Origin of the sequence: Micropruina sp. (assembly GCF_047607385.1) — a bacterium.
Classification (GTDB): Bacteria; Actinomycetota; Actinomycetes; order Propionibacteriales; family Propionibacteriaceae; genus Micropruina.
In genome coordinates this window covers 1-53,444 of record NZ_JASGDE010000123.1, presented here as the reverse complement: position 1 = coordinate 53,444, position 53,444 = coordinate 1, and the positions used below count along the sequence as shown (strand labels likewise).

Genomic DNA, 53,444 nt, shown 5'->3' with positions numbered 1-53,444 from the left:
GCGGGAGACCCGGCGCGGCTGGCTGCCCCGCCGGACCCCGCGCGACGGCCGGCCCCGGGCCCACGGCGGTGCATCGCAGCGCGAACGCGGTCCGCTGGCCCAGGGCCGGCCGTCGCGCGGGGTCCGGCGGGGCAGCCAGCCGCGCCGGGTCTCCCGCTCGGGCGGGGTCAGCGAGGGCGAGACCAGTCGCAGCCGCCCGCGGTCGCTCACGAACACCGACAGCGGGCGGTCGTGGTCGTCCAGCACCACGGCGGCGATCTGGGTGCCGTCGCGGAGCAGCCAGCCGATCACCGCCTGCTCCGGCCCGGTCGCGGGCATCCGGGCGAACTGCCGCTCGCCGGCCCGGTCGGTGATCGGCCAGACCAGTTCCTGGTTCACCTCGTCGAGTTCGGGTTCGCCGACCCCCCGCAGCCGCCGGGGCAGCACCACCCGCAGCTGCGCGACCGACGGCAGGAAGCCGATCGCGGCGGCGTCCCGGGCCGAACCGTGGACGGCTGTGGCCAGTTCCCCGAGATCGACGGGGGCGTCGGCGAAACTCGCCTGCGGCGCGACCCGGGTCCTGGTAGTGGGGCTGAGCGTGCCGTCGTCGCGGCGTTCCGCACCGGTCAGGGTGAACCGGCCGCCGGCCAGGGTGCTGGCCGACACGCCCCACAGCAGCGGGCCGTCCCAGGAGCGGACGAAGGACGGGTCGGCGCCGGCGGCGCGTCCGGTGCTGACCGTCTCCAGCCGCCGGTGGGTGAGGTCCCACAGCAGGGCGGTCAGCCCGCGGGCGCCGGACGGCGCCGTCCACCAGCGCAGCGCCAGCGGCAGCAGCACACCGGTTTCCGCCTCCTCGCCGGCGCCGCGGCCGCCGAGCAGCTGGGACGGCAGCGGCGGCGGGCAACCGTGCAAGGCGACCGCCAACGCCCAGGCTCCGGCCAGGGCGTCCAGCAGTTGCCGTTCGGAGGTGTCGTCGGCGCGTCCGGCGATCGCGGCGGCGCGTCCCCCGGCCTGGGTGAGCAGGATGGCGAGCAGCGGCAGCGCCGCCAGCCGGGCCCGCTGCGCCGCCGCGGTGAGCCGCTGGACGCCGTCGGTGCCGACCCGGGCCAGCCCGACCCGCAGCAGCGCCTCGATCGTCTCGCGGGCCTGGGTCATCGCCTCCCGCTGCCCGGGGTGCACGACGTCCGGAGAATGCACCCGGTCGGGCCAGGTCCACCCGCGTCCGTGCAGGGCGAACAGCCGGACCAGCGCCTCCAGCCGCCAGGCCCGCTCCACCGGGTCGCTGTGCCGGCCGGCCACCAGCATGCCGGCGAACCCGCCGCCGGGCACCGCGACGATCTCGGGCGCCCCGGGCCAGGCGATGCGCAGCGAGCCGCCGCGGTTCTCGATGGTGGTGGGGGTCGGTTCGATGCCGGCGGCGACCGTGCGGACGGCGGCGATGCCGGCAGAACGGTTCACCGCGGTGGGGTCCAGGGCGAGCAGTTCGGCCGCGACATCCGGCTGGGTCGCGACAAGCTCGACCGACGGCGGGTGGGTCTCGACCGGCGACGTACCAGAGGTCTCGACAAGCTCGACCGGCGAGGTCTCTCGTACCCAGACACAGGCGGCGACGATGTGCACGCAGACCCCGGCCACCGGGCAGCCGCAGGTCGCCTGCCGCGGCCCGCCGGGCAGCAGCCGGACCCGCGCCGGCGGCGCACCGGTGTAGCGCAGCTCGACGGCGGCGTCGGCGGCCGAGTCCAGCTCGATCCGCGCCACTTCTTTGGCCGCACGCCGGACCAGCCCGCGGTTGGCCAGCACCGCCAGCGCGTCGTCGTCCAGCCGGTAGCCGGCGAGCCAGCCGGGCAGGCCGGTCATCGGAGCGCCCCCGTCATGCCATCACCTCGGCCAGCCAGGTCGCGAACCGGTCCGGGGTCATCGCCGCCACCGGCATCCCGGCGGCGGCCAGGCGTCCGGCGGTGGTGTGGTCGTACCAGGGCTCGCCCTCGTCGGACAGCGCCGCCAGCCCGAGCAGCCGGACGCCGCCGGCGGCCAGCCGGCGCACGCTGGCCACCAGCGCCGACACCGACCCGCCCTCCTCGAAGTCGCTGATCAGTGCGATCACCGTCCGGGAGGGTTGGCCGACCAGGGTTTCGGCGTGCTTCATCGCCTGGGCGATGTTGGTGCCGCCACCCAGCTGCGCGGTGAGCAGCACCTCGACCGGATCGTGCGCCAGATGGGACAGGTCGACCAGGCTGGTGTCGAACAGGATCAGCCGGACGCTCACCCCGGGCAGCCCGGCCAGGATGGACGCCGACACGGCGGCGTGCAGCAGCGAATCGGCCATCGACCCGGACTGGTCGACCAGCACGATCACGTCCCAGTGCAGGTTGCTGCGCCGCTTCCGGGCGGCGAACCGGATGTCGTCGATCATCATCCGGCCGGTGGCCGGGTCGACGTTGGCCAGGTTGGCGGCGATGGTCCGCCGCCAGTCGAAGTTGGCCAGCGAGGCGTGCATGCTGCGCCGGGAGCGGTCGCGGGTACCGGTCAACGCCGTAGTGAACCGTGGTTTGAGCCGTTCGACGATCTCGGCGACCACCCGGGCGATCAGGGTGCGCAGGCCGTCGGCGGCGGCCGGGTTCAGCCTGCCCTTGACGCGCAGCAGCGCGGACGCCAGGTCCTTGTTCGGCTGCAGCGCCTCGACGGTGCCCGGGTCGGCGAGCAGGTCGTCCAGGCCGTAGCGGGTGACCGCGTCGGTCTGCAGCCGTTCCAGGGTCGACGCCGGGAACAGCCCCCGGGCGTTGCCGAGCCAGTTGATCGCCTGCACAGCGGACGGGTCGAGCGAACCGCCGCCGCCCTTGGCGTGCCGGTGCCCGCGGGCGGTGTACTCCCGGTCGTACAGGTAGCCCAGCGCCCGGTCGAGGCCGGCGTCCCCGTCGTCGCGGGGCAGGTTCGGCTCGGCGTAGCGGCCCAGCACCAGTCGCCAGCGCCGGGCCTGCTCGGCGGTCACGACGCCACCCACTCGGTCAGCCCGTCGCGGCGCAGCGAGGCGACCAGGTCACGCTCGATCGTCGCGGCCCGTTCGGCCAGCACCGGGTCGACCGCGAGGACGGCGTCCAGGTCGGTGACCGCGGCGCCGGTGAGCCGGGCCAGCGTCGCCGCCAGGGCATGGGTCTCGGCCGGCTTCAGCCAGGTGAAGGCGCGGCGCAGGTCGGGCAGCACGGCCAGGAAGGCCTCCGGCTCCATCGCACCCAGTGCGGCGTTCAGCGCATCGACCAGTTCGGGGTTGTGCAGCAGCAGATCGGGGGCCGCCTGCAGCAGGCCGAGCAGGAACTCCGCCACCCGGTCGGCGTCCGCGCCGGGCGCCAGGTGCGCGGCGGACGCCCCGGCCAGCTCGTCGGCGTCCAGGTCCGCGTCGCAGAAGCCCAGCCCGAGCAGGCAGCCGTGCAGCCGGGCCGGGGTCCGCGGGTCGCGGCGCAGCAACCGGAGCTCGCGGCGGAGGGCATGGTCGCTGGTTGAGCTTGTCGAAACCGAGAGGGTCTCGACAAGCTCGACCAGCGATGGTGGGGCCTCGACCGGTGACGGTGGGGCCTCGACCGGCGATGACTCCAGCCGGAGCAGCAGGGAGCGCAGCGCGATCAGGTCGTCGCAAGCCCGCGGTTGGTCCTCGGGCCGCAGCCCGGCCAGCGGAGCGATCAGGTGGGCGGCGCAGGCCAGCCCGGTGCCGATCAGGTCGGCGATCACTCCGGACTGCGCGCCCAGCGGCAGCCGGCCCTGTTCGGCCAGCAGCCCGGCCAGGGCGTGCAGGCTGTTCACCACCGAGCCGAGATGCACCTCGTCGTCGTAGCAGCGGCGCAACACCTTCAGCGCCGGCCGCAGCGCCTCGGGCTCGCCCATCACCAGCAGCTCGGTGATCAGCCCGGCCACCCCGGCGGCACCGAGATTCTCCTCGGCGAGCCGTTCGGCGACACCGGCCCGGACCAGTTCGGCGATGGTCGCCCCGCGCGTCGACGCGGCGATCAGGGACGCCTCGACCAGCGGTGTCCAGGCGTACTCCCAGTCCTCGAAGAGCAGCCCGGCGCCGGTGCCCTGGACCAGGTCGGCGCCGCCGAGCTGCCGGGCGAACCCGGAGCCGATGAACCGCATCCGGGCCAGGAACTCGCGCCGTTTCACGTGTGACGGCTTGCGCTGGGTGTCCAGGCTGACCTGCCGCGGGGTGGCGTCGTCGATCAGGAAGCGCAGCCCGGACGCGGCACGCCGGGCCTCGGCGACCAGCGGCGGCGCGGCCAGACCGTCCGGGATCGCACCCAGCTCCGGCCCCCCGAACACCGCCCGCAGCGCCTCGCCGATCGCACCGGACAGCCCACTGTCGTCCTTGACGAAGCAGCTCAGCAGCGCGTCGGTCAGGTCGGTGCGGCCCGGCCAGCCGCGTCCGCGCAGCTCGGCCAGCCGGAGCGCCTGGGCCACGGCGTCCATCGCCGTCGCCGCGCCGGCCGGCTCATCGGCGTCCCGGAGCCGTCCGGCCACCTCGAGCACGATCGCGGTGGCGAACCGACACGGGTCGACGCCGGCGCTGCGGGCCTGCCAGGCCCGCTGCCAGAACCCGGGTGCCGGCATGCCGGCACCGTAGCCGCGCAGCCCGTCCAGCCGGTCGAAGTCGTAGCGGATCAGCCAGGCCTCCCGCTCCGGGTCGAGCGCGGCGCCGGCCTTGGCCCGCACCCAGTCCGCCTCCGGCGCACCCTCCAGGACGTCGAGCAGAGCCAGGGTGTGGAAGGCGCCGGTGACCACCACCACACCGCCCGGGGCGTCCCGGTAGCGGTCCAGGATGGCGGCCATCACCGCTTCCCGGGCGTGGGTGCCGTCGGCGTCCAACAGGTCCCGTTCGGCGTCCAGCCTGGCCAGCGCCCCCCAGGCCAGGGTATCGGCGAAGAAGCGGCGCCAGTCGGCCAGCTCCTGCGGAGAGCGCACCTCGAACAGCTGCTCCCAGGTCTCGTCGTGGTCGCGGCAGCCGAGCCGGGCACCGACCGCGGCGATCAGTTCGCTGCGGGCCAGGTGGTGCTCGGCCTGCAGGGTGCGAACCTCGACCCCCTCGGGCTCGCCGATGTCGGCGTAGCTGGCGTCGATGAACTCCACGGTGGCGCCGTGTCCGCTGCCCCAGCGCAGCGCCACCCACTCCGGGGAGAAGTCGGCCAGCGGGTAGAAGCCACTGCTGCGATCACCCACCGACAGGATCGCCACCGGCGGCTTGGTGCGTTCGTCGGCCAGCGCCGGCAGCAGCGCGCCGTACTCGCGCGGGCCCTCGATCAGCACCACCGCCGGACGCACCTCGTCCAGCAGCGCGGCCAGTGCCGCCGCGCAGCCCGGCGAGTGGTGCCGGACGCCGACCAGGTGGACGCCGGCGTCGCGCCAGCGGGCGTGGGCGTCCAGGGCGCGGGCCAGCCGCGTCGGGATCTCGACAGGCTCGACCATCGTCGGGTCAGCCCCACAGCCCCTCGGCTGCGTCGAAGAACTCCCGCCAGTGCGGGTTGCCCCGAGCCCGCTGCCGGACCACGTTGTCGACGTAGTGCCGCACCAGCCGGGCGTCCTCCTCCTCGCCCTTCTGCGCCACCCCGACGATCTGCCGGGCGATGTCGCCGGAACGCACCGTGCCGTCGCCCAAGTAGGCAGCGGCCATCGACGCCGCGATCGCCACGTTCACCGCCTCAGCGGTCGACATCACCGCGTCCGGACGCTTCACCGGGGCACCCGCGTCGGTGCGTCCGGTGCGCAGGTCGGCGAACGCGGTGACCAGCACCTCCATCACCGGCGGGGTCAGTATCGGACGCCGCGGGCCGAGCTCGGCGTCCAGGGCACGTCCGATCAACTCGGCCTCGAAGGCCCGGTCGCTGATCGGCCGGACGGTCTCGAAGTTGAACCGCCGCTTCAGCGCCGACGACATCTCGTGGACGCCGCGGTCGCGCAGGTTGGCGGTGGCGATCACGTTGAAGCCGGGACGGGCGGCCAGCCGGGCCTCGTCGCCGAACTCGGGGATCATGATCTGCTTCTCGCTCAGGATCGACACCAGGGTGTCCTGGATCTCGGCCGGGCAGCGGGTGATCTCTTCGAAGCGAACGATCGCGCCGCGCGTCATCGCCTGGTAGACCGGGGACGGCACCAGCGCTCGCTGGGTCGGCCCCTCGGCGATCAGCAGGGCGTAGTTCCAGGAGTAACGGACGTGGTCTTCGGTGGTGCCTGCGGAGCCCTGGATGGTCAGGTTCGAGGTGCCCGAGATGGCGGCGGCCAGCAGCTCGGACAGCATCGACTTCGCGGTGCCTGGCTCGCCGACCAGCATCAGCCCTTGCCGGCCCAGCAACGACACGATGGCTCGGTCGACCAGCGGGTCGTCGCCGTAGAACTTGCGAGTCACCCCCAGCGACGGCTCGCCGAGCACGAACGCCCGCACCGCGCGGGCGCTGAGCCGCCAGCCGGGCGGGATCGGCACCCCGGACGCCGCGTCGGCCCGGGCCAGGGCGTCCAGTTCGGCCGCGTAGCGGGTCTCGGCCGGCGGCCGCAGCTCGGGGCCTCCGGTGTTGATCGGCCCGGTGTTGATCGGCCCGGTGTTCATCGGCCCGGTCATGGTCGGTTCGGTCATATCCCCGCCTTCTTCTCCCACTGCGGATCGAACGGTCCCAGCGCGGCCAGCGCCGCATAGTCGGCGTAGCACTCGGCGAGCAGGACGTCGGGCACCGCGCTCAGCCGGACGTTGCCGCGGCGTCCGGCCCGGAAGCCGAGGCCGACGGTGGCGCAGGCGAAATTCTCCTCCGGCACGTAGCTGCCGGTGAACTCCAGCACCGCGGTCAGCCCGACCGAGGAGAACTGCTTGGTGTACTCGTCGAACCAGGCGCCGTCCTCGGCCGGTCCGCGCTGGTAGCCGCGCTTGGTCGCCACCCCGCGGAAGCTGAAGGTGTCGGTCAGATGGCCCTGCAGGTCGCGGGTCTGGGTCGCGTTGCGGTCGATGTCGGGGACGGCGTTGTCGAACTGGGCGAACAGCGGCGTCACCTCGTAGTCGGCCAGGTGCGCCTTCCAGGCCCCGGCGGCGTCGTCGCCGATCCGCACCCGGTGCGCCAGCGCGACCCGGGCGTCCGGTGCGAGTTCGACGGTGTCGTCGTCGGCGTCGATCAGGCTGCCGTCCTCGGTGGGCCGGAAGGCGCGCTGCGCCGGGCCGGGGTTCTCCAGCCAGACCAGCCGGCTGACCAGTTGCCCGACCAGCGGATGCTCCAGCAGGAACTCGCGCCAGTCGGCGGCCGCCCAGGCACGCTCGGCGCACATCGCCTCGTAGAGCCGGGCGGTCTGCTGGGTGAGCACCGCCTTGAGCTCCTTGCGGGACGTGGTCAGCTGCTTCTTGGCCTCTTTGACCAGTTCGGCGTCGTCGTCGGCACGGGCGGCCGGCAGCGATTTGATCGGCTTGCCGTCCGCCGTGCTCAGCGCGATGGTGCCGGACGGGGTGGCGCGGCCCAGGAACGTCCGGGAGCCGAAGTCGAGCCGGAGCAGGGCGTCGGCGTCGAACCCGGCCGCCGGGATGGTCCGGTCGGCGAGCTCGTCGGCCGTCCAACCGCGCTTGTCGGCCAGGCTTTCGACCAGTTTCGCCGCGGTGGCCTGGACGCTGGCCTGCTTGAATCGCCGGGCGATCGACAGCAGCAGCTGCACGGCGGCGGGTTGGCCGTTGGCGTACAGCGGGTACATCAGCGCGTCGACCTGGGCTCGCCGGGCGCCGTGGTTGCGAATGTAGGACTGGACGGCGTTCGCCAGTTCGATGCCGGGCATCCGGGTGGTCAGCGCCAGCAGGCCCCGGTTCGCGGACGCCGAGCCGAAGTAGGTGCCCTGGTGCAGGGTGTAGGCGGCGCGGACGTGCTGTTCCAGCGGCACCGCCGCCGCCTGCCGCGCCCAGTCGGCGTGCGGCGGATTCGGGGTGCTCTGCACCCGTTTCAGGTTGTTCTGGGCCCAGGCGTAGCGACGCTGCCCCTCCGCCTGAGCATGGACGCGGCTCTCCTCTTCGGTGGGATGCCGGGTGTCCTGAGCGATCCAACTGGTCAGCACGAACCGGCCCAGCGCCTCGCCGGAGGCCGGGTCGAGCTGCCCCAGGTAGAGGTCGAGCAGGCCCGAGCCGTCCGGGTCCTTCGCCTTATTGGCCAGCACCACCCACCAGGTCGGGATCATCGGGTCGACCTCCGTCCCGTCGGCGCCGGTTCCGTCCGCCCAGCGCAGCGCCGGCAGCCGGTCGAAGTCGAACCAGTCCAGGGTGGCCGGCAGCTTGGCCCGCAGCCCCTTCTTCGCCTCGGCGAGCAGCTTCTCGGGCGCCAGGTCGGCGGAGATGTCGTCGCCGAGGTCGCGCAGGGCGTTCAGCATCGCCGCCCGCGGCACCTCGCGCTTCTCCTTGGCCAGCGCCGTGCGCAGCGCCGGAACGGACCCGGTCTCACCGGCCTTGGCCAGCCAGGACGCCGACACGGCCCGGATCTCGCCGCGCCCGTCGGTCAGCCCCTGCTCGGCCAGCTCGCGGGCCAGCCCGTGTTTGGCCAGCACCGCCTGGGCCGGCGGACGGTTCCGCCGGGAGTCGCCGACCGCCACTGCCGCGATGCTGGGCAGCAGCGCCGCCGGCAGCGCCGGGAAGGCGTCCAGGATCGCCAGGGCGTCGCCGGTGTCCGCGGCCGACGCGGTCAGCCAGTTCTGCAGCACGTCGAGGCGTCCGGCGAACCAGGGCCAGGCGGCCTCGGGCTCGACCGTCAGCCACCACGACTGGCGGGCCAGCTGCGGCACGTACTCCACGGCCTCGCGGGTGTTCCAGGTGCGGCGCACGGCGTCCTCGACCTGGCGCAGGTCGGTGACCTCGTCGGCGCGCAGCTGCAACGCCCAGTCCAGCCGGACGTGCCGGGTCGGCTGCTGCAGCCGGAGCAGATGCACCACGTTGAAGCAGCGGACGCCCTGGGCCAGCGCCGGGTAGGAGAACCGCTCGATGATCGCCGGGGGCCGCTGCCGCCCTGCGGCGGCCGCCACGATCTGCCGCAGGTCGGCCTCGGAGATCTGCTGCAGTTCCTTGAGCCGCCTGTTGTTCCAGGCGTGGTCGGTGCCCTCGACCCGGGCGATCAGCGTGGCCAGCAGCCGGCGCAGTTCGTCGAGCGCGCGCGGCTCGTCCACTTCGTCGGGAAAGGGGATGAAGCTCGGCAACACCAGTTGTCGCTCCTGGGCGGCGGCCGCCTGCACCACCTCGCGACGGGCGTTCGCCTTCTGCGCCGCCGCGCCCAGCTTGGCGCCGGCGGCGACCGCCTCGTCGAGCAGCGCCCCACCGGCGGAGGTGCGGGACAGGTACTCGATCAGTTCCCTGGCCGCCGACTCGGACGCGCTCAGCAGCACCGGCCGCAGCACGGCGGCCTGCACATCGCCCGGCAGCCGCGGCAGTGCGGCCACCGCCGCCACCCGCACCCCTTTGGCCTTGTCGACGGTCAGTTGGGCGATCAACGGAGCCAGCGCGACGGCCACCTGCGGATTCTGCTCGACCCGCTGCGGCAACGCCGTCCGGGCGTCCGCGGTGAGCCGGGCGATCGCGGACGGCACGATGAGGTGCCCGAAGCCCAGCAGGTAGTTGTCGATGCCGGGCAGGTCGTGCGGCCGCAACTGGACCGAGCCCCAGGTCTTCTCCTGCTGCCACATGGCCAGGAACACCGTGGTCGGAATGTCCGCTTCGGGGTGGCCGTCGTGCCGGAGCAGGTCGGCGAATCGCTCCGGCGGCCACTGCAGGTGCGGCAGGGTCTCACGTCCGGTGACCGACGCCAGGTCGTTGAGCAGCGCGGTCAGCCAGGCCGGGACGCCGTCCACCCGGCGGTTGGGCCCGGTGCCGAGAGCGGCCAGCAGGTAGCCGAAGCGCAGGAACTGCAGCTGCGTGACGGCGTTGGTGCGATACAGCTGGGCCCGGGCGTTGGTCAGCGTGACCCGCGGCTCGCCGCGAACGCCGATCTGCTTCAGCCGCTGCTTCAACGGGTCGGGAATGCCGGGACGCCCGGCCATCACCATGGCGGGCCGTGCCATCAAGCCGTCGAGATCGGGCTGGTGCGCGGCGTCCAGTTCCAGCAGCACGTCCGGCCCGCTGCCGTCGTACACGTAGGCCACGGCGCGATCGAACAGCTGGTCGGAGACCGCCCGGAACGGCGCCAGTGCCTCTCTCAGTTGTGGATGCGGCCCGGCAGGCTGGCCGGTCAAAGCGGACTTCAGACGTTCGAACACGAATCGCTCCCCTTACGCACCCTTACGGAAAGTCGGTGTGTCGAGGGTATCCGCCGCCGGGGACAGTCCTGCGGGCGCGTGGTCAGTCGTCGAGTCGGTGCAGCCAATAGCCGGGCTCACGGCGCTCGTGCGCGTAGGCGAGGATCACGATCACGTCCGGTTCCACCGCGTAGATGACCCGGTACGGGTACCCATGAACAGCCTTGCTGCGGATCACAGTTCCATCCTGGGCGGTGGCGAACAGCGGGGCGGCGTTCGGCCAGTCTCCGATGTCTCGTCGGGCTTGCCGCGCACGCTCAATAAGCGCAAGGCCGACCCCTGCTTCCTGCTCCTCGTACCAGTGCACGGCGGCGTCGAACTCGGCGACTGCTTCGGGATGCTCCCGCTGGGCCAGGGTCATGAGGTGAGCGAGGCACGCAAACGGGCGTAGTGCTCGTCAGCGTCCACCAACTCGACTGCGCCAGCGCGTGCCTCGGCGAGTCGCCGGGCGGCTTCAGCCCGCCAAGCCGCATCGACGTCACCCGCGTCACCAGCCTCATGGAGGCTCTCGAGCAGGGCATTCACGACGACCGCACGCTGATCGGCATCAAGCGCGAGAGCGTCGCGGATCAAGGTCGCGGTGTCGGGTGCCATGCCCTCGAGTGTATGCCGAGCAAGCCTTGGAACCCCACCCTGGTGGCGGACTCACCAGCCCCAGTGCCGCCGCTGGGCACTGACCGCCCACGCCGAGATCGCCGCGACGTCGGCACCGACCGGGAGCGGGCAGCGTCCCTCGGCGAGCAGCGTCCGCACCGCCGCCTCCAGGCGTCCGATCTCGGCGGACACCTCATCGCGCGGCACCTCGCCGCGCTTCACCGCCAGCACCCGCTCACGCTCGGCCTCCGGCATCGGCAGGGTGAGCGTCCCGGTGCTGGCGATCTCATAGCCCTGATGAGCCAGCCGCAGGGCATGACTGCCGTACTTCACGTCCCAGCCGTGCTTCGCGATCAGCTCCGGACGGTTGGGCACGTTCCGCTTCGACCGGCCGAGCATCCGCTCGTGCTGGGATTGCATGTAGCCGAGGAAGCGCTCCACCGCCTGTTGGGACAGGAAGCTCCACCGCAAGGCCCGCAGTTCCTCGCCCAGCGGCGTCACCTTGACCAGCGACTCGGCGGGCGCGAACAGCGGCAGCATCACGGTCGGGTTGCCCTTGATCGCCAGCCGCAAGTATTTGGCCAGCGAGTACAGCACCAGATCGGTGTCGCCGTGACCGCTGCGGACGCCCTCGGGCTGGGTGCGCCAGATGTAGTCGTCACGGTGCCTGCCCACACCGAGCACGTACTCGGGCGGCTCGATGTAGACACCCATCTCGTCGTGGTCGTCGGTGCCGGCGATGGCGATGCCGTGCACGCCGCTGCCGACCACCGAGCGGAGAATCTCATTGGGCAGGGCTACATCGGGATCGCCGTACTCGACATTGGGTGCGGTGCTCATAGGACGACCGTAGCGGCGTCACCAACCGCCGCCGCCACCGCCACCGAAGCCGCCGCCACCGCTGAACCCGGAGCCTCCGCTGGAGGCGGTGGTGGCGCTCTGCATCGACGACGACATGGTCGACGCCAGTCGATCCATCGACGACGCGAAGTCGCCGCTCAGCAGCGAGCCGTAACCGTAGCCGTAGCCGACGTACCAGGAGTCGTCGGGGGTGTAGCGGCCCTCGGCGGCCAACTGCTGGAAGATCTTCGCCCAACGCTCGGCCACGCCGAACACGATCGCGTAGGGCAGGTAGCGGGAGAACACGTCGATGCCCTCCTCGAATTTGATCTGGTCGGCCTCCGCCGTGGTCAGGTACAGCTCGAAGCCCTTGGCCTGGGCGAGCACCGCGGAGCCCTCCGCCGTCCGGACGCCGAACCGGTTGCTGAGCGCCAGCATCACCAGGCCGCAGATCACCCCGGCCAGGCCGACCAGGCCGAAGCCGACGAAGCCCAGCCCGAAGCCGACCAGGGCGCCGGCGCCGATCACGGCGAGGCCGCCGACGACCGCCACCATCCGGACCTGGCTGGGATTGCGGCGGAACCAGCGCAACTCATCGGTGACCCGCTGGTAGAGCCGTTCCCGGGTGCCCTCCATGATGCCCGCGTAGCCCTTCTCCTTCAGATCGTCGGTGGTCACCGAGGAGCCCTTGCGGAAGAACTTCTTGATCACGTAGGACTCGTAGCCGACCAGCTGGTCCCGGCCCTGCGTCCGGATGAAGGTCCAGTCCTTCTTGCCCTGCTGCTCGATCCGCAGATGCCCGCGCACGGCGAGGTCGAGGATGGTCGCGGTGATGTCGACGTTGTCGGCGGTCGAGTCGACCAGCACGCCGACCTCGCCCGGACGCGCCCCGCGCGGCGGGGTGAACGCGACCGCCACCGGCGCCTTGGCCGCACCGTGACCGACCGCGACCTGCTGCCCGGCCGCCGGCGTCACGCCGGGGGTGAGCCCCAGGTAGACCTCGTCGCGGCTGCCGCGCCGGGTGCGGCGCAGCAACGGGACCAGGCCGATCACGGTGAGCGCCGCGGTGACACCGCCGGTCACCGGAGTGATCGGGAACATGTTGCCGACCCAGTACCGCTTCTCCAGCTTGGCTTCAGCACCCACGAAGGTGCCGGCCGGGAAGCCGGCGACCACCTGCATCGGGGTGCCCTCGCCCAGCGCCGACTGGGTGAAGGTCGCCGACCGTCCGTTGGTCTCCACCCGACAGGGCCGGTTCACGTCGAAGGCGACGAAGCAGGCCGTCCGGGTCATCGCGACCGGGCCGGTGATCGTGGCCTCGATGTCGCGGATCGGCACCTCCCAGCCGGTGCCGATGACGTTCCAGTTGAACTCGTCCAGCCCGGACTGCGCCTGGTCGGGCGCGATCAGGCCGCGGATCGTGTAGTTGACCACGTACTTCTGGGTGCCGCGCCAGGTCTTGTTCTCGTCGCCGACCCGGATCAGCAGGTTGCCGTCCTTGGTCTCGGTCTGGACGTTGGCGCTGGCGCCGGACGGGCTGGACACCTGGCCGAGAGTGACCTCCAGCATCCGCCAATGATCGGGATCGTTGGCGATCTCCTGACGCAACGGCAGGGTGATGTAGGGGCCGTGACCGTCGTCGGAGCCGAAGTTGAAGTCGAAGGCGATCCGGACCGACGTGGTGCCGTCCTTCGCGACGTCCGCAGTCACGTGATAGCTGTCGATGCGGTCGTCGTCGGAATCGGCGGCGGCGCGTGGCGCCGGCACCAGGCCGAGCAGGAACACTCCGAGACCGGCGAGCAGCAGAACCAAGCGGCGCATGCACCAACGGTAACAACCCGGGTGGCGATCAGACCCCGGCTTCCCCGGTCATTGCTTGCCGGTCATTGCTTGCCGGTGCCGGCGATCACCGCCCGCAGTCCCAGGTGGTCGGTGCCCGGCACGTCGAAAGTGCTCAGCGAGGTCGCGGTCAGCCGATCGTCGACCAGCACGTGGTCGATGGCGATCAGCGGCGGGAACCGGCGATCCGCCGGCCAGGTCCGGACGAATCCGGCGCCGGCCAGATCGGCGGCGCTGCGGAAGCCGTCGGCGTAGAGCGCCTGCATGGTGGGGTGGTCGTCCACCGAGTTGAAGTCACCGGCCACCACGGTCGGAACGGAGGCGTCCCGGGCGGCCAGCCAGCTGCGCAGCCGTTGCGCCTCCCGGCTCCACAGTCCAGGACGGCAGTACGGGTTGCAGGGATGGGCGGCGACCACCCGCAGCGGGCCCAGTTGCGGCGTCCGGATCAGCGCCGTCCACTGCTGGAAACTGCTCGGCGGCATCGGCTCGGAGCTGATGATCGGATGCTTGGAGAAGATCACCGCGTCGGCGTTGGCCCGGTCGCTGGCCTTCGCGTCCACCGGCGCCCGGTAGCGGAACGCGGCACGGAAGCTGTCCGGCAGCGTGCTCACCCACTTCACGTGCGCCTCGACGAAGACCACCACGTCGGCGTCCGCCACGGCCCGGGCCGCGACGGCCGGATCGGCCTCGCCGGCCACGTTCAGGCTGGCCACGGTGAGCGGGGCGGTGTCCACCGGACGGGAGTCGGAGAAGAAGACCGGCGCCTGCCACACCGCAGTCGCCGCCAGGCCGGCAGCGCACAGGGCACTCAGCACACTGACCGGCCAGCGGCCGGGCGTCCGGCCTCGCCAGGCCCGCAGCGTGGCGACCCCGACCAGGATCGTCGCCGGCAGCCAGAACACCAGCCCGTACGGGATGAACGAGGCGACCTTGGCGAGCTGATCGGAACTGGGGGCCAGGACGCGCAGACCGGTGGCGGCCACCGCCGGCACCGCCAGCAGCAGCCCGAAGACGACCAGCCAGGCCTGGCCACGCACCCGGCGCCGCGCCGGTGGGGCGAGTGGGGACGGGGCGGCTGCGGACGGGGGCGGCGAAGTCACGGGGTCAAGAGTGCCGGATCGGGCCAACCGATACACGGCGCCCGCATCACAGCAGTTCGAAGGCGGAACCGTCCCGGGCGCTCAACTGCCGCACCGCCGCCAGGCCGCGTCCGTTCAGCATTGCCGCGTCGCAGATGATGTGCAGCGTCCGGGCCACCGCGGCCGGCGGCAGCCGCGGCTCGCGTCCCACCGCCAGCGCGATGTCCGAGGTGTGCACGACCAGCTCGACGGTGCGGGTCTCCAGGTAGTCGGAGAACCGCATCGCACCGAGCAGCGTCATGATCACCGGATCTCGCCGAATGCCCGCGATGGCCACCCGGAGGCGTCCGATCATCGTCTCGATCACCTCCGCCGGCTCGTCGCCCAGATCGTGCCCGGCCGCGACGCCCCGCTCCGCCACCGCATCGTGCAAGGAGCGGTCCACCAGGTAGCCGGCCGCCAGATAGTCGGCCGCGGATCGCAGCTCGATCGCGTCGGCGGGCTTGTTCAGGTAGTCCCGGGCCGTGGTGATGGCTCGCGCGGTGTGCCCGACCAGCGATCGGACGTCCCAGACTCCCAGCGCCGGGCGATCCCAGGCGTCGTGGGGGATCTCACTGACCAGGGCGACGAAGGCCTCGGCCGCGTCCAGCATCGTCTCCGCAGTGTCCATGTTTGACCCTACAAGCACCGCTGCCCGCGACACGCGGGGACGCCTTAAACTGCCCGGCACCGATAGCGCTGTGCCCGATAGCGTTGGGCCATGGCTACCGCACTGATCACCGGCGGAACCTCCGGCATCGGCGCCGCCTTCGCCCGGGAACTCGCCGGACGCGGCCACGACCTGGTCCTGGTCGCCCGCGATCCCGAGCGGCTGGCGTCCTGCGCCGCCGAGCTGACCGAGCGCTACCGGGTTGCGGTGGACACCCTGCCGGCCGACCTCTCCGTCCGCGCCGACGTGCTGCGGGTCGCCGAACGCCTGTCCGACGCCGACCGTCCGATCGAGATCCTGGTCAACAACGCCGGGTACGGGTTGCACGTGAAACTGCTGGACGACGACCTGGACGCCCACCAGCACGCCATCGACGTGATGTGCCTGGCCGTGCTGGCACTCGGCGGCGCCGCCGGACGGGCGATGAAGGCCCGCGGTCACGGGCTGATCGTCAACGTGGCGTCGCTGGCCGCCTACATCAGCCAGGGCGGCTATTCGCCGATCAAGGCCTGGGTGCTGTCCTACTCCGAGGGCCTGGCGAACGAGTTGCACGGCACCGGGGTGCAGGTCACCGCGGTCAACCCGGGCTGGGTGCGCACCGAGTTCCACCAGCGGGCCGGCATCCGCACCTCGTCGATCCCGGATTTCATCTGGGTGGATTCCGACAGAGTTGCCCGCGAGACTTTGGCCGATGCCGACAACAAGAGGGTCATCTCGGTGCCCACGAAGCGCTGGAAGCTACAGAAACTGCTAGCCAGGCACGCACCCCGTTCCGCCGTCCGATGGGCCTCCCGTATCTTGAGCAGAAGCCGTCAGTGAGCCGACTCCCCTAAGGTTTGCTGAGACAAGTCGCATGATCCGATCGGGCGGAAGGGACGTGGTGGCTGAGGACAACACCAACCGGTACTCGTCCGCACCCGGCGCGGCTGCCCGGTTCGCTGCTCAGCAGCTGGTGATGAAGCCGTACATCTGGTCGGCGCTGCACGTGCACGAGCACGGACGCCGCAACCTGGACGGCCTGAAGCCGCCGTTCATCGCGGTCGCGAATCACTCCAGCCACCTGGACGCCCCGCTGATCATGGGCGCCCTGCCGCGCCGGCTGAGCCGCAACCTGGCCGCCGGCGCCGCCGCCGACTACTTCTTCGACAAGTGGTACACCGCTGCCGCCACCCGGCTGTTCTTCAACGCCTTCCCGGTCGACCGCAAGGGCCTGCGGAACCGCAAGGGGGTCGCCGGCGTGCTGCTCGGCGAGGGCGTCCCGCTGCTGCTCTTCCCCGAGGGCACCCGGTCCCGTACCGGTGCGATGAAGAACTTCACCCCGGGCCACGCGGCGCTGTCGATCAGCCGCAACGTGCCGGTGCTGCCGCTGGCCCTGGTCGGCGCCTTCGCCGCCATGCCCTACGGCGCCACCCGTCCGCCGTCGGGGCGTCCGCACGTGCACGTGGTCTTCGGACGCCCGCTCAAGGCCGCGCCGGGCGAGATCGCGCACCAGTTCGCCGAGCGGATCTACCGCTACGTGGTGGAGCTGCACGACTCCACCGCACGGGCCTACGGGATGCCCACCCAGGCCGACTTCCACCGGGCCGTGGCGCTGCGCAAGGCCGCCACCGAGCAGGCCCAGCTGGCCCAGGCCGAGGCGGCCAAGGACGCCGAGCCGCCGACCGACAGCTAGCGAACCGGCCGCCGATCGACCGACCGCGGGTCAGGAGACCTGGACGGCGTCCGGCTGGTCGAGCCGCTGCCGGGACATGAACCGGAACCGGTCGCCGCGGAACTTCGACGCCGTCCACTCCACCACGTTGCCGTCGGCGTCCCAGCCGGTGCGGTAGACCAGCAGCATCGGTAGCCCGGTGTCCACGCCGAGCAGGTCGGCGGTGACCGGGTCGGCCAGCACGGTCTCGACGATGTCCTCCGCGGTGCTGACCACGGCTCCGTAGTCCTCGCGCAGCGTCCGGTACAGCGAGCCGTGCTCGGCCAGCCGTCGCGCCAGTTCCGGCAGCGGGCGGGGCAGGTAGGCGACCTCGTGGGCGATCGGCTCGTCGAAGGCGGTCCGCAACCGCTCCACCCGCTGCACCCGGCTGCCGGCCGGCACCCGCAGATGCTCGGCCAGTTCGGCGTCCGCGGTCAGCTCGGAGATGTCCAGCACCACGCTGCCCGGACGCCAGCCGTCCATCGCCAGGTCCTGGGAGAAGGAGCTCAGCGGACGGACCCGCATCATCTTGGGCTGGGCCACGAAGGTGCCGCTGCCCTGGGTGCGGACCAGCTTGCCGTCCACCACGAGCTCGGCGATGGCCTGCCGCACCGTCGTCCGAGAGGTGTCGAACCGGGTGGCCAGCTCGCGTTCGGTGGGCACCGCGGAACCCGGCGGCAGGTCGCCGATCAGCTCCAGGATCTGCTCCTTGATCCGGTAGTACTTCGGAACCTTCACAACCGTCCCTTCCGGGTGTGGACTGCCCATGTGACCGTCAGGATATTGGACTAGACCAAATTGGTGCCAGGGGTTGACGCGGCAGATTGGTCTATGCCAATCTCTCCTTATTGGTCTAAACCAATCCATCGACGAGTCCCGCCGCTCAGCCACACGAGGAGACAGATGAGCACCACCACCGCCGGAACCCCGGCCAAGAAGTCCGGGGGCGGCTTCCCCGGATTCGCCCAGCTTCAGCGCCTGGGCAAGAGCCTGATGCTCCCCATCGCCCTGCTGCCGGCCGCCGGCCTGCTGCTGCGGCTCGGCCAGCCCGACCTGCTCGGCCAGATCGACGCCCCGGTGATCGGCCCGTTCTTCGACGCGATGAGCGCCGGCGGCGGATCGGTCTTCACCGCCCTGCCGCTGCTGTTCGCCGTGGGTGTCGCGATCGGTTTCGCCAAGAAGGCGGACGGCTCCACCGCGCTCTCCGCGGTTGCCGGCTACCTGGTGATCGAGGCCGTCTTCAAGTCGATGTCGCCCATCGTCCTGGCCGGCGTCACCGATGCCCAGGGTGAGCAGGCCCAGATCAACTACAGCGTCTTCGCCGGCCTGATCATCGGCCTGGTCACCGCCTGGCTGTTCGACAAGTACCACGACATCCAGCTGCCCGCCTACCTGGGCTTCTTCGGCGGCCGTCGGTTCGTGCCGATCGTCGTGGCCTTCGCGAGCCTCCTCATCGGCTTCGGGCTGAGCTACTTCTACCCGATCTTCAACACCGGCCTGACCGGGGTCGGCGCCGCGATCGGCGGCACCGGTGCGATCGGCGCCTTCCTCTACGGCTTCGCCAACCGGATGCTGATCCCGCTCGGCCTGCACCACATCCTGAACTCGTTCATCTGGTTCCTGTACGGCTCGTACCCCACCCCGGCCGGCAAGATCGTGACCGGCGAGCTGACCCGCTTCGCCGCCGGCGACCCCTCCGCCGGACTGCTCACCGCCGGCTTCTACCCGGTGCTGATGTTCGGCCTGCCCGCCGCCGCGCTGGCGATGATCCACGTCGCCAAGCCGGCCCAGAAGAAGGTCGCCATCGGCATCCTGTCGGCCGCCGGCCTGACCGCGTTCCTCACCGGCATCACCGAGCCGCTGGAGTACGCCTTCATGTTCGTCGCGATGCCGCTCTACATCATCCACGCGGTGCTGACCGGCCTCGCGCTGGCCATCGCCTACCTGCTGGACATCCACCTGGGCTTCTCGTTCTCGGCCGGCCTGATCGACCTGCTGCTCTACGGGACGGCGCCCGCCGCGAAGAACATCCCGCTGCTGGTCGGCCTGGGCGTGGTCTTCTTCATCGTCTACTACCTGCTGTTCCGGTTCGTCATCGTGAAGTGGAACCTGCGCACCCCGGGCCGCCAGCCGGACGCCGACTTCGAGGCCGAGCAGGCCGCCAACCTGACCGACGAGGACGGTGCCGCCGCCGCGACCGGCACCGGCGGCAGCCGGAAGGCCGAGCAGCTGATCGCGGCCTTCGGCGGACGCGAGAACCTGCAGCACGTGGACGCCTGCATCACCCGGCTCCGGATGGAGGTCGCCGACAAGGACAAGGTCGACAAGGCCCGGCTCAAGGCGCTCGGTGCCGCCGGGGTCGTCGAGGTCGGCAACAACGTCCAGGCCATCTTCGGCACCCAGGCCGACGTGCTGAAGGGCGAGATCATCAACGCGCTGGCCGGTCCGGCGCCCAGCACGCCGGTGCCCGACGTCCCGGTCGTCGACGAGCCGGTCGCCGCACCCGCCGCCGCGGCCACGGTCGCCCCGACCACCATCCTGGCCCCGGTACCGGGTCGTCCGGTCGCCCTGAAAGACGTCCCGGACGCCACCTTCGCCCAGGGCATCGTCGGCTACGGCCTGGCCATCGACCCGCCCCGCGGCGTGGTCGAGGCGGTCGCCCCGGTCGCCGGCACGGTGCTCACCCTGTGGCCGCACGCCTACGTGATCGTCACCCCGGACAACGTCGGCGTCCTGGTCCACCTCGGCCTGGACACCGTGCAACTCAACGGTGAAGGCTTCACCGCCCATGTCGCCCAGGGCGACGTGGTCGAGGCCGGCCAGCCGATGATCACCTTCGACGTCCCGGCCGTCGAGGCCACCGGCCGCAACCCGATCATCCCGGTCGTGGTGATGGACAAGAAACAGGGTGACATCGCCTTCACCGACGCCGTCATCGGCGCCGAACTGGCCGCCCTGGACGCCATCATCACCACCCGCTGAATCAGCCCACACCCACCCGACAAGGAGAAACAACCAATCATGGAGATCGTCATCCGTCCGGACGCCACCGCCGCCGGCAAGCTCGGGGCCGACGCCATCGTCACCCTGCTGCAGCACAAGCCGGACGCCGTGCTCGGCCTGGCCACCGGGTCGTCCCCGCTGGCCATCTACGACGAGCTGGCGGCCCGGCACGCCGCCGGCGCGGTGTCGTTCGCGCAGGCCCGTGGGTTCACCCTGGACGAGTACGTCGGCCTGCCGGCGGAGCACCCGGAGACGTACCACAACGTGATCCGCCGGGACTTCGTGAACCGGGTCGACTTCGCCGCCGACGCCGTGCACGGCCCGGACGGCCTGGCCTCCGACATCCCCGCGTTCTGCGCCTCCTACGAGGCGGCCATCGCGGCGGCCGGCGGCGTCGACCTGCAGATCCTCGGGATCGGCACCGACGGGCACATCGGCTTCAACGAGCCCGGCTCGTCGCTGGCGTCCCGGACCCGGATCAAGACGCTGACCAAGCAGACCCGGGTGGACAACGCCCGGTTCTTCGACGGCGACATCGACCAGGTGCCCACCCACTGCATCACCCAGGGCCTGGGCACGATCATGGCGGCCCGGCACATCGTGCTGGTGGCCAGCGGCACCGCGAAGGCCGAGGCCGTCCACCACATGGCCGAGGGCTCGGTCAGTGCGCTGTGGCCGGCGACGATCCTGCAGCACCACCCGCATGTCACGGTGCTGCTGGACGAGGCGGCGGCGAGCAGGCTGCAATTGGGTTCGTACTACCGCGAGACCTACACCGCCAAGCCGGCCTGGCAAGGTCTGTGAGGCTTCATCGAGCAGGAAGGCCACCGACATGCTGATCACCGCTGAGCGGATCGTCACCGGCACCGAGGTACTCGCTCCCGGGTGGCTGGAGGTCACCGGCTCCGTGGTCACAGCGCTCGGCTCGGGGACGCCGGCGGGCGTCCCCGAGCACGCGCTGGGCGCCGTCACCGTCGTCCCCGGGTTCGTCGACATGCACACCCATGGCGGCGGCTCGGGGGCCTTCCCGGAAGCGAGCGCCGAGAGCTCGCTGGCCAGCCGCGACCTGCATCGCCGGCACGGCACCACGTCGATGATCGCGTCCCTGGTCTCGGCGCATCCGGACGAGTTGCTGCGCCAGGTGGCGGTGCTGGCCGAGCAGGTCCAGGACGGGCTGCTGGCCGGCATCCACCTGGAGGGGCCGTGGCTGTCGTCGCAGCGTTGCGGGGCGCACGAGCCCAGCGCGCTGCGCGACCCGGACCGCGCCGAGATCGACCGGGTCTTCGCCGCCGGCAAGGGCACCATCCGAATGGTCACCATCGCCCCCGAGCTGCATCGCGCGGTGCCGGCCATCCGACGGATGGTGGACGCCGGCGCGGTCGCCGCGATCGGCCACACCAACGCCACCTACGCCGAGACCCGGGCCGGCATCGAGGCGGGGGCGCGGGCCGCCACCCACCTGTTCAACGCGATGCGTCCGCTGCATCACCGGGAGCCGGGTCCGATCACCGCGCTGATCGAGGACCCCCGGGTCACCGTCGAGCTGATCAACGACGGCGTCCACCTGCACCCGGCGCTGTACCGCAACGTCACCAACTGGGTCGGCCCCGACCGGGTGGCGCTGATCACCGACGCGATGGCGGCGGCCGGCATGTCCGACGGCGCCTACACCCTCGGCGCCCTGGACGTGGACGTCACCGACGGCGTGGCCCGGGTGGCCGGCACCAACACCATCGCCGGCAGCACCGCCACCATGGACCTGGTCTTCCGCAACGCCGTCCTGGGCTCCGGGCTGGAGCGGGACGCCGCGCTGCAGTTGGCCGTGCAGCAGGCCTGCCTCAACCCGGCCCGAGCGATGGGCCTGGACGTCGCCGGCCTGACCGTCGGCGGACCGGCCGATCTGGTGGTGCTGGACGACGACCTGCGGGTGGACGCCGTGCTGCACCGCGGCACCTGGGTGGACGGCGTCCGGTAAGCGGCTCGGCACGTCACGGCTACACTCGCCGTCATGAAACAGATCGTCGATCTACTGACTGGTGGATCGACACACCACCAGGCTCTCCTCACCGCGCTCGGATTCCTCTGCGGCCTGTTCACCACGCAGGGCCGGCCGATGGCGGGGCTGACCCTGGGGGTCGCGGCGGTGATCGGCGCCGCCGCCCTCTTCCCCCTCAAGAAGGCGCCCCGAACGGCGTGGACCCTGGCCGGGCTGGCGATCGGCGTGGCCGTGTCGTTCCTGCTCACCTCGTTCGGCAGCCTGGGATCATGACACCCACCCGCGACACCGTCCGGCTGATCGCCACCGACATGGACCGCACCCTGCTCAGCGGCGAGCCCCGCTCGATCAGCGCCCGCACCCGCACCGCCCTGGACGCAGCGGCGGCCGCCGGCATCCGGGTGCTGGCGGTGTCCGGGCGACAGCCCTACTCACAGGCCACCTTCGTGCAGGGCACTGCCCTGGCCGGGCTGGGCATCGGTTGCAACGGAGCGGTCGTGGCCGACCTGGGCAGCGGCGAGATCCTGTCCCAGGAGATCCTCGAACCGGACGCCCAAACGGCCCTCACCTTCGGCCTGCGCAACGTATTCCCCCACGTCAAGGTCGCCTCCTTCCGCAACGGTGGCAACACCGTCCGGGCCCAGTTCGGCTACCTGGAGGCGGTCGCCGGCAACCAGGCGCCCTGGCCACCCGACCAGCGCGAGGCGCCGCTGGACGAGGTGCTCCGCGTCGGCTCGGTGAAGCTCGTCGCGAAGGTGGCCGGCGTCCCGGTCGACGAGGTCTACGCCGCCGCGGTGGAGCTCGCCGTCCCCGGCTGCCAGCCCACCATGTCGGGTGCGTCCTGGATCGAGGTGGCTCGCGCCGGCGTCACCAAGGCGTCCGCGCTGGCCCGGGTCGCCGCGAACTGGGGGATCGACGCGGCCGCGGTGGTGGCGGTCGGCGACAACGTCAACGATGTGGAGATGCTGCGCTGGGCAGGGTGCGGCGTCGCGGTCGCGAACGCCACTCCGGAGGCGCTGGCAGCCGCCGATGTGGTCACCGTCTCCAACGAGCAGGACGCCGTGGCGCGGCTGATCGAGGACATCCTGGCCGCGTAGCGGGCTGCTAGGTTCTGGCCATGCGGCACGAGATCACCCTGAAGGACGTCGCCGCACGCGCCGGGGTGTCCCGGACCACCGCGTCCAACGTGATGTCCGGCGGTGGCCGCTTCTCCGAGGACACCCGCGAGCGGGTGCATCGCGCGATGCGCGAGCTGGGCTACGTCTACAACCGCAGCGCCGCCTCGCTGCGCACCCAGCGGACCCGGACGGTGGGGGTGATGGTCACCCACATCGCCAGCCCGTTCCACGCCGAGTTGCTGGTGGGGCTGGAGGCGGCGCTGACCGCCGCCGGTTTCCTCTCGCTGGTGGCCACCACGGCCGACGATCCGGCCCGGCAGGACATCCTGGTCGCCGAGCTTCGCGAGCAACGCATCGCGGCCCTCGCCATCGTGCCGGCGACCGGCACGTCTCCCGGACTCCTGGAACAACTCGCCCAGGCCCGGCTTCCGCACGTGCTGATGACCCGCTACCTGCCCGGCGTCCCGGCCCCCTACGTCGGTCCCGACGATGTGCTCGGCGGACGGCTGGCGGCCGAACATCTGCTCCAGCACGGCAGCCGGTCGTTCGCCTACGTCGGCGGCTCGGCCGGGATGGTGTCGCGGCACGACCGGCGCCGGGGCATCCAGCTCGGGCTGGCGGCCGGAGGCGTGGACCCCGGGCAGCTGCAGGACATTCCGGGCAGCTCGACCGGCCCGGGCGGTCTGCTGATCGGCAAGCAGCTGCTGGCCGGCGGCCCATTGCCCGACGCCATCGTCTGCCACAGCGACAGCGTGGCATTCGGCGTCTACCGCGCCCTGCGATCCAGTGGCCGAGCCCAGGGCATCCGCATCATCGGCTACGACAACGTCCACAACGCCGCACTCTGGGAACCGCCGCTGACCAGCGTCGCCACCAACCCGATCACCCTCGGCAGGGCCGCCGCCCAACTCATCCTGGAACAGATCGGCGACGACCCGGAGTCGGTTGCGGACGACTCCACCGGCAGCTTCCGGGTGCTGCCGGACGGCCTGTCCCGGGTCTTCGAACCCCAGCTGATGGTCAGGGAGTCGTGCGGGTGCGCCGCGACCTGGTGATCCTTGACTCCCCCTCGGCGGGCCTGACATCCTGACCAGTGGTGAATCGATCCCTCACGCCTCCACCGGATCGGCCCAGCGGCGACGCAGGCCGATTGATGAATCGATCCATCAGTGCTGTTCTTCACCGCGCGACAACGGTTGCCGCGCCCACTGCAACCCCGAACTCGTCTTTCGACTCGATGAATAGAAGGAGTGATAACGATGGCCGACTTCAAGAAGGGCATTCAGACCTTCGGTAGATCGCTGCTGTTACCCATCGCCGTCCTCGCCCCGGTCGGCATGATCATGGGCATCGCGAACGCCCTCACCCAGAAGTACCTGACCGAGAAGGCCCCCTGGCTGGGCAACGACATCGTCCAAGAGGTGCTGACCAGCCTCGGCACCATCGCCCAGGTGGTGTTCGACAACATCCCGCTGCTCTTCGCCATGGGTGTGGCCTACGGCATGTGCAAGCGCGACAAGGGCATCGCGGTGTTCTCCTCCGTGGTCGGCTACCTGACCATGCAGATGGTGATGAACATCTACCTGATCGTCACCGGCTCGCTGGTCAAGGATCCCGATCTGATGCGCGCCGCCGGCCAGGGCCTGGTGCTCGGCGTCCAGACCGTGCGCCTGGAGGCGGCCGGCGGCATCATCGCCGGACTGCTGGCGGCCTATTGCTGCGACAAATGGGGAGCCATCGAGCTGCCGCTGGCCTTCGCCTTCTTCGGCGGCAAGAAGTTCGTGGCCATCGCCACCTTCCTGCTGATGATTCCACTGGGGTTCGTGCTGCCGATCGTCTGGGGCCTGTTCACCAAGGTGCTGATCTTCATCTCGCCGATCTTCATGAACGACACCTTCGGCGTCGGCCTGTACTGGATGGCGCACCGACTATGCATTCCCTTCGGCCTGCATCACGTGCTGGCGTCGGTGGTGCGGTTCACCGAGGCCGGCGGCACCTACATGATCAACGGCCAGCCCTTCGTGGGCATCCTGCCGGCCGCCAACGAGGTGCTCTTCAACCAGGGCCCGGGCAGCCAGGCCTGGACCGACTACGGCCCCAAGCTGTTCGGCTACCTCGGCACCGGCCAGATGCTGACCACGCTGTTCCGCATTCCAGCGATCGGCCTGGCGATGTATCACACCGCGTTCAAGGAGAACAAGCAGATCGCCAAGGCGGCCATCCTGACGGTGGTGCTGACCGCGTTCCTGGGCAACATCACCGAACCGATCGAGTTCTCCTTCCTGTTCATCGCCCCGGGCCTGTTCATCCTGTACGCCGGCCTGTGCGGCCTGCTGGCCATACCACTGCAGTTCCTGCACATCAGCATCGGCTACATCCGCGGCACCATCTTCGACTTCGGCATCTTCGGGCTGCTCTACGACGACACCAACTGGCTCAACCTGGTGCTGCTCGGCCTGGTCAACGCGGTGGTGTTCTACTTCGTCTTCCGTTTCGTCATCACCAAATGGAATCTCGAGACGCTGGGCCGAGAGAAGGCCATGGGCGATCGAACCCTGCTGATCGAGAAGCGCTACGACGACATCGCCGAACTCGTCATCATCGGCCTGGGCGGCAAGGACAACATCAAGAACGTCGACAACTGCGTCTCTCGATTGCGCGTCGACCTGGTGGACAACGACAAGGTCAACCAGGACCTGCTCAAGGACACCGGCACCAGCGGTGTGTTCTTCCCACAGAAGGGCCACATCCACATCGTGTTCGGGCCCTATGTCGAGTTCGTCCGCAACGCGGTCGACGCGGCCATGAAGAAATAGGGGTCCGTCGTGGCACTGACAGATTCGAGCAGCAGGACCCTCGACGACCACGGCATCAGCCGGCTGTTGTCGCGAGAGGTCAAGCTGCAGACCTGGCTGGACGTGGAGGCCGCACTGGCCCAGGCACAGGCCGAGCACGGCGTGATCCCGCGCGAGGCGGCGGAGAACATCAAGGCCAACGCCAAGTACGAGAACCTGGATCTTGCGTTGATGGACGAGATCTACCGCACGGTGGGCCACGGCTTCGTGCCCTTCGTCAAGGTGTTCGTCAAGGCCTGCGATCCCGAGGCCGGCAAGTACATCCACTTCGGCAGTACGACGCAGAACATCCAGCAGAGTTCGCAGAGCATCATCCTGAAGCAGGTGAACCGGAAGTTCCTGGAGCTCACCCGGCAGATCCTGCTCAATCTCGCCGATCTCGCCGAGGCGCAGGCCGACAGCGTGATGGCGGGCCGCACCCACGGCAAGCATGCGATCCCGATCACCTTCGGCTACAAGGTCGCCACCTGGATGTCGGAGATCCTGATGAGCGTGCAGCGGCTGGAGCAGCTGGAGCCGCGGGTGTTCACCGTCATGATGGGCGGCGCCGTCGGAGCCTTCAACTCCACCGGCGCGGTCGGGTTGGACGTGCAGCGCCGGGTCGGCGAGATCCTCGGCATGGACGTGATGCAGATCCCGTCGCGAGCGATCAACTCACCGAAGGTGGAGTACATCAACGCTCTGGCGTTGCTGGCCAACAACTTCCACAAACTCGCCGAAGAGGTCTTCCAGACCTCCATCGAGGAGTTCGGGGAAGTTTCCGAAGGCTTCAAGAAGGGCACCATCGGCAGTTCCACCATGCCGCACAAGATCAACCCCAAGCTGTCCAAGGGGATCATCGCCAACGCGCAGAAGCTGTACTCGCTGACCACCGTGGGGTATTTCTCCAGCGCTCGTCCCTTCGAGGCCGACAGCACGTCCAACATGCTGTTCGACGGGATTCTGGACGAGGCCGTCGGGTTGATGCGGGAAGTGATCGTACGCATGGTGGAGCTTTCGGCAACGCTGGGCGTGAACGCCGAGCGGTTGCACGCCAACGCCAATCTGAACCACGGCATCGACAACAGCGAGTACATCATGATGAAACTCGCGGAACGGCTCGGCAAGGACCAGGCCCACGAGTTGGTGTACGACCTGGCCATCGACGCCACCGTCAATCACCGCAAGTACTCCGAGGTGCTGCTCGAGAACGAGGTGGTCAACTCCGCCTTCGATCAGGCCGAGATCGCCGAGCTACTGAAACCGGAGAACTACATCGGCCTCTCCGCCGAGATCGCCCGGGACACCGCGCGACAAGTTCGGGCGTCCTGTGCGCCCGCGCACTCACCAAGCACCAACCCAACGCACCCGAGGAAGTGACATTCAAATGGTTTTCGGATTCAAGAAGAAGCCGGCCCCGACCCTGCTGGCGGTGGCCGACGGCGATGTGATCGCGATGGACGCGGTGTCCGACCCGGTCTTCGCCAGCAAGACGATGGGCGACGGCTTCGCGGTACGACCCACGTCCGACGGGGTGGTGTCGCCGTTCAACGGGGAGATCGTCAGCATCTTCCCGACCAAGCACGCGATCATCCTGCACAGCGACGACGGCCTGGACGTGCTCGTCCACATGGGCATCGACACCGTCGCGCTCAAGGGCGAGGGTTTCGACATCAAGGTCACCCAGGGTGACAAGGTCAGCGCCGGCCAGCCGCTGGCCACCATGGACCTGGGCTACGTCGTCGGGCAGGGCAAAGAGACCACCGTCATCGTGGTGATCACCAACCTGGACGGCAAGCGCCTGAAGCTGACCACCGGCCACGCCACCGCCGGAACCCCGGTGCTCGAAATCAAGTAGCCGCTGCCGCTCACATCCAAGCGGGGCCGCTCTGTCCCGGGGCCCGGAACAGCCAACGTGCTGACCCGCCTCGGTGACAAGCGGCCTCGTCGCATGCGGAAACCGGGCGACTCAATGCCTACACGCCGGACACAATCCGTCAACCAGATCAGCATCACGAGACTGCCCGATCAGACAGACCAGGCAGATCAGGCCGCGAAACAGAACAGCCGGCTCCCGGTGCGCGGCAGCCTGCGGCTCGACATCGAGAGCCTCCCGAAATCGCTGAAATAGTCGAGGATGCTGGCGCGCGACCACCGCGTGCAGCTCGGATGGCGTCCGCGACGGATCCCGCATGCCAGGGGATCGTCACCGGTCACCGAACAACTCCGCTTCGATGTCTGGCGCGGACATGCGAACGACATCGTCCAACATCGCGTCGCGGAATCGCTGGAACTCCGAGTACGGCACGCGATGGCGGTTTCCCACTCTGGCCGCCCGGATCTCACCCGCCAGAATCGAACTCGACCAAGGGATGGCTCATGACTCGATGAGATCGCGCGGTGCGCAGATGGATAGCTTGTGTCTGCGCAGCCCACAACCCGACTGCCTACTCAGGCAGCAGCCGGGCGACGTCCGGATGCAGCTGCGCCAGGCCGGCATCGAGAGTGGCCAGCAGAACGCCATGTCGCCAGGCCGAGGCGGCGAGGTAGGCGTCCATGGCCTGGCGATGGCCGCGCAGGTTCGGCAGGTCGGCATCGAGATACGAGGAGTCGTCCGGCAGGAACCGACACCGCGCGTGCTGCCGGACGCCACTCAGAATGGCGTGAGTCGTGGCGCCGGACTCACCGGTGCGCAGCAGGAACCGGACGAGCGCGCCTTCCACGACCGGCGACAACGCGAACTCCTCCACCCTCGCCAACCACTCGCTCGCGCGGTCATGATGCTCGTGTTCGCGAACGGTGAGCGCGATCAGGACATTGGCGTCCAGCAGGTACGTCGTCATTCGTCATCGAGCACTTCGGCAACATCGGCGGACGTTACGGAACGACCCAGCGAGAGCACCGGCAGCCCGGTCCTCGAGTCCGTCTGCAACGTCACCGGATCGTCGAGTTGGGCCAGCCCGCGCACCGTGAGGTCGGCGATCACCGACGACAGGGACTGCCCTCTCCGAGCAGCCAACTCCCGAGCACGCCGGTGAACCGCCGGCGGCAGGTCAACCGTGGTTCGCATCTCTGCATCATAGCTGCATCAGGATCGATGCGAACAGCCCTCGACCAGCCGGTGTCGGGCAAGGTAGAGGCGGCCTCGCTGACCGCGACCCTCACCCGCGCTTTACAGATTAGGTCCGGTATAGGACATTATCTGTTATGGCCGGCGAGTTCCTCACGATCAAGGAGGCGGCGAGCGCCCTCGGGGTATCAACTCGTCATGCCCGGCGACTTGCGGACGCCGGCTCACTCAGCCGGGTGGCGCGGGGGCTCATCGACCGCACTTCCGTCGATCGCTACATCCAGTCTCAGCGTCAGGGTCGCACCCGGGCCTGGGCCGAGCACACCGCGTGGGGTGCCGTGGCACTCCTGTCCGGCCTCGATGCCGACTGGCTCGGTACCGTCCAAGCCTCGCGACTCCGGTCGACATTGCACGACACCACCGACGTCGATGACCTGCTGACCCGGATGCGGGACCGCGCCCGGGTGCGCACCTATGACGCCCACCGGGCGGCACTCCCCCGGCTACGCGACAAGATCGCCTCCACCAACCTCCGACTACTCGGACTCACCGACGCGATCGACGAGAGTGTCGACGGCTACCTCGCCGCGACCGACCTCGATGACACCGTCCGCTCACTAGGGCTGCGGGCTGACGCAGGTGGGTCCGTGGTCTTGCGCACAACCGGCTTCGCCTTCGACCGCGTTCGTGACCTCGTCGCGACCATGCCGGCTGCGGCCTTGGACGCCGCGACCAGCACCGACCCCCGGCAACGGGGCATCGGCCGCCGAACACTCGCCGAGTTGTTGGAGGCATACCGATGAACGTCGAACGCACCACCATCGAGGTCGACGCCGCAGTCGGCGGATGGCCTGCTCCGTGGCCCAGCGTCGCGGAGCTGGCCGACGGCCTCCCTGCCGAGCGCTGGCCGCTGCGGCCGCGGAGATCCCGGCGTTCGCCGGGATGACGAGAGCATCCCGGACGACGAGAACGGCGGGATAACGAGAGCGCCGGAATGACGCCGGTCAGGCCAGCGCGGGCACCTCACGGAGCCGGACGGTGCGGCGGCGCAGCACCGCGAGGATGCTGGCGCCGAGGGCGAGCACCGTCCAACCCAGCAGGGTGAACACCGCGGCGGACGCCCCGCCGGCGTCGGAGAGGATGGCGCGCAGCCCGTCCAGGGCCGGCGACACCGGAGACACCGAGCGGGCGCTGTCGAAGAAGGCAGGCGCGGCGGCGGTCACCGCACTGACCGTGGTGAGCACCCCGAAGGCGATCGCGACCAGGCGTCCGGCGTTGCCGAACCAGGCCGCCAAAGCATGGTTGGCCAGCACGAACGCCACCCCGGTGAGCAGCAGGAAGCCGGCCAGGGCGGACGCCGCCGGCAGCCCCAGGCCGAGCACGCCGGCACCGATCGCGGTCAGCACGATCGCCTGGGCGACGGCCACGATCAGTCCCGGCCGCAGCGCCCGCCCGACCAGGGTCGCGGTGGACGCCGTGGACAGCGCCAGGCGTCCGTCCAGCGGCTTCACCATGGCGAAGGTGGCCAGGGCCCCGATCCACAGCGCCAGCGCCAGCAGCAGGCTGACCCACGACACGGTCGGCGCCACCACCCCGTTGCTGCCGTCCGGGCTGACCGGCGCGGCGACCACCGCCGAGAGGTTCTCCCGGTCGGCCTTGCTGTAGCTGGGCACCTTGTCGGCACCCTTGGCCAGCCCGTCGGCGAGCTTGTGGGAGCCGTCGGCGAGCTTGTCGGCACCGTTGGCGGCCTTGCCCAGGCCACCGGCCAGCTGCTTCGCCCCGGGCGCCGCGGCGTCCACGCCGCCGGTGTACTGCTCGACGCCGGAGCGCAGCTGCGGCAGCCCGCCGGCCAGCTGGGCGGTGCCGTCCGCGGCCTGGGCGATGCCCTTGGCCAGCTTCGGCAGCCCGCTGCCCAAGGCAGCCGCGCCCTCGCTCAGCTGCTTGCCACCGGCCCGGAAGTCGGCCAGCTGCTTGCCCTGCTTCTGCTGCTCCTGCGGGGTCGGCAGCTGCTTGTTCAGCGGCCCGGTGATCTGCGCCAGCCCGGACTGCAGCTCCTTCGCACCCGTCGCGGCCGCGCCGGTGCCATAGCCGATGCCGGTGTAGAACGCGGCGCACTCGGTCGGGGTCTGGAACGGGCACTTCTCCGGTGGCACCAGCGCGGTCGGCTTGGCGGCGAAGCCGGCCATGGTCTGCTGGTAGGTGTCCAGCCCGCCGGAGAACTGGTTCAGTCCACCGGCCAGCGTCACGGTGCCCTTGCCGGCCGCCACCAGCTGATCGGCCAGCTGATTGGCGCCGGCCACGTAGCTGGTCACCCCGGACGCCAGCTGCTTGCCCTGGGTGGGCAGGTCGGCGGTCTGCTTCTTCATCTCGCCCATGCCCTTGGCCAGCTCGTCGGCACCGGACTCGACCTTCTTCACCCCGTCGACCAGCTGTGCCGAGTTCGCGGACAGCTTGCCCAGCCCGTCGCTCAGCTTGCCGGCGCCGTCGGCGGCGGTGCCGATACCGTCGCCGAGTTCGTCGGTGCCGTCGGCGAGCTTGCCGGCGGCGTCCGCGACGGTCTGGAACTGCTTGCCGGTGTCGTTGAAACCGATGTAGATGCGGTCCAGGTAGGCCTTGGTGAGCGTCTCGTTCAGGGTCCGGGACGCCGCACCGGCCAGCACGTTGCCGAGCCAGCCGTCCGCCACCCCGGCCACCGGCGAGGTGTGCACCGTGATGGTGGCCTGCTCGGCGGTCTGCGGATCGTCGTTGCCGTAGGAGGTGGCCGCCTCGGAGAAGTTCTTCGGGATCACCACCACCGCCACGTAACGGCCGGACGACAGCCCGGGCCAGGCGTGCGCCTCGTCGGCCAGCACCCAGGTGAAGTTCTGCTGCTTCTCGGTGTCCACCAGGTCGGCCGACAGCTGCCGTCCGAGCGGGACGAATTTGCCATCCAGGGTGACCCCGTCGTCGAGGTTGACCACGGCGGCTTCTACCCGGTGCAGCCGGTCACCGGCGTTCCAGGTGCCCCACAGGAAGCCGCCGGCGACCAGCACCGGCACCAGCACCAGGGCGAGCAGGGTGCGCCACGAGAAAGAACGAGTGGCTTCAGGCATGACTGAGTTCTCCTTGCAGGGTCACGGTCCGGTGCACCGGTGGCAACAGGTCCGACAGGTCGGCGCCCGGGGCGTGGGCCAGGACGGCACAGCCGCCGGCCTCGGTGAGGGTGCGCAGCCGCTCGGCGAGCGCCGCGCGCTGGCGTCCGCCGAACAGGTCGGCCTCTTCCACCAGCAGCACCGGTCCGTCGAAATCGCGGATCGGGGACGGATGGGACGGGGTGGCGACGGCGGCGATCCGGCGCACCTCGGACGCCTGCTCGGGCAGTGCCCGGCCGGCCACCACGGCGTCGCCGCCGGTCAGCGGCAGGCGTCCGGCCAGGGCCAGCAGCAGGGCGCGACGACCGGTCACGTCCCCCTCGACGACCAGCACCTCGCCGGGCTTGACCGCGACGTCCACGACGTCGAAGGCGTCCGCGCAGGCCAGGCCGCGGCCGTAGACGATGTGCCCGCCGGCCTCCGGCCAGGACTGCAGCTTCAGCTGGTGGGCCAGCGCCTCGCCCTCGATGTCGACCACCGGCAGCCGGCGGTCCAGCCAGCGTGGCAGCCGCCAGGCGCGGCGTCCGAGCAGCTTCATCACCGCCGGCACCAGGGTCATCCGGACCACGAAGGCGTCGATGGCCACCCCCATCGCCAGCGCGAAGGCGATCGGTTTGATGGTGCCCTCGCCGGAGGGGACGAAGAAGGCGAACACCGCGAACATGATCAGCGCGGCCGCCACCACCACCCGCGAGGTGTGCACGAAGCCGTCCTCGACGAAGCGGTCGGTGTTGCCGTGCACGTACTCCTCGCGCATCCGGGAGACCAGGAATACCTCGTAGTCCATGGCCAGGCCGAACAGCACGCCCATCAGGATGATCGGCAGGAAGCTGATCACCGGTGCCGGTTCACCGAGGTTGACCACCTCCTTGAACCAGCCCTGGTTGAACACCAGTGTGGTGGCGCCGAAGGCCGCGCCGACGCTGAGCAGGAAGCCCAGTGCGGCCTTGAGCGGCACCCAGAGCGATCGGAACACCAGGGTGAGCAGCACCAGCGACAAGCCGACCACGAAGATCGCGAACGGCAGCAGGGCGTCCGAGAGCCGCTGGGTGACGTCGATCTGGACGGCGGTGGCGCCGGTCACCGAGGTGTCGATGCCGTACTCGGCCAGCCAGCGGTCGTGCTGGGAGCGCAGCGCATGCACCAGCTCGGCGGTCGCCGGGTCGTCCGGGCCGGTGGTCGGAATCACCTGGACCAGCGCGGTGTCGGCGTTCTCGTTCGGGGTGGACAGCGCAACCAGCTGGACGCCGGGCAGCTTCTCGATGTCGTCCTTGAGACCGTCGGTGATCTTCAGCGGATCGTCCGACTCGACGATGGTGCCGGTGACCACCAGCGGGCCGTTGTAGCCGATGCCGAACTCGCGGCTGATCACGTCGAAGGTGACCCGGTCGGCGTAGCTGACCGGGTTGCGTCCGGAGTTGGGCAGGGCCAGCTGCAGGTCCTTGGCCGGGAAGGCCAGCGCGCCCAGCGCGGCAACCACCAGCGCGATGGTGAGCACCGGGACCGCGGTCACCGTCCGTACCCAGAACACCCGCAGGTCGAACCGCTGGGCCCGTCCGGCCCGGGGTTGGCGCGGACGCAGCCGCTCGCCGGCGAAGCCCAGGAAGGCCGGCAGCAGGGTCAGCGCCAGCAGCACCTCGAAGAACACGCCGACGGCGGAGAACACCCCCATCACGCCCAGGAACGGCACCCCGGAGATGGACAGCCCGACCAGCGCGATGATCACGGTGAGGCCGGCGAACACCACCGCGGAGCCGGCCGTGGCGACCGCCCGCGCGGTGGACTCTTCGGCGTCCAGCCCGTGCCGCAGCTGGTCGCGATGCCGGGAGACGATGAACAGCGCGTAGTCGATGCCGACCGCGAGCGAGATCATCACCGCCAGCATCAGGCTGGTCGAGTTCACCTCGATCACCCGTGAGGCCAGCATGGTGATGGACACCGCGATGCCCACCCCGATCAGCGCGGTGCCGACCGGCATGGCGGCGGCGGTCACCGAACCGAGCACGGCCAACAACACCACGACGGCGACCACGACGCCGAGGCCCTCGATGATGCTCAGGTGCGGGATGTGGGTGGAGAACACCTCGCCACCCAGATGCACCTCCGAGCCGGGCAACAGGCCGGCGACCTTGCTGGCCTGGTCCTCCAGCTGGTGCTTCTGGGCGTCGGTGATCTCGGTCATCGACACGTTGAGCTGGACGTTGGCGAGCCCGGCGCGTCCGTTGTCGGAGATCAGCCCGTCGACGTGCTCGTTGTAGGGGCTGACCACGTCGGTGACGATCGACAGCTCCTTGAAGGCGTCCAGCGCGTCCACGACCCGCTTCTCGGTGTCCTTGTCGTTCAGCGACTCGCCCTCGGGCAGCAGCAGCACCACCTGCGCGGTGGTGGCGGCGCCGGACGGGAAGGTCATCTTCAGCTGGTCGAGGGCGACCTGGGAGGACGCGCCGGGAATCCGGAAGCTGTCGTTGAACTGGGCGCCGCCGAGCAGCCCGACGGTGCCGCCCAGGCCGGCGAGCAGGATCAGCCAGACGGCCAGGACCCGGACGCCGTGGCGATAGCAGGCTCGCCCGATCCGGTACAGCATCGACGACATCGGCCGTCCCCTCCCACAATTTCTCGATACAGTGGTGTATCCGATTCAGTAGTGTATTCAATACGAGCGTGTATGCAAACAGGTAGGATGACGCGATGACCACGATCCGAGAGGCTCAGCGTGGAGCCCGCCGGCAACCAGGCGGTCAGGCCGGCCCGAGCGCCCGGCGGCGGGCCACCCGAGAGCGGCTGATGGACGCCGCGACCGAGCTGTTCGCGGAGCGCGGGGTGCTGGCGGCGTCCGTCGAGGAGATCTGTGAGCGCGCCGGTTTCACCCGCGGCGCCTTCTACTCCAACTTCGAGTCCAAGGACGAGCTCTGCCTCGACGTGCTGCGCCGCAAGGGCGAGCAGCACCTGGCCGCGATGCAGGCCGCGATCGCGGTGATTCCGGAGAGCCCGGAGCAGGCCGGCGGCACCGAGCGGCTGATCCGGGACGCCGTCGCGGTCTTCCTGGAAGCCCAGCCCAAGGAGGTCGCCGAGCTGGTGGCGATGATGGAGCTGCGGCTGCACGCGGTCCGCACCCCCGAGCTGCGGGCCGGCTGGCTGGCGGTGCACGAGGGCATCTCGTCCTCGGTCAGCGGACTGCTGGAGATCGCGCTGGAACGGGTCGGTGCCCGGGTGGCGATGCCGACCCCGCAGGTGATCGAGTTGCTCGGCGCGGTCTACGAGAACACCGTCAGCATGAGCCTGCTGCGCGGCGAGCACGTGCCGACCGGGCTGGCCGACGAACTGGCCGCCCTGCTGGACGCGCTGATCCAGGGCGACTGCGGCGAGGTTCCGCGGTAAGACCGTCGGCACGGGCTGTCGGCACGGTCCCGTCCGCACCGGCTGTCGGCACAGGACCGTCCATCCGGCCCCGCCCGGTTCGGCTCCGGCGGTCGCGGCGCCCACAATAGGAGCCGTGGACGAGTCCTACTTCGCGATCCCGTTGTGGGCCGACCTCACCGCCGTCGGGCTGGGCGGCATCCAGGGGGCGCTGTTCGCGTCCGGATTCCGCGGCAAGCGACGGCTCGACCTGCTCGGTGTGGTGATCATCGGCGTGGTGATGGGGATGGGCGGCGGCCTGATCCGCGACCTGCTGCTGAACGCGATGCCGGCCACCCTGCTCAGCAACTGGCATCTGCTCACCGCCACCGCGGCGTCCCTGATCGGCATGCTGCTGGCCGGGCTGTTCCAGCGACTCAACCGGGGCATCGTCGTCCTGGACGCCGTCGTGATCGGCATGTTCGGCGCGCTGGGCACGGTGAAGGCGCTCGGCGTCGGCATGCCGGTGGTCCCGGCGATCTTCGTCGGCGTCTGCGCCGCGGTCGGCGGCGGCATGCTGCGCGACGTGCTGATGGGCCTGCCGGTCGCCGTGATGCACGTCGGCTCGCTCTACGCGGTCGCGGCCGGTTCGGGCTGCATCGTGCTGACCACGGCGCTCGCGCTGGGTGCGCCGATGACCTGGGCCGCCGGCGGCTGCGTGGTGGTGACCGCCGTCGTCCGCATCTTCGCCGTCGCCTTCGACCTGTCGCTGCCGGAGCAGCGCCGGCTGTACCGGCGCCGGGTGGCCGCCGAGCGGCGCGTCCGAGCCCGCTGAGTTTCGTCGTCCAGGGCGTCCGAACCCCGTCAATCAGCGACCGATCTGGGCCCTATGTGAGGCTGCCGAGGCGAGACGGACCCAGAATCGGTCGCTGATCGACGACGCCTTGCTGAGAGTTTCGGATGAGTTGTGTGGATAACCCGGTCTTCGCGGCCCACGCCGCTGCTGAACGTGGTGCGCTGGCCGGGTGGACGAACTCGACGACCTGATGCTGCTGACGAACGTGATGAACCTCAACAACGGGGTGCTGCGGCCACGCCATCACAGAGGATCACGGACGACCTTCGACCGTCTGGTGCGCTCGGGCGCGCTGGTGCGGGTGCTTCCCGGCACCTACGTCGACGCCACGCTGGTCACCAGTCGCCGGACGCGGTTCGCCGCGGCGCTCGCCAACTCGCCCGGCGCGGTGCTCTGGGGCACGGACGCGGTCGCGGCGCTGACTGGGAGCCTGGACGAGCGTCCGTTCCGGCCCCGGGAACGCGTCCAGCTGGCCCACCCACGCGGTCATGTCAGCACCGACGCGATCAGCTGGGTCCGGCGACGGGTGCCGGTCGAGCACCGGGTCACGGTGGACGGGCTGCGCTGTCCGTCCGCTCGCTACCTGGCCGTGGAAAGTGCGGCACGGGACGCCGGGGCCCTGCTGGAACGGTTCCTGCGATCGGGCCTGGTGGAGCCGTCCGAGCTGCCGGAGATGGTGCCGCTCTTCGCCGGGAGCGCAGGGCAGGACGCCAGACGCCGGGTCGTCCGGACCAGCGTCGACAACCCGTGGTCGGGCGGCGAGCGACTGCTGCATGCACTGCTTCAGCGCCATCGGGTCACCGGCTGGGTGGCGAACGCGGAACTGGAGATCGGCGGCTGCCGCTACTTCCCGGACGTCCTGCTCGAGGAGGCCGGGCTGGTGGTCGAGTTCGACGGCTACGAGGTGCACAGCAAGCCGGAGGTCTTCGAGTCCGATCGGCGACGGCAGAACGCGTTGACGCTGGCCGGCTATCACGTCCTGCGCTACACCTGGAAGCAGCTCAACGACGAGCCGATGGTGATGATCAGCCAGATTCGGGCCTTCCTGGCTCGTCGATCAGCGACCGATTCGGCACCCACGTGAGGCCGCGGAGGCGTGACGCACCCTGAATCGGTCGCTGATTGACGGGTCCGGACGCCGCCGAGTCCGCTGGACTCCGCCGTCCTAGCTCGCCCAACGTCCGGTGAAGAACAGCCAGGCCCAGAAGCACAGCACCACCCCGGCCGCCAGGAAGCCGAGCACGGTGAGCAGGATCCGGAATCGGCGGCGTCCGGGGCTGACGTTCCAACCGCCCGAGAGCGCCTCACCGACCAGCACGAACAGCGGGAACCACAGCAGCACCGCCCGGTTCACGCTGAGGAACCAGTACGAGCAGGAGAACGCCAGCACCTGCACACCCACCCAGGACGCCTCCGCCCAGCGCCGCTTCACCAGGCAGACCACGGTGACCACGACGCCGACCGCCATCGAGACGATCTCGGCCCGGAACACCCAGGACCATTCCGGGAAGGCCGGGTAGGCGTTGGACGCCGCCGCCTCCAGGGTGTGCCGGAGCGACACCCACGGCCAGGTGAACCCGCGCGGCCAGCCGGTGGACTGGGCCCGGTACCAGGCGTTCCAGTCCCCGGTCAGGTAGTAGAGGTAGGCGACGTAGCAGAACAGCGTGGCGGCGGGGATCAGCAGCCAGGCCAGTGCTCGCAGCCGCTGCCGCCAACTCGGCCGGACGCCGGACGCCGGCGAGCCGCCGGTCATCGAACCGCCGGTCACCGAACCGCCCGAAACCCAACCGCCCAGTGCCCAACCTCCCAGTGCCGAACCTCCCAGGGCCGGGCCACCCGGAACCGGACCGCCCGAGGCGCCGAGCCCGGGCACGAAGCCGGCCCAGGGCAGCTGTCCGGACGCCGGTTGCGGCACGGCGCGCCGCCACGGCCAACGCCACCGTCCCGAGGTTCCGGACCCAGCGGCTCGGGGACGCCGCCCGCCCTGGGTGAGCGCCAGGATCGCCAACGCCCCGAGCAGGAACAACCCGGAGACCCGGAAGGTGCAGGCGATCGCGGCCAGCGTCGCCGCCGCCCCCCAGCGCCCCCGGGTGGCCCGCTCCCAAGCCCAGAAGGCGGCCGCACAGAACGGCGCCTCGGTGTAGGCGACGGCGGTGAACACCGTTGTCGGAGCCAATAACCAGAGCACCGCGGCGATCGGTCCACCGAGCCGGTGCAAGGCGGCCGCGGCCAGCGCCGAGCAGATCACCGCGAGCCCGACCCCGGCCCACAGCATCGGGACGCCGACCAGCGCGAACGCCCGCAGCAGCAGCGGCCAGCCCGGGAAGAAGGCGATGTCGGTGGCGCCGGCGTAGCCTTTCTCGGCGATCGAGAAGTAGTGCTGGACGTCCCAGTTGGCCAGCAGATTCCCGGCCGAGCGTCCGGTGCGGACACCCAGCCACAGCGCGACGCCGACCAGCAGCAGCCGGCTGAACAGCCAGGTCTGGACGACCAGTCGGCCGCCGTCCCGAACCACCGGCGGTGTCGGCGGCGCGAACGGTCGCAGCATCACCGAAGCCATGGCACCACCCGCAGCCAGGGCGCCACCGGCGCCTGGTCGAGCACCCCGCCGTCCGGGTCGTCCACCGGGGTCGCGGGCAGGGCGTGCCGGCTGGTCCACTGCGGATTCCGCACCGGATCGAACTGGGGCCAGAGGATGTCGCGGACCACCAGCGCGGCGATCCACAGCTGGACGCCGACCCGCACCAGCACCGACGCCAGGTACAGGCCCTGGCCGCCGGAGCCGGAGTCCAGTGCCCCGTCCAGATGCGCCCAGATGGCCACGAAGTAGACGGCCTCGCCGGCGCTCCAGATCAGCCAGTCCCGCCAGCGCGGCCGGGCCAGCACCACGAACGGCAGCAGCCACAGCACGTACTGCGGCGAGTACACCTTGTTCACCACCAGGAACAGCACGATCAGCAGCAGGAAGCCCTGCGCCAGCCGGGGACGCCGCGGCGCCAGCAGCAGCAACAGGCAGATCGCCGCCGTCCCGACCACCATCCACCAGGTCTGGGCGGCGGAGGCGTCCGGCACCGGATGACCGGCCAGGCTGAACGCGTACCAGATCGAGCCCAGGTCGGCGCCGCGGTCGACGTTGAAGGTCCAGAAGTAGAGCCACCCGGACGGGCTGAGCAGATAGACCGGCAGGTTGACCGCGACCCAGCTGCCGGCGGCGCCGGCCACCGCGAGCCAGAACGCCCGCAGCCGGGCCGACCGGAAGCACAGCACCGCCAGCGGCACGAACAGCAGCAGCGGGTACAGCTTCGCCGCGATCCCGAGCCCCCACCAGATTCCGGCCCAGCCGGGACGCCGGCGTGCCCAGGCCAGCACCCCCAGCGCGGTGAACGCCAGCACCATGAAGTCCCAGTTGATCAGTCCGGTGGTGATCACCGCGGGACTGATCGCGATCATCATCGCGTCCCAGGGCCGGGCCAGCCGCAGCTGCGCCCACAGCAACAGCAGGAAGAACAGGAACAGCAGCACCGCGTTCACCCCGACGAACAGCGCCGCCGCCTGCGCGATCGCCGAATCGGGGACGTCCGTGCCGACCTGGCCGCCCAGCATCGTGGTGATCCGGCGGGCGCCCTCCATGAAGGCGCCGATCAGCACCGGGTACTCGACATCGGCGCTGATGAACGGCACCTTGCCGTCGGACAGTCGGCGCGCGTAGAAGAGCGGCAGGATGTCGCTGTAACACATCGCCTGGTACACCGAGGCACCCAGCTGGCAGGGCACCTGGCGCAGCATCAGCACCAGGTACGACACGGTGCCCAGGAGCAGCACCCACGGTTGCGGGTTGAACCACACCCCGGACCGTTCGGCCCGGTGGCCGACGGTACCGCCCAGCACCCGGGCCGCGGTCATCGAGACGCCGACGGCCTGGGGCTCGGCCGTCCGGACGGCTCGCCGCTCGGGCCCTTGCTGGGCTCGGTGCTCGGCGTCTCGGACGGCTTCCCGCTGCTGCTGGGGGTGGCGCTCGCGGTCCGGGTCGGGGTGGACGTCCGCGGCGGCAGCGTCGGGGTCTGGGTGGACGTCCGGTGCGTCGCCTGGTCGAACGGGATGTCCTTGAGACCCTTCTGCGCCACCCGCATGTACGACATCCAGGTGCTCAGCGGCGGTCCGCCGCCGAAGAAGCGCGGGTAGATCTTGTCGAGGTCGTCGGTGCCGTCCTTGCCGGCCACGAACATCACCGCCGTGGAGATCTGCTTGCTCATCCCGACGAACCAGCAGGCCTGGGTGGCCGCCCCGCCGTTGGCGGCGCGGTTGTAGTAGGTGCCGGTCTTGCCCGCGATCGGGAAGCCCATGCCGCCGGCCCGCGACGCGGTGCCGTCCTGCACCACGTGGGTGAGGGCGTAGGCGACGTCGTTGGCGACGTCGCGGTCGATGGTCTGCTCGGCCTTGGCGTCCGACCGGTACAGGGTGGCGCCGGAGGCGTCCTTCACCTCGGCCACCACATGGGTCGGGACGTACTTGCCGCCCCGGGCGAAGGTGGCGTAGCCGGTGGCCTGGCTGAGCGGGCTGACCTCGGGAATGCCCAGCGGCAGCACGCTCACCGGATCCCAGCCGCCGGCCTTCGGCAGCCCGGCCTCCTGGGCGAACTCCAGGGTCTTCTGCGGACCGTCCTTCATATTGGTCTCGAGGTCGACGTAGGCGGTGTTGATCGAGTTCGTGGTCGCCTGCTGCAGGGTCACCCGGCCGTACTCGCGGTTGCCGGCGTTGCGGACCGGACGGGTGCCGCCGGGTGGGACGAAGCTGCTGCCGTTGAAGACGTCGTTGAGGGTGAAGCCCTGGCTCAGCGCGGTGCCCAGCGCATACGGCTTGAAGGTCGAACCGGTGGGACGCGGCGTGGTGGCCCAGTTGCGTCCCTTGAGGTAGTCGGGCCCGCCGTAGAGGGCGAGGACGCCGCCGGTCTCGACATCGATCGAGGCCAGCCCGGCATGCAGGTTGCGGATCTTCTTGGCGTTGCCGCCGGCGGTCTGCGAAGTGATGGTCTGGGCGGCCTCGACCGCGGCCTCCTGGGCCTTGGCGTCGAAGGTGGTGACGATCTTCAGCCCGCCGCCGTCGATCTGCTCGTCGGTGAAGCCCTTGGCGCGCAACTCGTCCTGCACCATGTTGAGCAGGTAGCCCTTGGGTCCCCCGAACTGGGAGTCGCGCTCGACCTTGGGGAACTTCGGCAGCTTGAAGTAGATGGCGCTCTTCTGCGCCTCGGTCAGCTTGCCCATCTCGACCAGGCCGTTGATCGTGTACTGGTACCGCTCCAGCAGGTCGGCGGCCTGCTTCTCGCCGCGGGACGGGTCCAGCCGGCCGGGATCGTTGGCCATTGCGGTCAGCGCGATCGCCTCCTGGTCGGACAGCTTGGCGACCGGCTTGCCGAAGAACGCCTGGGACGCCGCCTCCACGCCGTACGCGCCGCGTCCGAAGTAGACGGTGTTCAGGTAGCCCTCGAGGATCTGCTCCTTGGAGAGCTCGTTGCCCATCTTGGCGGCCAGCAGGATCTCGGTGAGCTTGCGGGTGTAGGTCTTGTCCTGGGTCAGGTAGAGCACCTTGATGTACTGCTGGGTGATGGTGGAGCCGCCCACCACGTCCTCACCGCGAACCACCGAGATCGCCGCGCGGACCATGCCCGGGATGGAGATGCCCGGGTCGGTCCAGAAGGAGCGGTTCTCGCCGGCGACGATGGCGTCCTTCACGTTCTGCGGGATCTTGGCGTAGGGCAAGGTCTGCCGGTTCTGGATCTGGTAGTTGCCGATCTTCTCCTTGCCGTCCTTGTAGTAGACGAAGGAGGTGTTGGTCTGGAAGTCGGCGTTCGGGTCGGGCAGCTTCACGGTGGAGTAGGCCACTCCGAGCACGGTGCCACCGGCGACCGCCAACGCCAGGATGGCAACGCCCAGCCAGGTGAAGAACCGGCGCCAGCCGCTCTTCTTCTTCCGGGCCGGCTTGCCGGCGGTGCGAGTGGGGCGCTCAGCCATAGATGTCCTCGACGGTTTTCTGACGACGCGGCGGACGGCGCTTGACGCCGTCGCCCAACAGGAAGGAGGTGATCATGTGGTTCCAGCCGCAGTCGGTGCACACCTCGACGACGCAGACCTTGAACTCGCCGAACTCGTTCTGCATCGCGTCCAGCTCGGCGCTCGACTTGATCCGCCCGGAGTACTGCCCGAGCTGGTCGCCGAAGACGTAGTGCAGGTGCACCAGCCGGGCCTCGCAGATCGGACAGCGGTCGGGAGTGTCCTCGCCGTGATGCAGCGCGGCACGGATCAACATCGGGTCGGCGTCACAGGCATCCGACCGGGAAAGGGTGCGCGGCGACCGCCGCAGCGCCTGCAGGGTACTGCGGCGTTGCAGGGCATAGTCGATCACCTCGCGCCTGGACCACATGCGCTCAAGGGTAGTTGGGGTCGGCGACAGGGTCGATCCACGGTGTGATGGACGCCGCCCGGCCCGGCTGGGCGTCCGGACGCCGGGACGGCTGAGCCTCGATCCACCGATGGGCGTCGTAGCGAGCGACACCAGCTGGGTGCAATGGCGAGACGGGGACGCGAAGGCGTACCGGGTCGTACGGTGAGCGGGTCCGGCGAAGCCAGGGTGCCCAGCTGGGGTCGCGCAGTAGGCGCCAATCGGTGGATTGAGGCTAAGATCGTCGGGGTTCCGGGCCGCGTGCGGCGTCCTGCGAACAGCAACCGGGGACGTGGCGCAACTGGCAGCGCAAGACCTTTGCAAGGTCGAGGTTGAGGGTTCGAGTCCCTTCGTCTCCACCATGTGATGTCTCAGGACATCGGCGACAACGGACCTACGGAGACGTGGGTCCGTTAGTCGCTTTTTGGGCGTGGGGTTGTGGTGGTTGTCGGCGTGGCTGGTAGTCGCGGGTGGGGTCGAGGACGAGCTCGCGGAGGACTTCGCCGGTGGTTCACAGGAGTCCATCGAGGCCCATCTGAGCGTCGTGTTCGCCGCTCTCGCCGTCACCCGCTGGCTCGAGACCACCACCGGGGTCAGCGTCAAGCACCTCGTCAGAACGTTACGCCGCTACCGCACCGTGGACATCCAGATCGGAAGCCAGACCATCACCGCCGAGGACCCCCTACCGGCGGACGTCATCGAGATCCTCGATAAGATCCACGGCCGCGCAAGACGACACTAAATGGGGCCTCAGGCGGGGCCATCACGGGGTCCGCTTCGACCACGTGGCCAGCTGCCTGATGGCCGGGACAAACTCTGTTCCCGAAAGCCACGCCAGGCGATGATCGATACGACGCCCGTACCGCATATCCCAAAATGCAGCCACACAGATGGTGAGTGTGCAGATCAGAGCCTCAGGAATCCGGCCCTCCACCTCTCGGCACGGAACGTCCACACCTGAGCGGAGCGCCATCTCGACATCGAAGAACGCTGCCAAGTCTGACTCAAGACCCGACCAGTTTCCTGAGTACCGGATTCGGCGGGTCGGCTCGTTCGGACCAGTCGCTGCGGCGAGAATCCGCTCTACGCGCGAAAGATGAATCTCGTACACGTGACAGGAGCCAACGAACCAGTGTTGGTGGCCAACTTTCAGCCCCACCCAGGCTGCCATCAATTCGTGCACCAGGCTCCATAGGAACGAGTCCACACCGGAGAAGCCCCACATTAAGTCCAGACTCCGCACGGCAATCGACAGGTCAAGCCTGTCGTCAACACGTAGGAAATGAAGCCAATTATTACAAGGAACATCCTTCGTGTCCAAGTCCGCGTAGTCACAACCGGGGTCGAACAAGCTCATCGCTGTCCTGCGCGTGTGACTGTCATAGAGTAGCAGCCGCCTCGCCTCGTCGAGTTGGTCGACTCCGAAGTGGTGGCGCAACCGCGGACCATATGCTCCACGCCACGTTAGTCCATCATCGGAGAATTTCGCGGCGCGCGGCAGGTACGGTTCAATGAAGTGAAGATCCTCGCGGCCAGCCAGCGTCCACAACGACTCCGCAATGGATGCCGCCACGTTGCTGTTGCGATGCGGCGATACGATACACCGTTGCGCCGGATCTTTGATCGTGAATGACTCGCCGGACAACTCTCGTGTTGCGTCCGTCCTTCGCGTAATAACCCGGCCTTCTTCGAGCACGCGAGAGATCTGTCCAAGGAAGGCACTCCGTGCCGTGTCGTATTCGGTGCCCATCCAATAGCCCTCCAATACCGAGTCGATCTCCGTCAAGATATCCTTGTGCGCCAAGCTCGGCATCTCGTGCCGATTGTCACGCATAGTTCGCCCGCCTCAGGCGTCGGCTGTCGATATTATTCCGCCACAATCGAGGCCCTCTTCACCTGCCTATAAACAGCTTATCAGCCTTCCCCGCCCCCAACAGCCGATCGAGGCGAAGAACTAACGACTTGAACACCGCCGTGGCAGCCCTTCAACTTCCGAACTTCATCGACCACCCAGCGTTCACTCCCAGCGATCGTCGGATTCAGACCCTGCAAGCCTCCTATTGCGAAGAGCCGCATATCTCCGCATCCTTTCCGTCTGGCGCCCAGTAGACAACAGCGACACGCCGTGCAGCACGATCTCCGCCCACTAGCTCAGCGAGCGAGGCCCGCTTCCACTGCCACCGCGGTCGCGGCGGTCTCGTGCGGATGGGCAGTAGTTACCGCGTTGCCGCCGCGCCTCGGCCTACCAACACCGAGAGGTGAGGCGAGTGACTCCGTGGGAACTGACCTACCATGCTTGTCCCACTGCCCCCACCGGTCTGCTACGTTGCACCTCATGGACGATGAGAGACCGCTCCAACCTTGTCGAGGGGACGGCCGCCAGGTCGAAGACGTCTGGTTCACGCAAGGTGAGCAGAGCTACTCTTCCCTCAACCGATGGATCGGTCGCCATCGGACGAGAATCGAGACCAATATTCTCGGGGACGCCTTCTGCCCACTCAGTTCAGCCCTCACCGCTCGAAAGCGCCAGATCGACCGGCTGGCGATATTCGATCTAGGGTCGGACGGGCAGCGCTGCGGGCGCGGCCGACATCTCTTCCGCTTTTCCGCACTTCGAGCACAGATTATCGGCGCGCACCACGACACTCAGATGCAGAGATGTGTGTCACGCCAAGGCGCACGACCACCCGCGCTAACCATCCCTGGCTTCCCTGCCTGGTCCGCCTACGGGGTCGCTAGCAGCCCTCGAGGCCGAATGGCTCGGGTCAGGCTTATTCAAGGTCAGCGACTAGCGTGAACATTGGCTATAGCTTCTGGGGCTTCCTTGGTGAAGGCATCACTGACACACCGGACGGCGGGCGAGGGCACCGCTACGCTTGGCTTAGGGAGTTGGCGCGACAGGGGCACACGATTGTTAACCTACAACAGGATCGCGACGCCACTGAGGCTCACGACCTCAGCTTCCAAGCGTTCTTCGAATGGGATTGCGCATCCACACCATCTATCGATCTTCTGTTTCTTGAATGGCGCTGGCCGATCCCTGGACGAAACGTGGGAATCGCTTGCGGCGAGCCAGGTCACACCTGCGACCTTCACCGTCAAGACGAGCTTCTGAAGAGTTACACCTATCGGCGCGGGACACCTACGCTTATCTGGGACAAGGATCTGCGCCTGCCCCTCAACTCGCCGATTCGAAGACTTCCTAATGTTCAAGTCGCCGAGACAGCATGGCGCCCCCGTGTCGGTTCGTTCCGACTCCAGATACCGGTTTCCCAAGATGCCCTAACGCAGGCCCGCTACCGCGCCAAGGAAGAAAGACCTGAAGATCGCGACATCTCCCTGCTGTACGTCGGAAATCAGTACGAGCGCGACGATCGATTTAACGAGTACTTTGCTATTCCCGCACTAACCACACCCCATCACTATGTCGTGGGAAAGTGGACTCAGACCTCCAATTGGCCATGGGTCACCTTCCAGGGCAGGCGAGCTTTCAGGGAGTCGATGCAGTTCTACGAGCGAGCGCTGGCGACGGTCGCGCTTCTCCCTCCTCGCTACGAAAAGGTTGGGCAGACGACCCAACGTGTCGCCGAGGCGGTGACACGAGGATGCGTCGCACTGGTGCCACGATCGGTCGCGAGTGCTGACCGGATCACACCACCGGAGCTGCTCGTGTCTCGCGGAGCCGCCGTGAACGAGAGGATTGCGAAAATCCGTGCGATGCCGGTCCTGGATTACCAAGATCTTCGACTCCGAGCAATCGACCTTCTCGAGCCCTTACAAACAGCCGTCCAGTATCAGAATCTTGTCGAGAACTGCCGCTGGTTCTCTGACGGATAACAATTGTGAACGGGATGTCCTCGGCCAAGCCGTGGCCACTCCCTAGAAGCCAGACCCACAATGAAGGGGCATCATGATTCATGCGACTCTCGGACTTTCGTCATATGTCCATGACTCCGCGGCGGCACTGCTAGTTGGAGGCGAACTTGTCGGCGCTATCGAGGAGGAGCGCCTCAGCGGCGTTAAGCACACCAATGCATTCCCCGTCAACGCTATCAGGTGGCTGCTGAGTGAGGCCGGAATGGCATGGCAGGACGTCTCATTGGTGGCCTACAACTACGATCCGCAGCTGTATGCCATCCCCGATATGACGCAACTCGGCAACCACAGGTCGCCAATATCACCGAAGCGAAAAGCCCAGCGAGCCGCAGGTTTCTCGAAAGTGCGTGAGGGTACTGCGCTACGCATTCGGGATCTTCAGTCACGATTCCCTAGTGCACGAATTGAAGCTTGGCGACATCACCTAACCCACGCTCGATACGCCGCCGAGATGCTGGACGGCGATGTAGGAACGATTCTCGTGGTAGACAGCCTCGGGGAGGTGGAGGCTTCAACGGCTTGGCTCGCACGCCGGGAGGGTGATCAGTGGCGGCTCACATGCGTTCTGGTAAACGAGGACCCGAATTCTCTTGGCTATGTCTACGCCTCCACCACGCAGTACTTGGGCTATCAAAGAAACAATGAAGAGGGCACAGTGATGGCGCTTGCAGCCCTCGGCGATAGATCAAGATACCGAGATCTGATGGTGCGCGCGGTGGCCCTGACGGCCACAGGCATCGAGGTTAACCCACAATACTTCTTACCTCGCACGCTGCTGCCAGGCGCGAATAGGATGGGTCCGGTTTTCCTTGCGGAAACAGGCGCCGCTGGGGACGCTCGACCAGCCGGCCAGGCGGCGGCGGATCTCGCAGCAGCGCTTCAGGAACGGACCGAGGATGCTCTCATTCACCTCGCCCGAATCGCCTGCGAGCGGACGCAATCCGGGCACCTTGTGGTATCGGGAGGGGTTGCGCTCAACTGCGTTGCGATAGGAAAGCTGGCCGAGGAACCATACGTCGACAGCATTTCGGTACCCCCGGCCCCTGGGGACTCGGGCACTGCGGTTGGCGCTGCGTTGCTTTCTTCGGGGCTGGGCACCACCGCCTCCGTGCGGCAGTACGCGACAGGTCCTCGATGCTCGGTGAGTGACCTTGAGAACGCACGGAACGTCCTCTCACCCCACGCTACAGACGCAGGCCCTGCAAGCCCACGCGCGATCGCGCAGCTCCTCGCGACCGGCAAGCTCGTCGGAGTATGCAGGGACAGGGCTGAGTTCGGGCCACGCGCCCTTGGGAACCGATCAATTCTGGCCAACCCACTCGTGGAACGGGTGACAGAAGTGCTCAATTCTCGGGTGAAGCACCGGGAGGCTTTCCGCCCGTTCGCCCCGGCCGTGCTTTCGTTTGCCGCTTCGGACTGGTTCGATCTAGTTGGCAGATGGCCATACATGTCGGCCGCCTTTAGGGCCACACGGCGAGCCTCTGAGGTAGTGCCAGAAGTCGTCCATGCCAACAATCTCTCAAGGGTGCAGACGGTCGACCCCGACACATCTCCGTTCTTCCACGCTACGATACTTGAGTTTTCGCGGCTTACCAGCGTTCCACTCCTCATTAATACATCATTAAATGTGAAGGGCCAGCCGATGAGCGGCACGGCGTCGGCCGCTGTATCTTGCTTCTTGAATGGCTCTTTAGATGCTATATGCCTTGAGGACCGTATATATGCCCGCCGATAGCAGGAACGTCGACGATGGACTCGCTCGCGATCCGGTGGTTTTTCAACCCCGCCTATGCGATGAGGAGACCGCGCAGCCGCCACTCGGGACTCTTTCAAGCAGAACCACCGATTGGGTCACTCAATCATGCGCTCCAAGTGGCGCGCGCATCTCGGCGGTCAGGCGGCTACATGGAGGCACGACAGCCCCTGTTGACCTCATCACTCTGGCGGGACCGAATGGGTGGTCCCGACGAGTTGTCTTGAGGCGCTGGGAACGCCATTCGCCCGCCACTGAGGAGCGTGTGGAGCGCGAGGTCGCAGCGCTTTGGGTAGCGAACAGCGCACGCTTGGCTACGCCTCACCTGATCGCTTCGGACGCTTGCGCATTGGTGGCCGATACGCCTAGCCTCGTAATGAGCTATATTCCCGGATCGGTTCTGCTGCATCCGAGATTCCACGTGAACTGGCTAGCGGCAGCTGCTCAGATACAGGTTGCCATCCATGCTCTGCCTGCAGGGGCCCTGAATCCGGTGACCAGTTGGTTCGACCCTCAGGGCGCGTACGACTGGATCGCAGATCCCGGCCTGAGATCAGAGGCCCTGGGTGCGGCTCAATCAGTTCGGGAAGACCGTGTTTTCGCACATGGGGACTTCCACCAATTTAATATGCTATGGAGGGGTGAGACGATAAGCGGCATCATAGATTGGACCCGCGCCGGTGCCGGCGTTCGTTCTGTGGACGTGGGACACTTCATGCTCAACTTAGCTGCACTCTACTCTACCGAGTGGGCGAAGGAGTATGTTGACGAGTACGAGAGGCGCGCTGAGCAACGGTTGGATGCCGCGGGCATTCTCGCCTCTCTGCTGTGCTGGCAGCCCGGTTGGCAACATTTCTCAGTCCCCAGCGTATACCGACGATCTATAGCAATCAACCCCAAAGCAATGCACGCGCGTGTCATGGGATTAATACGCACAATCGCGCGCCAAAGACTCTAGGATCGACATTTGATGATTCGCGTTTGCGACAGAAGCCCCCCGGCAGCATCATTTTCGAAAGGACCACCATGGGCAATCGTCTAGATCGACAGATCGCGGGCCAAATCGGGAGCCTTGGCGTTGCTAAGGTAACGTGCGCAAGACGCGCGGCGAAGGATCCTGGGACGCGGGTCCTGGTGCTCGGGGGTGACGGCTTCTGCGGTTGGGCGACCTCGCTGCATCTATCGGCCCGCGGTTATGACGTGGCTATCGTTGACAACTTCTCGCGTCGAGCAATCGATCGCGAGCTGGGTACCCAATCACTGACACCGATTCGCGAACTTGCCGACCGCACGCATGCCTGGGCGGCGTATTCGGGCAACACGATCGATGTGCACGTTATAGACGTTGCTGCCGACTTCGAGGAGTTGCTTGAGCTTCTAGCCAGTTGGAAGCCGGCAACAGTGGTTCACTTTGCCGAGCAACGTGCCGCTCCTTACTCGATGAGGTCTAGCAAGACGAAACGTTACACTGTAGACAACAACGTGAACGCCACACACAATCTACTCGCCGCCATCGTCGAGTCCGAACTTGATATCCATGTGGTGCACCTTGGCACTATGGGGGTTTATGGCTACGAGACTTCTGGAATCCCGGTGCCAGAGGGCTACGTGAACGTCGCGCTGGATAACGGATCGCAGGGCCTCACCTGGAAGGAGATTCTCTATCCAACCAGTCCTGGATCGATATATCACATGACCAAATCACTAGACCAGCTGTTGCTCGCATTTTACGCAAGAAACTACGGGCTTCGCATCACGGACCTTCATCAAGGGATCGTGTGGGGCACTCAAACGGCTGAGACTCGCCTAGACGAACAACTGATCAATCGTTTCGATTACGATGGCGACTACGGGACAGTCTTGAACCGCTTCCTCATGCAGGCAGCAATAGGCTATCCCCTTACGGTTCATGGCACAGGTGGACAAGCCCGCGCATTCATTCACCTAGAAGACTCCGTGGAATGCGTGCGGCTCGCCATTGAAAGCCCGCCATTGCGCGGCGATCGCGTTGCTGTTTTCAATCAGATGACAGAGACGCATCGGGTGAGGGATCTTGCTCACCTAATCTCGAGGCGTCTCGAAGTTCCGATCGAGTTCGTGATGAACCCGAGAAACGAGGCCGATGAGAATGAGCTAACGGTGATCAATGAAGGACTCGTGGCACTCGGGTTGCGTCCGACGTATCTTGCAGAACGGCTCATGGACGAAGTACTAGAAATAGCCTATAAGTACCGATCGCGTTGCGACATTCGCAAGATCCCTTGCGTCACGCCGTGGTCACCAGGGAGACCTGGGTCTGCTGCGCAATCTAGTGGCAGTGATCTGTCACGTAATTCCGGGCGAGAACAGGGAGCCCGTGGCGAAGTGCCAACCTAAGCCCTGATCTGCTCATTGATCCGACACGAGGGTGTGGTTCTAGCCTTGGGTATGTCGTCTTACGTTCGGGCGGTGACCATGGCGTCGAAGGCGGCCGCGGTGCAGATCGTGAAGTCGAGCCGTCGGGGTTGGAGGCACATCGTCATATCGGCTCGGCGCATACTCCTCACGAGGCGGAGCGGTTGGAAGGTGATCGCACTCCAGAAGATGCATGAGGGTGGCGGCAGCGCATGACCAGCTCGATTCGGGGGCGGGCGCCGCGTCGCCAAGCCTCCGGGGTGCCGTTGTAGCGGAGCCGAGAGAGGCCGGGCCCTTCAGATCCTGGATTCGAGGGCTGAGTACTTGTGGGAGGCGTCGTCGGCAGCCTATACGGCCGTTGACCTGGACCGGAAGGCCCCCGACTTCAGTCTTGACCGCACTCGAAGCATGCGGTAGGTCGATGAACCGGGCAGCCTCCGCGATGAGATGCTGACGCTCCGAGCCTATTGCCACTTAAACCAGCGTCCGTCAGGCACACTGGAGACGTGAAACCCGCCCGGACCGAGAAGCCAGCCGACCTTAGGCCGCACCGGCCAGATCTGGTCCTCGCGCTGGTCGTCCCCCTGGGTACGCCCACCCGCCGACTGATCGAGTCTCTGGAGTCGGGCCTGCGCAGCTACGGCTACGACCCCCGAGTGATCCGTATGAGCAACATTCTTCAGGAGTACGCTGAGCAGATCGGCGCATCCATACCAATCACTCCTGAACCTGATCGGATTCGCGCCCTTCAGGATCTAGGGGATCAGTACTGCGCCAAGACTGGCGATGCCGCGGCAATCGCATTGAGTGCAATACTTCGAATTGGTGCGAGCCGCCCATCGAATGGACATACTCCTCGTCGGCCGCGCGCATGGATTGTTGACTCCTTGAAGCGAGGTCGAGAGGTCGCACAGTTGCGGCAGGTGTACGGCGACCATGTCATCGTGGTCGGCGCACAAGCAAGTCGCCAGACTCGGAAACGAACGTTGAGCGTCAAGATCGCGCCCCAGACGCCGTCGCAACCAGATGACAAGATCGAGGCCATCATTGAACAACTATTTACTGTCGATCTCGATAGCAAGCATGGCGATTTCGGGCAAAACATCCTTGACACATTGCCCATGTCCGATTGCTTCGTGACATGTGAGGATGACGATCGGCAGACAACCGGAATCGAAGTCACGCGAATGCTAGACCTGCTATTCTCGAACCCAGAGGCGGAGATTCCAACGACTGATGAGTATGGGATGCATCTCGCAACATCAGCAGCGGCACGCTCGCCTGAGTTGGGCCGCAAGGTTGGTGCCGCCATCTTAGTCGGAGACTCAGTCGTGGCCCTCGGCGCAAACTCGCACCCAGTTGCCCCCACGAAGTCGCCTCATGCCGATCGATCGAAGATGGACTTGAGTCGACTGATCCTAGATACGATGAAGCGCCTCGCCGTGGCGGACATTCTTTCTCCCATCGCTGAGCAAGAACTGCAAAATAACGCAGATCATTATATTCAGGATATTATATCGAAACATCTAAAGGGGTCTCACCTGACCGGACTCACGGAGTTTCAGGTCCCCGTCCACGCCGAAATGTCCGCCCTTCTCGATGCACTAAATCAAGGAAAAACCGTTCACGGAGGAATCATTTACGTTACGACCTACCCGTGCCACGGATGCGCCCGTCATATCCTTCGAGCTGGCCTCCAGGTCGTCTACTTAGGCTCCTGCCCCCCACGGAGTCGGGCAGTCGCGATGTACGGGCGTTACGGAGTTGATCAGTTTCGACCATTCACCGGGATCTCTCCAGATCGATACCTCCGATGGTTCTCCGCAGGTGACCGGCGAAGCGCGGCAGACGGTAGCAAGATCCTCTGGGGTCAAAGCGAGAGGCTCGCGGCAGTGCCTCGGGTCACCAAGCTCGAGAGGGAGACGATCATGGCCAGGGAGGATGCGGTCTCCATGCGCGCTTCGCACATGGAGACCGCATCCGATCAGGAACCGCCGGAGGCAACGGCTTGCCTGGTACCACCACAAGTGACTTAGAGTCCTCAAACTAGTGAAAGATGCGCATCGCGATTGTTGCAGATAGCGTTCGCGCCCAGGCAATGACGATGACGGCTTACAGTACCTGAAGTTCACAGAGATTCGAGTGCATGGCTGAGCCGGCCAGCAAAGGAAGACATGGCTTATCGAAACAACCGAGTTGGGCGAGATGCGGCCCGCTAGAAGGGTCAGGGCCGCGCTCGCCGTTTCGCGGACCATCCAGGACCGCACCGGCCTGTCGATCCGTCGCTGGGTCCGTACCCTGCGCCCGCTATGCGCCGCCCGCGTCCGTATCGGCAGCCAGGTACTCACGATCCCACCCGAGATCGACGCCGAGACCCAAGCCATCCTCGACGCCCACCCGACCAGCAACGGCGTGACCTACCGATAGAAGTCAGGGGAACGTGCCTGGCGTCGAGGGTGCCTGGATCCCACCGAACAGGCGGCCCATCCCACCGTGTCGCAGCACATCGAGATCATCGATCGAGTCCGCACCGGCGAGCATCCCACCGACAACCGATGCGTCTTCGCGGCAGCGTTTGGGCGACCGAACACTCAACCCGTCAAGCAGGTCGTAGAACCCGGCCGACTGGGCCAACCGCAG

40 protein-coding genes, 1 tRNA gene and 3 pseudogenes are annotated in these 53,444 nt (G+C 68.3%); 22 read left to right on the top strand and 22 right to left on the bottom strand.

Features of this window, described 5'->3' with window-relative positions; all coding sequences use genetic code 11:
* The 11 genes from QM582_RS11325 to QM582_RS11275 form a co-directional block, all read right to left on the bottom strand.
* Positions 1–1,836 (bottom strand): hypothetical protein (locus tag QM582_RS11325; RefSeq protein WP_415084460.1); only part of this gene is annotated, 1,836 nt, incomplete at its 3' end.
* Between the two features lie 13 nt (positions 1,837–1,849).
* On the bottom strand, positions 1,850–2,968 hold the full coding sequence (locus QM582_RS11320; RefSeq protein WP_415084459.1) for a VWA domain-containing protein: 1,119 nt from the start codon (positions 2,966–2,968) through the stop codon (positions 1,850–1,852).
* Entirely contained in the window at positions 2,965–5,427 is a 2,463-nt protein-coding gene (locus QM582_RS11315) for a DUF5682 family protein (RefSeq protein WP_415084457.1), read from the bottom strand. The genes QM582_RS11320 and QM582_RS11315 overlap by 4 nt, the downstream gene beginning before the upstream one ends.
* 7 nt (positions 5,428–5,434) lie before the next feature.
* Positions 5,435–6,589, bottom strand: coding sequence for an ATP-binding protein (locus QM582_RS11310; protein WP_415084455.1), 1,155 nt, complete (start codon positions 6,587–6,589; stop codon positions 5,435–5,437).
* On the bottom strand, positions 6,586–10,212 hold the full coding sequence (locus QM582_RS11305; RefSeq protein WP_415084453.1) for a DUF4132 domain-containing protein: 3,627 nt from the start codon (positions 10,210–10,212) through the stop codon (positions 6,586–6,588). The genes QM582_RS11310 and QM582_RS11305 overlap by 4 nt, the downstream gene beginning before the upstream one ends.
* Before the next feature lie 82 nt (positions 10,213–10,294).
* The gene (locus QM582_RS11300; protein WP_415084451.1) at positions 10,295–10,612 is read right to left on the bottom strand and encodes a type II toxin-antitoxin system RelE/ParE family toxin; all 318 of its coding nucleotides are present in this window, start codon (positions 10,610–10,612) and stop codon (positions 10,295–10,297) included.
* On the bottom strand, positions 10,609–10,845 hold the full coding sequence (locus tag QM582_RS11295) for an addiction module protein (RefSeq protein ID WP_415084449.1): 237 nt from the start codon (positions 10,843–10,845) through the stop codon (positions 10,609–10,611). Before QM582_RS11295 ends, QM582_RS11300 begins: the two co-directional genes overlap by 4 nt.
* A 51-nt stretch (positions 10,846–10,896) precedes the next feature.
* A complete protein-coding gene (locus QM582_RS11290) occupies positions 10,897–11,685 on the bottom strand; it encodes a DNA polymerase beta superfamily protein (RefSeq protein ID WP_415084448.1) in 789 nt (262 codons plus the stop codon).
* 18 nt (positions 11,686–11,703) lie between these two features.
* Complete coding sequence (locus QM582_RS11285; RefSeq protein ID WP_415084447.1) at positions 11,704–13,506, bottom strand: DUF2207 domain-containing protein; 1,803 nt, start codon at positions 13,504–13,506, stop codon at positions 11,704–11,706.
* A 62-nt stretch (positions 13,507–13,568) separates the two neighbouring features.
* A complete protein-coding gene (locus tag QM582_RS11280; protein WP_415084445.1) occupies positions 13,569–14,624 on the bottom strand; it encodes an endonuclease/exonuclease/phosphatase family protein in 1,056 nt (351 codons plus the stop codon).
* A 46-nt stretch (positions 14,625–14,670) separates the two neighbouring features.
* The gene (locus QM582_RS11275; RefSeq protein WP_415084443.1) at positions 14,671–15,273 is read right to left on the bottom strand and encodes a maleylpyruvate isomerase family mycothiol-dependent enzyme; all 603 of its coding nucleotides are present in this window, start codon (positions 15,271–15,273) and stop codon (positions 14,671–14,673) included.
* Positions 15,274–15,363: 90 nt separating this feature from the next.
* Here QM582_RS11275 and QM582_RS11270 point away from each other — a divergent pair, with 90 nt between their 5' ends.
* Together QM582_RS11270 and QM582_RS11265 are read left to right on the top strand one after the other, a co-directional pair.
* Positions 15,364–16,131 (top strand): SDR family NAD(P)-dependent oxidoreductase, encoded by a 768-nt coding sequence (locus QM582_RS11270; RefSeq protein WP_415084441.1) that lies wholly within the window; start codon positions 15,364–15,366, stop codon positions 16,129–16,131.
* Between the two features lie 61 nt (positions 16,132–16,192).
* On the top strand, positions 16,193–16,984 hold the full coding sequence (locus QM582_RS11265) for a lysophospholipid acyltransferase family protein (RefSeq protein WP_415084439.1): 792 nt from the start codon (positions 16,193–16,195) through the stop codon (positions 16,982–16,984).
* Positions 16,985–17,014: 30 nt separating this feature from the next.
* On the opposite strand, the gene QM582_RS11260 is transcribed toward QM582_RS11265, so the two are convergent.
* Entirely contained in the window at positions 17,015–17,740 is a 726-nt protein-coding gene (locus QM582_RS11260) for a GntR family transcriptional regulator (protein ID WP_415084437.1), read from the bottom strand.
* Between the two features lie 165 nt (positions 17,741–17,905).
* Between QM582_RS11260 and QM582_RS11255 the strand changes: the two genes are divergently transcribed.
* The 9 genes from QM582_RS11255 (at position 17,906) to QM582_RS11215 (ending at position 27,811) form a co-directional block, all read left to right on the top strand.
* The gene (locus QM582_RS11255; RefSeq protein ID WP_415084436.1) at positions 17,906–19,984 is read left to right on the top strand and encodes a glucose PTS transporter subunit IIA; all 2,079 of its coding nucleotides are present in this window, start codon (positions 17,906–17,908) and stop codon (positions 19,982–19,984) included.
* Between the two features lie 39 nt (positions 19,985–20,023).
* A complete protein-coding gene (nagB, locus tag QM582_RS11250; RefSeq protein ID WP_415084434.1) occupies positions 20,024–20,809 on the top strand; it encodes a glucosamine-6-phosphate deaminase in 786 nt (261 codons plus the stop codon).
* 28 nt (positions 20,810–20,837) lie between these two features.
* Positions 20,838–21,980: an N-acetylglucosamine-6-phosphate deacetylase gene (nagA, locus tag QM582_RS11245; RefSeq protein ID WP_415084433.1), complete on the top strand. Its 1,143-nt coding sequence runs from the start codon at positions 20,838–20,840 to the stop codon at positions 21,978–21,980.
* Positions 21,981–22,013: 33 nt separating this feature from the next.
* Entirely contained in the window at positions 22,014–22,274 is a 261-nt protein-coding gene (locus tag QM582_RS11240) for a hypothetical protein (protein WP_415084431.1), read from the top strand.
* Positions 22,271–23,098, top strand: coding sequence for an HAD family hydrolase (locus QM582_RS11235; protein ID WP_415084429.1), 828 nt, complete (start codon positions 22,271–22,273; stop codon positions 23,096–23,098). Before QM582_RS11240 ends, QM582_RS11235 begins: the two co-directional genes overlap by 4 nt.
* 20 nt (positions 23,099–23,118) lie before the next feature.
* A complete protein-coding gene (locus tag QM582_RS11230; RefSeq protein ID WP_415084427.1) occupies positions 23,119–24,174 on the top strand; it encodes a LacI family DNA-binding transcriptional regulator in 1,056 nt (351 codons plus the stop codon).
* Positions 24,175–24,378: 204 nt separating this feature from the next.
* Complete coding sequence (locus tag QM582_RS11225; RefSeq protein WP_415084425.1) at positions 24,379–25,935, top strand: PTS transporter subunit EIIC; 1,557 nt, start codon at positions 24,379–24,381, stop codon at positions 25,933–25,935.
* A gap of 9 nt (positions 25,936–25,944) precedes the next feature.
* Positions 25,945–27,333 carry an adenylosuccinate lyase family protein gene (locus QM582_RS11220; protein ID WP_415084424.1) on the top strand — a complete coding sequence of 463 codons (1,389 nt, stop codon included), beginning with the start codon at positions 25,945–25,947 and terminating at the stop codon, positions 27,331–27,333.
* Positions 27,334–27,340: 7 nt separating this feature from the next.
* Positions 27,341–27,811 carry a PTS sugar transporter subunit IIA gene (locus QM582_RS11215; protein ID WP_415084422.1) on the top strand — a complete coding sequence of 157 codons (471 nt, stop codon included), beginning with the start codon at positions 27,341–27,343 and terminating at the stop codon, positions 27,809–27,811.
* Between the two features lie 589 nt (positions 27,812–28,400).
* Here the strand turns inward: QM582_RS11215 and QM582_RS11210 are convergent.
* Together QM582_RS11210 and QM582_RS11205 are read right to left on the bottom strand one after the other, a co-directional pair.
* Complete coding sequence (locus QM582_RS11210) at positions 28,401–28,796, bottom strand: TA system VapC family ribonuclease toxin (protein ID WP_415084421.1); 396 nt, start codon at positions 28,794–28,796, stop codon at positions 28,401–28,403.
* Positions 28,793–29,023, bottom strand: a complete 231-nt coding sequence (locus tag QM582_RS11205; protein WP_415084419.1) for a hypothetical protein — start codon at positions 29,021–29,023, stop codon at positions 28,793–28,795. Before QM582_RS11205 ends, QM582_RS11210 begins: the two co-directional genes overlap by 4 nt.
* Positions 29,024–29,160: 137 nt before the next feature.
* Between QM582_RS11205 and QM582_RS11200 the strand changes: the two genes are divergently transcribed.
* Positions 29,161–29,826: a helix-turn-helix domain-containing protein gene (locus QM582_RS11200; RefSeq protein WP_415084418.1), complete on the top strand. Its 666-nt coding sequence runs from the start codon at positions 29,161–29,163 to the stop codon at positions 29,824–29,826.
* Between the two features lie 201 nt (positions 29,827–30,027).
* Here the strand turns inward: QM582_RS11200 and QM582_RS11195 are convergent, their stop codons facing one another.
* Together QM582_RS11195 and QM582_RS11190 are read right to left on the bottom strand one after the other, a co-directional pair.
* Entirely contained in the window at positions 30,028–32,115 is a 2,088-nt protein-coding gene (locus QM582_RS11195; RefSeq protein WP_415084416.1) for a YhgE/Pip family protein, read from the bottom strand.
* Complete coding sequence (locus QM582_RS11190; protein WP_415084414.1) at positions 32,108–34,747, bottom strand: MMPL family transporter; 2,640 nt, start codon at positions 34,745–34,747, stop codon at positions 32,108–32,110. The genes QM582_RS11195 and QM582_RS11190 overlap by 8 nt, the downstream gene beginning before the upstream one ends.
* 95 nt (positions 34,748–34,842) lie before the next feature.
* Here QM582_RS11190 and QM582_RS11185 point away from each other — a divergent pair, with 95 nt between their 5' ends.
* From QM582_RS11185 to QM582_RS11175, 3 genes are all read left to right on the top strand, one after another.
* A complete protein-coding gene (locus tag QM582_RS11185; RefSeq protein ID WP_415084412.1) occupies positions 34,843–35,532 on the top strand; it encodes a TetR/AcrR family transcriptional regulator in 690 nt (229 codons plus the stop codon).
* A gap of 115 nt (positions 35,533–35,647) precedes the next feature.
* A complete protein-coding gene (locus QM582_RS11180; protein ID WP_415084410.1) occupies positions 35,648–36,325 on the top strand; it encodes a trimeric intracellular cation channel family protein in 678 nt (225 codons plus the stop codon).
* 190 nt (positions 36,326–36,515) lie between these two features.
* Complete coding sequence (locus QM582_RS11175; protein ID WP_415084408.1) at positions 36,516–37,430, top strand: DUF559 domain-containing protein; 915 nt, start codon at positions 36,516–36,518, stop codon at positions 37,428–37,430.
* Positions 37,431–38,336: 906 nt separating this feature from the next.
* On the opposite strand, the pseudogene QM582_RS11170 reads toward QM582_RS11175, so the two are convergent.
* The 4 genes and pseudogenes from QM582_RS11170 to QM582_RS11155 all read right to left on the bottom strand — a co-directional run.
* Positions 38,337–38,906, bottom strand: a pseudogene (locus QM582_RS11170) (mannosyltransferase family protein); the annotation flags it as partial.
* Entirely contained in the window at positions 38,894–40,249 is a 1,356-nt protein-coding gene (locus QM582_RS11165) for a glycosyltransferase family 87 protein (RefSeq protein WP_415084406.1), read from the bottom strand. The pseudogene QM582_RS11170 and the gene QM582_RS11165, both read right to left, overlap by 13 nt.
* Positions 40,246–42,354: a transglycosylase domain-containing protein gene (locus QM582_RS11160; RefSeq protein WP_415084404.1), complete on the bottom strand. Its 2,109-nt coding sequence runs from the start codon at positions 42,352–42,354 to the stop codon at positions 40,246–40,248. Before QM582_RS11160 ends, QM582_RS11165 begins: the two co-directional genes overlap by 4 nt.
* Positions 42,347–42,763 carry a DUF5318 family protein gene (locus QM582_RS11155; RefSeq protein ID WP_415084403.1) on the bottom strand — a complete coding sequence of 139 codons (417 nt, stop codon included), beginning with the start codon at positions 42,761–42,763 and terminating at the stop codon, positions 42,347–42,349. The genes QM582_RS11160 and QM582_RS11155 overlap by 8 nt, the downstream gene beginning before the upstream one ends.
* Before the next feature lie 304 nt (positions 42,764–43,067).
* On the opposite strand from QM582_RS11155, the gene QM582_RS11150 reads away from it, so the two are divergent.
* Both QM582_RS11150 and QM582_RS11145 read left to right on the top strand, forming a co-directional pair.
* Positions 43,068–43,143 (top strand) — tRNA-Ala (locus QM582_RS11150).
* A 152-nt stretch (positions 43,144–43,295) separates the two neighbouring features.
* Positions 43,296–43,523: pseudogene (locus tag QM582_RS11145) on the top strand (IS1634 family transposase); the annotation flags it as partial.
* A gap of 21 nt (positions 43,524–43,544) precedes the next feature.
* On the opposite strand, the gene QM582_RS11140 reads toward QM582_RS11145, so the two are convergent.
* On the bottom strand, positions 43,545–44,615 hold the full coding sequence (locus QM582_RS11140) for a thymidylate synthase (protein WP_415084401.1): 1,071 nt from the start codon (positions 44,613–44,615) through the stop codon (positions 43,545–43,547).
* Positions 44,616–45,574: 959 nt separating this feature from the next.
* Here QM582_RS11140 and QM582_RS11135 point away from each other — a divergent pair.
* The 5 genes from QM582_RS11135 to QM582_RS11115 all read left to right on the top strand — a co-directional run bounded on the left by QM582_RS11135 (position 45,575) and on the right by QM582_RS11115 (position 52,840).
* On the top strand, positions 45,575–46,618 hold the full coding sequence (locus QM582_RS11135; RefSeq protein ID WP_415084399.1) for a hypothetical protein: 1,044 nt from the start codon (positions 45,575–45,577) through the stop codon (positions 46,616–46,618).
* A 73-nt stretch (positions 46,619–46,691) separates the two neighbouring features.
* The gene (locus QM582_RS11130; RefSeq protein ID WP_415084397.1) at positions 46,692–48,392 is read left to right on the top strand and encodes a carbamoyltransferase; all 1,701 of its coding nucleotides are present in this window, start codon (positions 46,692–46,694) and stop codon (positions 48,390–48,392) included.
* Positions 48,352–49,368, top strand: coding sequence for a phosphotransferase family protein (locus QM582_RS11125; RefSeq protein WP_415084395.1), 1,017 nt, complete (start codon positions 48,352–48,354; stop codon positions 49,366–49,368). The genes QM582_RS11130 and QM582_RS11125 overlap by 41 nt, the downstream gene beginning before the upstream one ends.
* 176 nt (positions 49,369–49,544) lie before the next feature.
* Positions 49,545–50,786 (top strand): NAD-dependent epimerase/dehydratase family protein, encoded by a 1,242-nt coding sequence (locus QM582_RS11120; RefSeq protein WP_415084393.1) that lies wholly within the window; start codon positions 49,545–49,547, stop codon positions 50,784–50,786.
* A 524-nt stretch (positions 50,787–51,310) separates the two neighbouring features.
* Entirely contained in the window at positions 51,311–52,840 is a 1,530-nt protein-coding gene (locus QM582_RS11115; RefSeq protein ID WP_415084391.1) for a deaminase, read from the top strand.
* Between the two features lie 400 nt (positions 52,841–53,240).
* Here the strand turns inward: QM582_RS11115 and QM582_RS11110 are convergent.
* Positions 53,241–53,444: pseudogene (locus QM582_RS11110) on the bottom strand (IS1380 family transposase); the annotation flags it as partial.

What these genes read in the sequence shown, in the direction of transcription:
- QM582_RS11315 (WP_415084457.1), bottom strand. Translation starts at nt 5,427, where the DNA reads ATGGTCGAGCCTGTCGAGATCCCGACGCGGCTGGCCCGCGCCCTGGAC.
- QM582_RS11310 (WP_415084455.1), bottom strand. Translation starts at nt 6,589, where the DNA reads ATGACCGAACCGACCATGACCGGGCCGATGAACACCGGGCCGATCAAC.
- QM582_RS11300 (WP_415084451.1), bottom strand. Translation starts at nt 10,612, where the DNA reads ATGACCCTGGCCCAGCGGGAGCATCCCGAAGCAGTCGCCGAGTTCGAC.
- QM582_RS11295 (WP_415084449.1), bottom strand. Translation starts at nt 10,845, where the DNA reads ATGGCACCCGACACCGCGACCTTGATCCGCGACGCTCTCGCGCTTGAT.
- QM582_RS11290 (WP_415084448.1), bottom strand. Translation starts at nt 11,685, where the DNA reads ATGAGCACCGCACCCAATGTCGAGTACGGCGATCCCGATGTAGCCCTG.
- QM582_RS11285 (WP_415084447.1), bottom strand. Translation starts at nt 13,506, where the DNA reads ATGCGCCGCTTGGTTCTGCTGCTCGCCGGTCTCGGAGTGTTCCTGCTC.
- QM582_RS11275 (WP_415084443.1), bottom strand. Translation starts at nt 15,273, where the DNA reads ATGGACACTGCGGAGACGATGCTGGACGCGGCCGAGGCCTTCGTCGCC.
- QM582_RS11270 (WP_415084441.1), top strand. Translation starts at nt 15,364, where the DNA reads ATGGCTACCGCACTGATCACCGGCGGAACCTCCGGCATCGGCGCCGCC.
- QM582_RS11255 (WP_415084436.1), top strand. Translation starts at nt 17,906, where the DNA reads ATGAGCACCACCACCGCCGGAACCCCGGCCAAGAAGTCCGGGGGCGGC.
- nagB (WP_415084434.1), top strand. Translation starts at nt 20,024, where the DNA reads ATGGAGATCGTCATCCGTCCGGACGCCACCGCCGCCGGCAAGCTCGGG.
- nagA (WP_415084433.1), top strand. Translation starts at nt 20,838, where the DNA reads ATGCTGATCACCGCTGAGCGGATCGTCACCGGCACCGAGGTACTCGCT.
- QM582_RS11240 (WP_415084431.1), top strand. Translation starts at nt 22,014, where the DNA reads ATGAAACAGATCGTCGATCTACTGACTGGTGGATCGACACACCACCAG.
- QM582_RS11235 (WP_415084429.1), top strand. Translation starts at nt 22,271, where the DNA reads ATGACACCCACCCGCGACACCGTCCGGCTGATCGCCACCGACATGGAC.
- QM582_RS11230 (WP_415084427.1), top strand. Translation starts at nt 23,119, where the DNA reads ATGCGGCACGAGATCACCCTGAAGGACGTCGCCGCACGCGCCGGGGTG.
- QM582_RS11225 (WP_415084425.1), top strand. Translation starts at nt 24,379, where the DNA reads ATGGCCGACTTCAAGAAGGGCATTCAGACCTTCGGTAGATCGCTGCTG.
- QM582_RS11215 (WP_415084422.1), top strand. Translation starts at nt 27,341, where the DNA reads ATGGTTTTCGGATTCAAGAAGAAGCCGGCCCCGACCCTGCTGGCGGTG.
- QM582_RS11210 (WP_415084421.1), bottom strand. Translation starts at nt 28,796, where the DNA reads ATGACGACGTACCTGCTGGACGCCAATGTCCTGATCGCGCTCACCGTT.
- QM582_RS11205 (WP_415084419.1), bottom strand. Translation starts at nt 29,023, where the DNA reads ATGCGAACCACGGTTGACCTGCCGCCGGCGGTTCACCGGCGTGCTCGG.
- QM582_RS11200 (WP_415084418.1), top strand. Translation starts at nt 29,161, where the DNA reads ATGGCCGGCGAGTTCCTCACGATCAAGGAGGCGGCGAGCGCCCTCGGG.
- QM582_RS11195 (WP_415084416.1), bottom strand. Translation starts at nt 32,115, where the DNA reads ATGCCTGAAGCCACTCGTTCTTTCTCGTGGCGCACCCTGCTCGCCCTG.
- QM582_RS11190 (WP_415084414.1), bottom strand. Translation starts at nt 34,747, where the DNA reads ATGTCGTCGATGCTGTACCGGATCGGGCGAGCCTGCTATCGCCACGGC.
- QM582_RS11185 (WP_415084412.1), top strand. Translation starts at nt 34,843, where the DNA reads ATGACCACGATCCGAGAGGCTCAGCGTGGAGCCCGCCGGCAACCAGGC.
- QM582_RS11165 (WP_415084406.1), bottom strand. Translation starts at nt 40,249, where the DNA reads ATGACCGCGGCCCGGGTGCTGGGCGGTACCGTCGGCCACCGGGCCGAA.
- QM582_RS11160 (WP_415084404.1), bottom strand. Translation starts at nt 42,354, where the DNA reads ATGGCTGAGCGCCCCACTCGCACCGCCGGCAAGCCGGCCCGGAAGAAG.
- QM582_RS11155 (WP_415084403.1), bottom strand. Translation starts at nt 42,763, where the DNA reads ATGTGGTCCAGGCGCGAGGTGATCGACTATGCCCTGCAACGCCGCAGT.
- QM582_RS11140 (WP_415084401.1), bottom strand. Translation starts at nt 44,615, where the DNA reads ATGCGTGACAATCGGCACGAGATGCCGAGCTTGGCGCACAAGGATATC.
- QM582_RS11130 (WP_415084397.1), top strand. Translation starts at nt 46,692, where the DNA reads ATGATTCATGCGACTCTCGGACTTTCGTCATATGTCCATGACTCCGCG.
- QM582_RS11125 (WP_415084395.1), top strand. Translation starts at nt 48,352, where the DNA reads ATGCTATATGCCTTGAGGACCGTATATATGCCCGCCGATAGCAGGAAC.